51 protein-coding genes, 1 tRNA gene and 1 rRNA gene (1 of these 53 cut by a window edge) are annotated in these 57,671 nt (G+C 39.2%); 7 read left to right on the forward strand and 46 right to left on the reverse strand.

The window, feature by feature from the left end:
* Positions 1-80 precede the first annotated feature (80 nt).
* From IGK53_RS08525 to IGK53_RS08555, 7 genes are all read right to left on the reverse strand, one after another.
* Positions 81-153: transfer RNA gene (locus tag IGK53_RS08525), tRNA-Ala, on the reverse strand.
* A 76-nt stretch (positions 154-229) separates the two neighbouring features.
* Positions 230-1,790, reverse strand: a 16S ribosomal RNA gene (locus IGK53_RS08530).
* 685 nt (positions 1,791-2,475) lie between these two features.
* Positions 2,476-3,981, reverse strand: a complete 1,506-nt coding sequence (locus tag IGK53_RS08535) for a HAMP domain-containing sensor histidine kinase (protein WP_002329065.1) — start codon at positions 3,979-3,981, stop codon at positions 2,476-2,478.
* A complete protein-coding gene (locus IGK53_RS08540; protein WP_002290973.1) occupies positions 3,978-4,664 on the reverse strand; it encodes a response regulator transcription factor in 687 nt (228 codons plus the stop codon). The genes IGK53_RS08535 and IGK53_RS08540 overlap by 4 nt, the downstream gene beginning before the upstream one ends.
* Positions 4,665-4,855: 191 nt before the next feature.
* A complete protein-coding gene (gndA, locus tag IGK53_RS08545; protein WP_002290971.1) occupies positions 4,856-6,277 on the reverse strand; it encodes an NADP-dependent phosphogluconate dehydrogenase in 1,422 nt (473 codons plus the stop codon).
* 169 nt (positions 6,278-6,446) lie between these two features.
* Positions 6,447-6,626, reverse strand: coding sequence for a 50S ribosomal protein L32 (rpmF, locus tag IGK53_RS08550; RefSeq protein WP_002290970.1), 180 nt, complete (start codon positions 6,624-6,626; stop codon positions 6,447-6,449).
* A 57-nt stretch (positions 6,627-6,683) separates the two neighbouring features.
* Entirely contained in the window at positions 6,684-7,253 is a 570-nt protein-coding gene (locus IGK53_RS08555) for a YceD family protein (RefSeq protein WP_002290967.1), read from the reverse strand.
* A 185-nt stretch (positions 7,254-7,438) separates the two neighbouring features.
* Here IGK53_RS08555 and IGK53_RS08560 point away from each other — a divergent pair, with 185 nt between their 5' ends.
* Entirely contained in the window at positions 7,439-8,341 is a 903-nt protein-coding gene (locus IGK53_RS08560) for a LysR substrate-binding domain-containing protein (RefSeq protein ID WP_002329064.1), read from the forward strand.
* 34 nt (positions 8,342-8,375) lie between these two features.
* Here the strand turns inward: IGK53_RS08560 and pyk are convergent, their stop codons facing one another.
* The 3 genes from pyk to dnaE all read right to left on the reverse strand — a co-directional run bounded on the left by pyk (position 8,376) and on the right by dnaE (position 14,675).
* Positions 8,376-10,160 (reverse strand): pyruvate kinase, encoded by a 1,785-nt coding sequence (pyk, locus tag IGK53_RS08565; protein WP_002290965.1) that lies wholly within the window; start codon positions 10,158-10,160, stop codon positions 8,376-8,378.
* Between the two features lie 73 nt (positions 10,161-10,233).
* A complete protein-coding gene (gene pfkA, locus IGK53_RS08570; protein ID WP_002310395.1) occupies positions 10,234-11,196 on the reverse strand; it encodes a 6-phosphofructokinase in 963 nt (320 codons plus the stop codon).
* 167 nt (positions 11,197-11,363) lie between these two features.
* Positions 11,364-14,675 (reverse strand): DNA polymerase III subunit alpha, encoded by a 3,312-nt coding sequence (gene dnaE, locus IGK53_RS08575; RefSeq protein WP_002329063.1) that lies wholly within the window; start codon positions 14,673-14,675, stop codon positions 11,364-11,366.
* 225 nt (positions 14,676-14,900) lie between these two features.
* On the opposite strand from dnaE, the gene IGK53_RS08580 reads away from it, so the two are divergent.
* Positions 14,901-15,086, forward strand: a complete 186-nt coding sequence (locus IGK53_RS08580; protein WP_002290959.1) for a YjzD family protein — start codon at positions 14,901-14,903, stop codon at positions 15,084-15,086.
* Positions 15,087-15,146: 60 nt separating this feature from the next.
* Here the strand turns inward: IGK53_RS08580 and IGK53_RS08585 are convergent, their stop codons facing one another.
* Positions 15,147-16,343, reverse strand: coding sequence for a multidrug efflux MFS transporter (locus tag IGK53_RS08585; RefSeq protein ID WP_002329062.1), 1,197 nt, complete (start codon positions 16,341-16,343; stop codon positions 15,147-15,149).
* 169 nt (positions 16,344-16,512) lie between these two features.
* Positions 16,513-17,949 carry an NCS2 family permease gene (locus IGK53_RS08590; protein ID WP_002310391.1) on the reverse strand — a complete coding sequence of 479 codons (1,437 nt, stop codon included), beginning with the start codon at positions 17,947-17,949 and terminating at the stop codon, positions 16,513-16,515.
* 292 nt (positions 17,950-18,241) lie between these two features.
* Between IGK53_RS08590 and IGK53_RS08595 the strand changes: the two genes are divergently transcribed.
* The gene (locus IGK53_RS08595) at positions 18,242-19,051 is read left to right on the forward strand and encodes a Cof-type HAD-IIB family hydrolase (RefSeq protein ID WP_002329061.1); all 810 of its coding nucleotides are present in this window, start codon (positions 18,242-18,244) and stop codon (positions 19,049-19,051) included.
* 430 nt (positions 19,052-19,481) lie between these two features.
* Here IGK53_RS08595 and IGK53_RS08600 read toward each other — a convergent pair whose 3' ends face one another.
* From IGK53_RS08600 to IGK53_RS08620, 5 genes are all read right to left on the reverse strand, one after another.
* A complete protein-coding gene (locus IGK53_RS08600; RefSeq protein ID WP_002287654.1) occupies positions 19,482-21,635 on the reverse strand; it encodes a peptidoglycan D,D-transpeptidase FtsI family protein in 2,154 nt (717 codons plus the stop codon).
* 293 nt (positions 21,636-21,928) lie between these two features.
* Complete coding sequence (locus IGK53_RS08605; RefSeq protein WP_002329060.1) at positions 21,929-22,777, reverse strand: MurR/RpiR family transcriptional regulator; 849 nt, start codon at positions 22,775-22,777, stop codon at positions 21,929-21,931.
* A gap of 224 nt (positions 22,778-23,001) precedes the next feature.
* On the reverse strand, positions 23,002-24,942 hold the full coding sequence (gene thrS, locus IGK53_RS08610; protein WP_002326078.1) for a threonine--tRNA ligase: 1,941 nt from the start codon (positions 24,940-24,942) through the stop codon (positions 23,002-23,004).
* A gap of 336 nt (positions 24,943-25,278) precedes the next feature.
* Positions 25,279-25,458 (reverse strand): 2-hydroxymuconate tautomerase, encoded by a 180-nt coding sequence (locus IGK53_RS08615; RefSeq protein WP_002287649.1) that lies wholly within the window; start codon positions 25,456-25,458, stop codon positions 25,279-25,281.
* 46 nt (positions 25,459-25,504) lie between these two features.
* On the reverse strand, positions 25,505-27,328 hold the full coding sequence (locus tag IGK53_RS08620) for a heavy metal translocating P-type ATPase (protein ID WP_002327143.1): 1,824 nt from the start codon (positions 27,326-27,328) through the stop codon (positions 25,505-25,507).
* Between the two features lie 277 nt (positions 27,329-27,605).
* Here IGK53_RS08620 and helD point away from each other — a divergent pair, with 277 nt between their 5' ends.
* Entirely contained in the window at positions 27,606-29,885 is a 2,280-nt protein-coding gene (helD, locus tag IGK53_RS08625) for an RNA polymerase recycling motor HelD (RefSeq protein ID WP_002324386.1), read from the forward strand.
* Positions 29,886-29,977: 92 nt separating this feature from the next.
* On the opposite strand, the gene IGK53_RS08630 is transcribed toward helD, so the two are convergent.
* The 21 genes from IGK53_RS08630 to fabT all read right to left on the reverse strand — a co-directional run bounded on the left by IGK53_RS08630 (position 29,978) and on the right by fabT (position 46,245).
* Entirely contained in the window at positions 29,978-30,625 is a 648-nt protein-coding gene (locus IGK53_RS08630; RefSeq protein ID WP_002324387.1) for a hypothetical protein, read from the reverse strand.
* Positions 30,626-30,803: 178 nt separating this feature from the next.
* Positions 30,804-31,523, reverse strand: a complete 720-nt coding sequence (locus tag IGK53_RS08635) for a YebC/PmpR family DNA-binding transcriptional regulator (RefSeq protein ID WP_002287641.1) — start codon at positions 31,521-31,523, stop codon at positions 30,804-30,806.
* A 130-nt stretch (positions 31,524-31,653) separates the two neighbouring features.
* Positions 31,654-32,805 (reverse strand): nucleotidyltransferase, encoded by a 1,152-nt coding sequence (locus IGK53_RS08640; RefSeq protein WP_002329059.1) that lies wholly within the window; start codon positions 32,803-32,805, stop codon positions 31,654-31,656.
* A 216-nt stretch (positions 32,806-33,021) separates the two neighbouring features.
* Positions 33,022-33,762 (reverse strand): class I SAM-dependent DNA methyltransferase, encoded by a 741-nt coding sequence (locus IGK53_RS08645; protein WP_002287639.1) that lies wholly within the window; start codon positions 33,760-33,762, stop codon positions 33,022-33,024.
* A 3-nt stretch (positions 33,763-33,765) separates the two neighbouring features.
* A complete protein-coding gene (gene rsfS / locus IGK53_RS08650; protein ID WP_370531476.1) occupies positions 33,766-34,125 on the reverse strand; it encodes a ribosome silencing factor in 360 nt (119 codons plus the stop codon).
* Between the two features lie 20 nt (positions 34,126-34,145).
* Positions 34,146-34,739, reverse strand: coding sequence for a bis(5'-nucleosyl)-tetraphosphatase (symmetrical) YqeK (gene yqeK / locus IGK53_RS08655; protein WP_002287635.1), 594 nt, complete (start codon positions 34,737-34,739; stop codon positions 34,146-34,148).
* Positions 34,723-35,373 (reverse strand): nicotinate-nucleotide adenylyltransferase, encoded by a 651-nt coding sequence (locus IGK53_RS08660; RefSeq protein ID WP_002287632.1) that lies wholly within the window; start codon positions 35,371-35,373, stop codon positions 34,723-34,725. Before IGK53_RS08660 ends, yqeK begins: the two co-directional genes overlap by 17 nt.
* A 9-nt stretch (positions 35,374-35,382) precedes the next feature.
* Positions 35,383-35,694, reverse strand: a complete 312-nt coding sequence (yhbY, locus tag IGK53_RS08665) for a ribosome assembly RNA-binding protein YhbY (RefSeq protein ID WP_002290852.1) — start codon at positions 35,692-35,694, stop codon at positions 35,383-35,385.
* Between the two features lie 15 nt (positions 35,695-35,709).
* Positions 35,710-36,819: a ribosome biogenesis GTPase YqeH gene (gene yqeH / locus IGK53_RS08670; protein WP_002290850.1), complete on the reverse strand. Its 1,110-nt coding sequence runs from the start codon at positions 36,817-36,819 to the stop codon at positions 35,710-35,712.
* Complete coding sequence (locus IGK53_RS08675) at positions 36,816-37,343, reverse strand: YqeG family HAD IIIA-type phosphatase (RefSeq protein WP_002290848.1); 528 nt, start codon at positions 37,341-37,343, stop codon at positions 36,816-36,818. Before IGK53_RS08675 ends, yqeH begins: the two co-directional genes overlap by 4 nt.
* Positions 37,344-37,570: 227 nt before the next feature.
* Positions 37,571-38,356, reverse strand: coding sequence for an acetyl-CoA carboxylase carboxyl transferase subunit alpha (locus IGK53_RS08680; protein WP_002290847.1), 786 nt, complete (start codon positions 38,354-38,356; stop codon positions 37,571-37,573).
* A complete protein-coding gene (accD, locus tag IGK53_RS08685; protein ID WP_002290846.1) occupies positions 38,349-39,218 on the reverse strand; it encodes an acetyl-CoA carboxylase, carboxyltransferase subunit beta in 870 nt (289 codons plus the stop codon). The genes IGK53_RS08680 and accD overlap by 8 nt, the downstream gene beginning before the upstream one ends.
* A complete protein-coding gene (locus IGK53_RS08690; protein WP_002295381.1) occupies positions 39,219-40,598 on the reverse strand; it encodes an acetyl-CoA carboxylase biotin carboxylase subunit in 1,380 nt (459 codons plus the stop codon).
* A 7-nt stretch (positions 40,599-40,605) separates the two neighbouring features.
* Positions 40,606-41,025, reverse strand: a complete 420-nt coding sequence (fabZ, locus tag IGK53_RS08695; RefSeq protein WP_002287621.1) for a 3-hydroxyacyl-ACP dehydratase FabZ — start codon at positions 41,023-41,025, stop codon at positions 40,606-40,608.
* A gap of 24 nt (positions 41,026-41,049) precedes the next feature.
* The gene (gene accB, locus IGK53_RS08700) at positions 41,050-41,526 is read right to left on the reverse strand and encodes an acetyl-CoA carboxylase biotin carboxyl carrier protein (RefSeq protein WP_002290844.1); all 477 of its coding nucleotides are present in this window, start codon (positions 41,524-41,526) and stop codon (positions 41,050-41,052) included.
* 2 nt (positions 41,527-41,528) lie between these two features.
* A complete protein-coding gene (fabF, locus tag IGK53_RS08705) occupies positions 41,529-42,764 on the reverse strand; it encodes a beta-ketoacyl-ACP synthase II (protein WP_002287619.1) in 1,236 nt (411 codons plus the stop codon).
* Positions 42,765-42,782: 18 nt separating this feature from the next.
* Positions 42,783-43,520, reverse strand: coding sequence for a 3-oxoacyl-[acyl-carrier-protein] reductase (gene fabG, locus IGK53_RS08710; RefSeq protein ID WP_002329058.1), 738 nt, complete (start codon positions 43,518-43,520; stop codon positions 42,783-42,785).
* Positions 43,521-43,531: 11 nt separating this feature from the next.
* Positions 43,532-44,449, reverse strand: coding sequence for an ACP S-malonyltransferase (fabD, locus tag IGK53_RS08715; RefSeq protein ID WP_002329057.1), 918 nt, complete (start codon positions 44,447-44,449; stop codon positions 43,532-43,534).
* Between the two features lie 106 nt (positions 44,450-44,555).
* Positions 44,556-44,780, reverse strand: coding sequence for an acyl carrier protein (locus IGK53_RS08720; RefSeq protein ID WP_002287614.1), 225 nt, complete (start codon positions 44,778-44,780; stop codon positions 44,556-44,558).
* 52 nt (positions 44,781-44,832) lie between these two features.
* The gene (locus tag IGK53_RS08725; protein WP_002287612.1) at positions 44,833-45,795 is read right to left on the reverse strand and encodes a beta-ketoacyl-ACP synthase III; all 963 of its coding nucleotides are present in this window, start codon (positions 45,793-45,795) and stop codon (positions 44,833-44,835) included.
* 9 nt (positions 45,796-45,804) lie between these two features.
* On the reverse strand, positions 45,805-46,245 hold the full coding sequence (fabT, locus tag IGK53_RS08730) for a fatty acid biosynthesis transcriptional regulator FabT (RefSeq protein WP_002287610.1): 441 nt from the start codon (positions 46,243-46,245) through the stop codon (positions 45,805-45,807).
* 305 nt (positions 46,246-46,550) lie between these two features.
* On the opposite strand from fabT, the gene IGK53_RS08735 reads away from it, so the two are divergent.
* Positions 46,551-47,516: a GIY-YIG nuclease family protein gene (locus tag IGK53_RS08735; RefSeq protein WP_002329056.1), complete on the forward strand. Its 966-nt coding sequence runs from the start codon at positions 46,551-46,553 to the stop codon at positions 47,514-47,516.
* A gap of 56 nt (positions 47,517-47,572) precedes the next feature.
* Here the strand turns inward: IGK53_RS08735 and IGK53_RS08740 are convergent, their stop codons facing one another.
* The 6 genes from IGK53_RS08740 to IGK53_RS08765 form a co-directional block, all read right to left on the reverse strand.
* Positions 47,573-47,803 (reverse strand): YkuJ family protein, encoded by a 231-nt coding sequence (locus IGK53_RS08740; RefSeq protein WP_002287607.1) that lies wholly within the window; start codon positions 47,801-47,803, stop codon positions 47,573-47,575.
* Positions 47,804-47,888: 85 nt separating this feature from the next.
* Complete coding sequence (locus tag IGK53_RS08745; RefSeq protein ID WP_002287606.1) at positions 47,889-48,776, reverse strand: NAD(P)-dependent oxidoreductase; 888 nt, start codon at positions 48,774-48,776, stop codon at positions 47,889-47,891.
* 88 nt (positions 48,777-48,864) lie between these two features.
* On the reverse strand, positions 48,865-50,088 hold the full coding sequence (locus IGK53_RS08750) for a glycosyltransferase family 4 protein (protein WP_002329055.1): 1,224 nt from the start codon (positions 50,086-50,088) through the stop codon (positions 48,865-48,867).
* A 16-nt stretch (positions 50,089-50,104) separates the two neighbouring features.
* Complete coding sequence (locus tag IGK53_RS08755) at positions 50,105-51,151, reverse strand: glycosyltransferase family 4 protein (protein ID WP_002319376.1); 1,047 nt, start codon at positions 51,149-51,151, stop codon at positions 50,105-50,107.
* 163 nt (positions 51,152-51,314) lie between these two features.
* Entirely contained in the window at positions 51,315-53,042 is a 1,728-nt protein-coding gene (ptsP, locus tag IGK53_RS08760) for a phosphoenolpyruvate--protein phosphotransferase (protein ID WP_002290826.1), read from the reverse strand.
* Positions 53,042-53,308 (reverse strand): phosphocarrier protein HPr, encoded by a 267-nt coding sequence (locus IGK53_RS08765; protein WP_002287602.1) that lies wholly within the window; start codon positions 53,306-53,308, stop codon positions 53,042-53,044. The genes ptsP and IGK53_RS08765 overlap by 1 nt, the downstream gene beginning before the upstream one ends.
* A gap of 478 nt (positions 53,309-53,786) precedes the next feature.
* Here IGK53_RS08765 and IGK53_RS08770 point away from each other — a divergent pair, with 478 nt between their 5' ends.
* Both IGK53_RS08770 and IGK53_RS08775 read left to right on the forward strand, forming a co-directional pair.
* The gene (locus IGK53_RS08770; protein ID WP_002287598.1) at positions 53,787-56,021 is read left to right on the forward strand and encodes an ATP-dependent Clp protease ATP-binding subunit; all 2,235 of its coding nucleotides are present in this window, start codon (positions 53,787-53,789) and stop codon (positions 56,019-56,021) included.
* Positions 56,022-56,168: 147 nt separating this feature from the next.
* Positions 56,169-56,489 carry a DUF1827 family protein gene (locus tag IGK53_RS08775; protein ID WP_002290825.1) on the forward strand — a complete coding sequence of 107 codons (321 nt, stop codon included), beginning with the start codon at positions 56,169-56,171 and terminating at the stop codon, positions 56,487-56,489.
* Positions 56,490-56,693: 204 nt separating this feature from the next.
* Here IGK53_RS08775 and IGK53_RS08780 read toward each other — a convergent pair whose 3' ends face one another.
* Together IGK53_RS08780 and IGK53_RS08785 are read right to left on the reverse strand one after the other, a co-directional pair.
* Entirely contained in the window at positions 56,694-56,918 is a 225-nt protein-coding gene (locus tag IGK53_RS08780; RefSeq protein WP_002290824.1) for a hypothetical protein, read from the reverse strand.
* 194 nt (positions 56,919-57,112) lie between these two features.
* Positions 57,113-57,671 carry the end of a peptide chain release factor 3 gene (locus IGK53_RS08785; RefSeq protein WP_002290823.1) on the reverse strand. The gene runs 1,022 nt beyond the window's last position, so only the last 559 of its 1,581 coding nucleotides appear in the window; its start codon lies off the right edge, out of view; the stop codon is at positions 57,113-57,115.

Below are 57,671 nucleotides of genomic sequence, written 5' to 3' on the forward strand. Positions count from 1 at the left end.
GGTGTTCTCGGTTTGTATTACTTACATTTACTTCAAATATCCAGTTTTCAATGAACAAATTTAACAACTAATGTTGTTAATGGAGCCTAGCGGGATCGAACCGCTGACCTCCTGCGTGCAAAGCAGGCGCTCTCCCAGCTGAGCTAAGGCCCCGTTTTAAATTGAGAGTAAACCTCTCAAAACTGAACAAAGTAAAAACAAATTGTGTAGTCTCCGTAATATTCCTTAGAAAGGAGGTGATCCAGCCGCACCTTCCGATACGGCTACCTTGTTACGACTTCACCCCAATCATCTATCCCACCTTAGGCGGCTGGCTCCAAAAAGGTTACCTCACCGACTTCGGGTGTTATAAACTCTCGTGGTGTGACGGGCGGTGTGTACAAGGCCCGGGAACGTATTCACCGCGGCGTGCTGATCCGCGATTACTAGCGATTCCGGCTTCATGCAGGCGAGTTGCAGCCTGCAATCCGAACTGAGAGAAGCTTTAAGAGATTAGCTTAGCCTCGCGACTTCGCAACTCGTTGTACTTCCCATTGTAGCACGTGTGTAGCCCAGGTCATAAGGGGCATGATGATTTGACGTCATCCCCACCTTCCTCCGGTTTGTCACCGGCAGTCTTGCTAGAGTGCCCAACTGAATGATGGCAACTAACAATAAGGGTTGCGCTCGTTGCGGGACTTAACCCAACATCTCACGACACGAGCTGACGACAACCATGCACCACCTGTCACTTTGCCCCCGAAGGGGAAGCTCTATCTCTAGAGTGGTCAAAGGATGTCAAGACCTGGTAAGGTTCTTCGCGTTGCTTCGAATTAAACCACATGCTCCACCGCTTGTGCGGGCCCCCGTCAATTCCTTTGAGTTTCAACCTTGCGGTCGTACTCCCCAGGCGGAGTGCTTAATGCGTTAGCTGCAGCACTGAAGGGCGGAAACCCTCCAACACTTAGCACTCATCGTTTACGGCGTGGACTACCAGGGTATCTAATCCTGTTTGCTCCCCACGCTTTCGAGCCTCAGCGTCAGTTACAGACCAGAGAGCCGCCTTCGCCACTGGTGTTCCTCCATATATCTACGCATTTCACCGCTACACATGGAATTCCACTCTCCTCTTCTGCACTCAAGTCTCCCAGTTTCCAATGACCCTCCCCGGTTGAGCCGGGGGCTTTCACATCAGACTTAAGAAACCGCCTACGCTCGCTTTACGCCCAATAAATCCGGACAACGCTTGCCACCTACGTATTACCGCGGCTGCTGGCACGTAGTTAGCCGTGGCTTTCTGGTTAGATACCGTCAAGGGATGAACAGTTACTCTCATCCTTGTTCTTCTCTAACAACAGAGTTTTACGATCCGAAAACCTTCTTCACTCACGCGGCGTTGCTCGGTCAGACTTTCGTCCATTGCCGAAGATTCCCTACTGCTGCCTCCCGTAGGAGTTTGGGCCGTGTCTCAGTCCCAATGTGGCCGATCACCCTCTCAGGTCGGCTATGCATCGTGGCCTTGGTGAGCCGTTACCTCACCAACTAGCTAATGCACCGCGGGTCCATCCATCAGCGACACCCGAAAGCGCCTTTCAAATCAAAACCATGCGGTTTCGATTGTTATACGGTATTAGCACCTGTTTCCAAGTGTTATCCCCTTCTGATGGGCAGGTTACCCACGTGTTACTCACCCGTTCGCCACTCCTCTTTTTCCGGTGGAGCAAGCTCCGGTGGAAAAAGAAGCGTACGACTTGCATGTATTAGGCACGCCGCCAGCGTTCGTCCTGAGCCAGGATCAAACTCTCATAAAAAGTTCGAACAATCTTGCGATTGTTAAGCTCAATTTGTTTGCTAGCATATTGCTTGCTTGTTAAAAATGTTTGTTGTCTTGAATCGAATCAAGACGCCCTACACATTTGGTTTGTCTTACTTTGTTCAGTTTTCAAAGGTCTAATCTTTTTGTTTCAACAACTCTTTAATCTTATCAGATTCAGAAGAGAACGTCAACAACTTCTTTGTTTTTTTTCTAAATGTCTTTATCGCTCATTAGCAGCGACTTGATTATCGTATCATTTCGATCGTTATTTGTCAATAACTTTTTTGAAGTTTTTTTCGATAAAATCAAGCTTTATAAGCTTTCTCATCTAAGCGACTTCGTTATTATAACACGATATCAAAAGTGCGTCAACACTATTTTTTATAATTTTTAGCGACACCTTAAAGGAATCATTTAGAACAAATAATAATATAGCAATCTCTTTATAAAATTGCAATAGAAAATTCCCTATTTTTCTTTATTATTTTTAAAGACGAATATTAAAGTGTTTTTATTGTTTTTTGTTCACATAAAAGCTATTTACAATTTATCAACGAATGTTATTCTATTTTATTGTTCGCTAAATTTCTTTATAATGACCATCCTAAATTTCTTATCTGCTTGTATTTGGCTTCCTCTTTCTTAATGGATAATATAAAAAAACAAGCAAAGCACATGCTTTACTTGTCTTCTGTTTTTGCGATAGGAATAAAAATTCTAAAGATAGTCCCTTGCCCAACTACGCTTTCTGCTAAGATACGACCTTTGTAGTTTTCAACCAATTGTTTTGCGATAGACAATCCCAGACCATTTCCGCCCTTCGTTCTAGCCCTCGCTTTATCCACACGATAAAAACGATTGAAGATCTTATTAAGGTCTTCTTTGGGTATTCCTTCACCAAAGTCCTGTATAGCAATCTCAAATTCATTCAGAGTAGAAGAAATAGAGATATGGACTTCTTTTCGTGTAGTTGAATACTTTACTGCGTTATCCAATATGATAATGATTAATTGCTCAAAGTGATTACGATAAATTTGCAGGGTCACTTCTTTTGTCAAATCATCATCTAAAGTAATCACATAGTCTGGGTATAATATCTTGAAATTATTATAAACTTGATAGGTGACTTCTTTTCCTTTAGTTGTTTCATTTGCATAATGGACATCTACTTGTTCTGCTCTAGATAAGTCTAGCATCTCTTGAACTAAGCTTTTCATGCGGCTGATTTCTTGCATGCTGGCGCTTAATGATTCTTCCAATATTTCAGGATCATCTTTCCCCCAACGATTTAGCAGACTAAGATGCCCTTCAATGATTGCTACAGGAGTTCTTAACTCATGAGAGACGTCTTCCACGAACTGCTCTTGTTGTTCGATATACAAACGCATGCGGTCAAGCATCTCATTGAATATTTCAGCTAAATCTGCCAATTCATCATTCGTGTCGATTTCAGGCATGTGGATATCTGATTGCGGATCTTTACGTATAGTATCCATTGTATCTCTGAGTACCTTGAGTGGTTTCAAGAAGTAAGAAGATAAAAAGAAACCTAAAATACTACTTAAAATCAAAGAAACGACTTCTAAAACAATAAGAGTCAATAATAGCTTATTTCGGATATCATAGAAAGAAGATAATTCATAGAAGCTTTGCGCATAACCAATCTTTTCTCTTGTTCCTTTAGAATATATAGGCTGTATAGATAAAAAGCCAGTTTTCCCTTCTAGTGTAACAATCGTTGGCACTTTACGTGTTGTTTGGATCAAGTTTCGACTGTTTTCGTGAGTTTTGAAAATCAAATTCTCATCTAAATCATACACATAAAGACCCATCGAAGGCTGCCCTAGCTCAGCTATAAAGGAATCAATCTTCATTAAGTTTCCTTCGACCAGTGAAGTATGATCTATGACCTCATCTCCGTCATTTGTCGCTTTTGTCAGATTACGATACGTATTCACTAATGTCAGTTCTTCATCCGAGTTAGCCAAACGAGAGGCTACTTCTGAAATCGTACGTTCTACATTGTTTCTTTCTTTTGCAACAATCAGATTGATAGATGATTTATAGGTAATGACCGCAAAAATTGTAAACACGACGAATATGAAGAAAGAACTCGCAAAGGCCCACTTGATTGTCAAGGAGGGCCCTTTCAGTTCTCTTTTTTCCGATTTTTTCGGCTTTATCACGAGCGCATCACATAACCTGTTCCGCGGACAGTTTGGATATAGCTTTCCTCCCCTGGAACGTCAATTTTATTGCGAAGATAACGAATATATACATCCACTACGTTTGTTTCAACTTCCGTTTCGTATCCCCACACTTTATTTAGTAAAACATCACGTGCTAATACCACGTTCACGTTTTCCATTAAAGTAAGTAGCAATTCGTATTCTCTTTTTGTTAGTTCAATTACTTCGTTTCCGCGACGTACGACACGGTTTTCTTTTTCGATAGTCAAATCACGATAAGTAATAGTGGTTTGTTTTGCCACATTTTTGTCACCTTCAATATCGATTCGACGCAACAATGCTCGAAGACGCGCTAATAGTTCTTCGATAGCAAATGGTTTGACGATGTAGTCATCTGCTCCATGGTCAAGTCCCGATACACGATCAATTACAGAATCTCTTGCAGTCATCATAATGATTGGTGTATTTTTGACTTGGCGTACGCGTCTGCAGACTTCTAAACCGTTCAATTCTGGAAGCATCAGGTCCAACAATATGGCATCCCACTCATTATTTAATGCCGCATCTAAACCAGTACGACCGTTGTAATGGACTTCTGCGTTATACCCTTCATGCTTCAACTCTAGCTCGACAAATCGAGCTAAGTTCTTTTCATCTTCAATGATTAGAATATTACTCATTTATTATTTTATCCTTTCTATCTACTGGCTTTTTAAAAACTCTATCATTATACCGATAATCTGCTTAAAAATCTATAGTCATTTTATCATGAATAGCAGTTTTAAAAAAGAGCTGAAGTCTACTCATAACAATCGACTTCAGCTCTTTCGTCCTCTTTTTATTTTCTCATTTCCTAACAGCCGAAAGACTATTATTCTTCATGGTACCATGAGTAATGGAAGATTCCTTCTTTGTCGACACGTTCATATGTGTGTGCGCCAAAGTAATCGCGCTGGGCTTGGATTATATTTGCAGGCAGACGTTCTGCTCTGTATGAATCGAAGTAAGCGATGGCTGATGAGAAAGTTGGTACAGGTACGCCAGCTTGGACAGCCAAGGCAACGACGTCTCGGACTGATTGCTGATATTTTTTCGTGATTTCAACGAAATAATCATCTAGCAATAAATTTTCGATCTCAGGATTTTTGTCATAAGCATCCGTGATTTTTTGCAAGAATCGAGCTCGGATGATACATCCAGCACGCCAGATTTTTGCGATTTCGCCAAATGGCAAATCCCAATCAAATTCTTTTGAAGCGACACGTAATTGAGCAAATCCTTGGGCATAACTCATGATTTTACTGAAATACAACGCTTCTCGGATTTTTTCGACCAATTCTTTTTTGTCTCCTGTGAACTCAAAATCGTTCGTACGAGACAAAATTTTACTTGCTTGTACGCGTTCTTCTTTGTAAGCAGAAATGTAACGGGCAAATACAGATTCAGTAATCAATGGAAGTGGCACGCCTAAGTCAAGCGCACTTTGGCTTGTCCATTTACCTGTTCCTTTATTTCCAGCTGCATCAAGGATCACATCTACGACTGGTTTACCTGTGCCTTCATCGTCTTTTCGAGTCAGGATGTCAGCTGTGATTTCGATCAGGTAGCTGTCTAATTCACCTTGATTCCATTCTTTAAAGATATCAGCCATTTCTTCTACTGAAAGGTCTAAAATATTCTTCATCAAGTCATAAGATTCAGCAATCAGTTGCATATCTCCATACTCAATACCGTTGTGTACCATTTTCACATAGTGTCCGGCTCCATTTGGGCCAATATAGGTAACACATGGTGCTCCGTCTTCTGCTTTTGCAGAAATTTGCTCTAAGATTGGTGCAACTAGCTCATACGCTTCTTTTTGTCCACCAGGCATGATTGAAGGTCCTTTTAAAGCTCCTTCTTCACCGCCGGAAACGCCTGTACCGATAAAGTTAATACCAGAGTTGGCTAATTCTTCATTACGACGCATCGTATCTTTAAAGAATGTATTTCCTCCGTCAATCAGAATATCGCCTTTATCAAGGTGAGGAAGCAACTCTTGGATTGTTGCATCTGTTGCCGGTCCTGCTTTGACCATCAGAAGAATCCGACGTGGTTTTTCGATTGATTCTACAAATTCTTCGATTGTGTACGTTGCTTTGAAATTTTTATCTGGGTGTTCTTCTACTACAGCGGTTGTTTTAGCCCCTGTACGGTTGAATAAAGCCACTGAATAGCCGCGGCTTTCTATATTCAAGGCTAGATTTTTACCCATAACGGCCATACCGACAACGCCGATTTGTTGTTTTGACATATAAACTCCTCCTACATACGGGATTTCTCCCTAATCTCTTACATTATAGCTTAACACGGCTACAATGCAAACTAAAGAACAACATATTTTTTATTTACCGCTTATAAAAAAATAAACCTCAAGGCTCCATGGTTAGCCTTGAGGTTTTACATTTTCTAATTAAAATGTATTAAGCTTCTTTTGACATTACGTCCTTACCATCATAGTAACCACAATTTGCACATACGTGATGGCTTTTTTTCATTTCACCACAGTTTGGACATTCGTTTAATCCTTTGATTGTCAACTTGTAGTGTGTACGACGTTTTGCTTTTTTAGCTTTTGATGTTCTTCTAGCTGGTACTGCCATTTTGCTACACCTCCTTGTAAAGTCTTGCACCTATAATAGATACAATATATTCCAATCTTACTTGTTATCGTCGTTTTTTGATTCAGAATCAAAAAGTTCAGATAGTTTTGCAAGACGAGGATCAATTTTATTCTCGGCTTCTTCCATTTTTCTGCGTTGGTATTCTTCTTCGGAAACAACTTCCCAATCATTGCCTTTTGGAAGTTCTGTCGCTGCTTCCTCTTCTTTTGTCAATACCCGCATCGGAATCGCCAATAAGATGTTGTCTTCAATTGACTCTGCTAAATTCAATAACGGACCTTCAATCAGCAAAATCTCATCTGCAGACATTTGCTCATCTCTGCTTTGGAATTGTTCTTCTGTCATGAATACTTCGTCTACAGAAAAATCCATCGGCAGTTCAACAGGTTCTAGCGAACGTGTTGAAGGAACTGTCAAAGTCGTCTGCACAGTGTAATGAACGATATAGCCTTTCTTATCAACTGAGACCAAACCTTCGACTTCCACTGGCGCAACATCAAGTATTAAATTGTCTCGCTTCATGAGAGCGGCTTTCAAGTCGAGCGTCTCATGAAAAGTTAACGGTGTCTCCTGGTATTTTCTCAATTCCAATAAAGACCATTTCATTTTTCATCACTCCTAAGCAACAAAAGCAATTATACAGGGCAAAAACCATGTTGTCAATGAAATTTTCTTGACACCTTGCAGTTCATAAAAAAACAGAAATATCTTTAACAGAAAGCCTCTGTTTGCTATCATCTTTAGAATCATTTACAATAATCATTATTCTATCAAAGGAGCAGATGATCTTTATGAACACGAAAGATATTGAATACTATGTCCAAATCGTCAAACAAAAAAACTTTACGAAAGTGGCTAATTATTTCCGTGTGAGCCAACCTACTATTACATATGCATTACAACGTCTTGAAAAAGAGTTTGACGCCATACTTATTACAAGAGATCGTTCGCATCACGAATTAATCGTCACACCTTCTGGAAAGCAGCTGTTTCTCCATGCACAAGCTATTCTCCAAGAGATTTCTACTGCAAGGGCTGAAATCACTCAGTTACAAAAGAAAAAGCTGCGTTTTGGCATGCCGCCTATTATCGGCAATGAGTACTTTCCAAAACTGTCAGGTTACTTTATCAAGCATGAATTGATGAATCAGATTGAAATCACCGATGGAGGCTCTCGGGACTTATATGGAATGATTCGTCAAGGGAGGATCGATTTAGCCGTATTAGGCTCAACACAGCCAATCGTAGATCAATATTTAGAAACAGAATTACTTTTGGATAAACGTTTCATGATCGTCGTTCCGCCTACTCACCCTCTGGCCCAGCAGAAGGCAGTCTCTTTCAAAGATATATCAGATGAACAGTTTGTGTTATTGAACGAACATTATGTCCACCCAGCAGCATTCACTAAACTTTCTAAACAAACACATACTCAACCAAAAGTTGTTTATCAAAGCAATGATTTGACGATTTTAAAGAGTATGATCCGTGAAAATGTTGGTATCGGTTTTTTGGCAGAGATTGCTGTCCATCCTGAAGATCATTTAGTTTGCCTGCCACTTTCAGATGAAGTTCAGCCTCGCTTCTTGATTTCATTGGCAAAACGAACACAACAGCTTGTCACACCGCTTCAAGAACAAGTAGTCCAAGTCATCCATGAATTCGTTACAGCACAAAAAAACAGCTCTTCGTAAATGAAGAGCTGTTTTTATTTTGTATTAAGCTAAATTAGATAGCTGTTGTTTCGCCACGGTAAACGATGCCGCGACGTGAATCAACAGTAATCAATTCGCCATCAGTAATTGTTGTTGTTGCGCCTTTAGCACCAACGATTACAGGAATATCTTGTGCAATTCCTACAACTGCAGCGTGAGAAGTCAATCCGCCTTCTTCAACGATAACAGCAGCTGCTTTTTCGATTGCAGGCATGTATTCTTTGTCAGTTGATGGTACAACTAGAACCATTCCGTCTTTTGCTTTTTTTACAGCTTCTTCAGCAGATGAAGCAATAACTGCATTTGCAACGACAGATTTTTGTCCAACGCCTTGAGCTTCTAATAATTTAGAACCAATCATTTGAATTTTCATCACGTTAGTTGTTCCGCGTTCGCCAACTGGTACACCAGCAGTGATCAAGATTAAATCGCCTTCTGATGCGAAACCTAATTCAACAGCTTTTTTAGCTGCTAGTTCAAACATTTCATCAGTTGTTGATGGTTTTTCAGCAACTGTTGGGTAAACACCCCAGTTTAACATCAAACCGCGTTTTGTGCGTTCGTCAAAAGTAACAGCCAAGATATCTGCATCTGGGCGATATTTTGAAATCATTTTTGCAGTGTAGCCTGATTCAGTTGCAGCAACGATTGTTTTGACGCCTAGATTTTTTGCAGCACGAGCTACAGATAAACCGATTGTTTCAGTTACATCTGTTTTATCGAATTCGTTCAATTGGAATGTACCTAATTCTGATAATGCATTTTCAGCTTCTTGGTCGATACGTGCCATTGTTGAAACAGCTTCAACTGGGTAGTCTCCGTTTGCAGATTCACCAGATAACATTGTTGCATCTGTTCCGTCAAATACAGCATTGGCAACGTCAGAAGCTTCCGCACGTGTTGGACGTGGGTTTTCTTGCATTGATTCTAACATTTGTGTAGCAGTGATAACTGGGATACCAGCAGCGTTACATTTTTTGATGATACGTTTTTGAACCATTGGTACTAGTTCAGCTGGGATTTCCACACCCATATCTCCACGGGCAATCATAACACCGTCAGAAACTTTGATGATTTCGTCAATGTTGTCGATACCTTCTTGAGATTCGATTTTAGGGAAGATTTGAACATGAGTCATGTCTTTTTCTTCTAAAATTTCGCGAATATCTAGAACGTCTTGTGCTTTACGTACAAAACTTGCAGCGATAAAGTCGATATCGTTGTCTAAACCAAAACGAATATCGTCCGCATCTTTTGGAGTAATACCTGGCAAACTGATAGAAACGCCTGGTGCATTTACCCCTTTACGTGATCCTAGCATACCTGCATTTTTAACTTCTACGACTAATTCACGGTTTGCTTCGTCTTTTTCAATGATTTCCATGTCGATCAAGCCATCATCGAATAAAACGTGTCCGCCTACGTGAACATCGTCAAATAATCCTGGGTAAGTAACCGCGATTTTTTCTTTTGAACCTACATGTTCAGGATCCATAGAGATGCGTGTTTGATCTCCTACTTCAAATTTGATGTATCCTGCACGACCAAAATCAGCTTCTGTTGTGCCTTGAACAGTTGTACGGATTTCAGCTCCTTTTGTATCTAAAAGAATACCGACATCTTTTCCTGTCTTTTTAACTGCTTCACGGACCATAGTCATACGTGATAATTGTTCTTCATGGTCACCATGAGAAAAGTTAAAGCGGAAGACATTTGCCCCAGATTCAATCAATTGAGAAATAATTTCTACTGAGTTACTTGCTGGTCCTAATGTACTAACGATTTTGGTTTTTTTCATTTAAAAAACTCTCCCATTCAATTTTGTTTATTTAAAGCTGTACACAGCTTAAATAGCTTGGTTTCTTTCACTCTTAAAATGAAAGTGAATTATTTAGATCATATAATGATAAGTCTGGTTTATGCTTGTTGTTTTCTAGTGTATCAATGATGTCAGCTGCAACGATTTCGTTGTCATGGATACCGACACATAATCCACCTTTTCCTTCTTGAAGCAATTCGACAGCGTAAGCACCGAATTTACTTGCTAAGACGCGGTCGCGTGCGCTTGGTGCTCCACCACGGACAACGTGTCCCAAGATAGATACACGTGTATGATAGTCGCCAAATTCTGAAAGTTTTTCAGCGAATTCATTTCCGCCCATTACACCTTCAGCCAAGATGATCAAGCAATGTTTCTTCCCACGATCACGGCCTTCTTGGATTTTTTTAGCAACTGAAGCCATATCAAAATCATGTTCTGGGATGATGATTTCATCTGCTCCGCCAGCTACACCTGACCATAAAGCGATGTCACCTGCATTGCGTCCCATTACTTCGATAACGAATGTACGAACATGAGAAGTCGCTGTGTCACGAATACGGTCAATTGATTCTAGCACTGTATTGATTGCTGTATCAAAACCGATCGTGAAGTCAGTACCAGGAATATCATTATCGATTGTTCCAGGAATACCTACTGCTGGGAATCCACGTTTTGTCAAAGCCATTGCGCCATGATAAGAACCGTCTCCCCCGATAACCACTAGACCTTCGATCCCGAATTTTTTCAATTGTTCGATTCCTTTTAATTGACCTTCTTCAGTTGCAAATTCTGGATAACGTGCAGAATACAAGAATGTACCACCACGTTGGATCTTGTCACCTACATCTGCCACATCAAGACGACGAATATCTCCAGCAACTAAACCGGCAAACCCATAATTGATCCCGTATACTTCCAGTCCTTCGTAAATACCTTTACGAACAACGGCACGAACAGCTGCATTCATTCCAGGTGCGTCTCCGCCACTGGTCAAAATTCCGATGCGTTTCATAATAAACATTCACCTCATTAAAATACTTTATCCTAAGTATAACTTAGGTTTACAACCATTTTTGCGTTAACCACGACTAACATTCTAACATTATTTTTCTCGCTTGTCTTGATTTACGGATAAAAAAATGAAAAAAAATGAAAGCAAGTAGTATTTTTTACCGTAAGTTATTTGAAAACCACATTATCTTCGCCAAGTAGAGAAACAAGTTGCCCCTTTATACTCTTGCTGTCATCCACCCAATAAGCATCGGACAGAACAACTTTTCGTTGTGTTTTTTCGTGGTACATAATTACTGGAATATATCCTGGGTGTTTCTGAAAAATCCCTTGTAATTGTTTCATTATCTCAGGGTCTTCCCGTTCTTCTGTAATACGCAAATAGCACGTTTGTGAAGGATACTGGGCTTCTAACTGGTTAGGATCAGCAAAGCTTTCTCCAATTAGTTGCAGTTCCTGATTATATTTGCTGATTTCGCTCCGCCCTTGAACAAAGATCACTCGATCAACGGCAAACAAATTACGATATTTACGATAAAGAGTTGGAAAAACCGTGACAGAAATTTCTCCGCTACTATCGGTTCCTTCCACGAAGGCCATCAGTTCGCCTTTTTTTGTCCGAATCTCTCTAACTTCCTTTATCATCAATAGTAAATTGACTGGTTGATTAGGAACGATATCTGTAATCAGCTGAACCTGTTTAGCTAAACGAAGCCGGTCAAACCCTTCTGCAGGATGCCCTGACAAATAAACACCTAAGTATTCCTCTTCCAGCTTCAGTCGTTCTTCTAGTGTATAGTCAGCGACTTCTTCTTCTTTTAATGCCATGATTCCTAGCAAATCTAGACTGCCACCACTGTAAACGATATTTTGGATTTTTCCTTCTAGATCAAGCATCAATTGTTTCCTGTTAGGAGATAATTCATCAAAAACGCCTACTGCTGTCAGTGATTGCAGCAACTCTAATTTCAGCCACCGCTTATCGATCCGTATGAGGAATTGATCCACTGACTGGAACGGGCCATTTTGTTTTCTTTCGTTTAATATATCTTCTACAAAATCACGCCGAATACCTTTTATCGCTGTCAGTCCGAATCTGATTTCTTCCTTATTGACCAACTCAAAACTGGAATTACTTTGATTAATGGACGGCGAGGAAAGTTTGAGTTTATTTTTACGTGCTTCTGCAATATATTCTTTCAATTTTGATGTGTTATGCCGAACAGAATTCATCAGGCTGGTAAAGAAAGCACCTGGATGATGGGCTTTTAGATACGCCATTTGGAATCCCACGAAGGAATAAGCAAATGCATGCGACCGATTGAATCCATAGTTTGCAAATTTTTCAATATATTCATATACAGTCACTGCTGTTTTTTCCGAATATCCTTGTTGTAATGCTCCTGATACAAAATGCGACTTTTCTTCATCTAATACGTCTTTTTTCTTTTTACTAACTGCCCGCCTCAAAATATCTGACTGTCCTAATGTAAATCCAGCCATAGTCGAGGCGATTTGCATGATTTGTTCCTGATAGACAATCACCCCGTATGTGTTTTTCAAAATCTGGATCAGGGAATCATCGGGGTAGCGAATGGCTTCTTTTCCTTTTTTTCTGGCAATGAAGGTATCGATATTTTGCATAGGACCTGGACGATACAACGCATTGACTGCGGCAATATCTTCGATGTTTTCTGGTCCTAATCTTCGTAAAACGTTTCGAATACCAGCAGATTCAAATTGAAACACTCCTGAAGTTTCGCCTCGTTGAAACAAGAGTAGCGTTTTTGCATCATTTAATGGAATCTCTTTTAATCGGATTTCCTGCCCTTCTACTCGCTTAACAGCCTTTAAAGTAAAATCAATAATTGATAAATTGCGTAGTCCTAGAAAGTCCATTTTCAAAAGACCGATGGCTTCTACCTCATTCATCGTATACTGGGTCAGAAAAGCTTCATCAGAACCGCGTTGGAGCGGTACTAATTCAAGTAGATTCTTATCGCTGATAACTACCCCTGCTGCGTGAGTCGAAACGTGTCTTGGCAATCCTTCTAAAATCACTGCGGTTTTGAATAAAAGCTGGTTTTTTTCGCTTGCCTGAACTAATTCTACTAGTTGACGCGATGTTTTGTAGGCTTGGGTCAATGTGATTTTCAGCTGGTTTGGTATTGCTTTTGACCAGCGGTTTGCTTCACTTTGTGACAGACCAAACACTCTAGCGGCATCTCTAAGAACCATTTTTGCAGCCATTGTACCAAATGTCGCGATTTGCGCCATGTGATATTGTCCATACTTTTCTCGAACATAATTCAATACTTCCTCACGTCGGTTGTCAGGAATATCCAAATCAATATCCGGCATCGTAAAACGTTCAGGATTTAAAAATCGTTCGAATAGCAAGTCATACTCTAATGGATCCACATCTGTGATTTCTAACACATAGGCTACTAATGAACCAGCAGCAGAACCACGGCCTGCACCGGTAACGATTTTATTTCTATGAGCAAAAGCCATTACATCCCATACGATCAGGAAATAATCATCGAATCCCATTTGATGGATGACAGATAACTCATAGTCCAAACGTTCTCGGTACTCCTTTGTATAATCAACGATCCGATGTTCTACTTGCGAGTAGCATAGCTCTCTTAAATATTCTCCAGCTTGTTTTCCTTGAGGGACAGGATAGTGTGGGAGTAATTTCTGATGAAACTGAAATTCAAATGAAATCGATTCGGCTAAGCGCTGAGCACCTATTACAGCTTGTGAAAGACCTGCTTCTTCGAATCGTTTGATCATTTCTTGTTCTGAAAGCAGGTAACCATTTGCTGATGGTAAAGGTGCAGATAAACTTTCTAAAGGCATCTGACTTCCCTCTTTGATATGCTTCATCACTTCAAGCGCAAAAAGGTCTTCTTGCTGTAAACTAGCGATTGGATGCAATGCACAAAGCGGATAATTTTCTTTTGTCACATACTGATACCATTCAGGCAATTGATCAGGCGTATTTTCTGACAATCCGATATAAAAATCTTTAGCGAAAACATTTTCAAGCAAAAACTGCCAATGACTGAAAAAATGTTCCTCTTTATTGAAAGCCTCAGAAACAGAATGATTTGCCGGAACGACAAACACTAGATGGTCGGTTTCTATCATATCATCAAGTGCCATTTTTTCTTGGATCATTTTTCGACTGGAAAGTTTCATCAGCTGCTGATAACCTGTCTCATCTTTTGCGTACGCAAGCAAACCATAATTTTTTTCTTCATAAGTATAACTAAGATGTAATCCAATGATTGGCTGTATTCCTTCTTCTACACAAATACGATAGAATTCAGGTGCACCGTATAAGACATCTTTATCCGTTATGGCTAATGAAGTGTAGCCTCGTTTTTTTGCTTCTTGTACATATTCTCGAATACGGATCGTACTTTGTAAAAGAGAATAAGAAGTAATTGTATAAAGTTGTGGGAAAAACATCTTGCATTCCGCCTTTTTTTTCGTTAAAATTCACTAGCGTTAAAAGGTCTGATCCTTTTACTTTCATTAAATAACAAGTGCTGAAGTTGATTGTTCTACTTCATTTGCTTCTAGTCTGTAGGAATGAGTTCTTTCACAAGAACTCGAATTTTATTGAGATTTAGTCTCGTTTCTTTACATTCAAAGAAAATCTGGTAAAATTAAGATAGAAAAGAGGTGTTCTTTATGCGATATATCGTTACATTATTCTGGGCTGTCGTTCTAGGTCAAGTAGTCGGTTATATTGGTGCTGCATTAACAAGCGGAACATATGATTTTACTTTGACAACAATCATTTCATTAATTGCGGGTGTCATTATCCTTTTGATTGGTGCAGTTGCGCCAAGAAAAGAAACCTCTGCCCATTCGTAAAAAACCAGCCAAGAGCTTGAGATATCTCAAGCTCTTTTTTATTTCCAATTTTCACCACTATTATAATCTACTGCGAAGAACTTTACGAAAATTGAATAGAGAAAGAAGAATATTTGACAGGACGAATAAACTTGTCACAATAAAAACAGCACTGTAATTATAAGCATGCGCAACTGTCGACCCCAGCATGGGTCCTAGAACCTGTCCAAAGTTACTGAACATCTGATTATAGCTATAGATTCGGCTAACCCCTTCTTGTGGCGTGATCTTACTGATCAGTGTATTGACAGAAGGCATCAAAGCACCAGTTGAAAAGCCTAAAATAAAACGAAGTATACCTAATTGGAGTGGTGTCGTGACAAACGCCATGGGCAAATAACAGCAAAATGATAAGATGAGTCCGCCAATTAAAACTTTTTGATTCCCAATCTTATCCCCTAGTTTTCCTAGTTTTGGTGAAGAAAAGACTGCAGAAACACCAGCTATCGAAACAATCAAGCCGCTGACAAACAGGATATTTTCTGTACTTCCGCTTAACTCACGAATATATAAGGTCAAAATAGGGCTGATCGTAGTGATCCCTATCTGTAAAATCAAGGTCGTGATGAAGAGACCAATCAAAATAGAGAGATGATCCATTTTTGAAAAAATTTCTTTGGTGCTTATCAGATCTTTTTTCTCGATTGGATGGAAATCTTCTTTGACTAAGAAGATGGTCAGCACCGTTGTGATCATCAACAAAGCCCCTGTGATCAAGAATACATTTTCCATACCAAACCACTCAGCCAATGCACCGCCCATTGAAGGTCCGATCAGATTCCCAGCAATCGCTCCGGTGGATAATGTTCCTAACGCCCATCCGCTCTTTTCTCTAGGCGCTTGTGAAGCAATCATTGCTGTTGCATTTGGAATATACCCAGACAAAATCCCGTTCCAAAAACGCATGATCAAAAGCCAATACGCGTTCGGCACAAAAGCTAAAGAACCCATCGTCAACGTCATCCCAGCTGCTGCACGGATCATCATGAGTTTTCGACCTTTTCGATCAGCTAGATTTCCCCAGATTGGTGCAACCACGGCAGATGCAAAAGCAGTAACAGAGATTGCTAGTCCCGAAAACAATTCGATTTGATCTTTTGGTGTTCCTAGTTGCTCAACATAAACTGGTATGAATGGCATAACTAAACTAATACTTGCACCAGTGAAAAAACAGCCAATCCACGCAATCACTAAATTTTTTCTCCAATTAATCTCCATCTATCATCCCTCTTTCGTCTCTTTTATCATACCTATTTTCGAATAAACAAGCAACGATCTCGCTAGTAAAAAGAGAAAAATCCCACAAAGATCATTTTATATGTAACGTTCTTTTTATGTAAAACAAAAAGAGACCAGAACAAATGCTGTTCCAATCCCTTCTCTTTATTTAAATCGTTGCTAGAATGATGAAGTTGATGATGAATAAAATATCAACAATCCACAAAGCAACAGAAACTTCATTGAATTTTCCTTTGATTACTTTGACAATTGTATAGAAAATAAATCCTGCTGCAATCCCATAAGAAATGCTATAGCACAATCCCATAAAGATCGATGCAAAGAAGGCTGGTAAAGCTTCTTCCATATCTAGCCATTTGATGTCTGCAAAAGAAGCCATCATCATTACCCCGACCAAAATCAGTGCTGGCGCAGTTGCTTGATTTGGTACGATAGCGATCAGCGGGGAGAACAAACTACTTAATGCGAATAGCACTGCCACTACTACTGAAGTCAAACCAGTACGTCCACCGGCCCCGATCCCAGCTGCAGATTCGACATAAGTTGTTGTATTCGATGTACCAAAGATAGCACCTACGGAAGTAGCGATTGCATCGGCAAATAGCGCTTTATCCATTTTTGTTTTGAACCCGCGACCATCTTCCAATGCGATCTCGTCCTCTTTTGAGAAAATACCTGTGCGGCGTCCTGTACCGATAAATGTTCCGATCGTATCGAATGTATCAGATAAACTGAATGCGATGATTGTCATCAATACTTGAGGGATCTTGGAAGAATCACTGAATAATGATTGCATTCCTTCAGAACCAAATGCTGCACCGAACGTTGTTCCTAATTCTTTAAATGAATTGCCTAACGAATTCGTTTGCCAATCAATGGAACTTAAATCAACAACACCCATAAAAATCCCAAGGACTGTGGTCGCTACGATACCGATAAGAATAGCACCACGGACGTTTTTTACAACTAAAATGGCTGTCAGTACCAAACCAATCACGGCTAACAAGATAGGTGCGTTGTCAAAATTGGCTAACGCGGGAACGATTCCGCCATTTATCGTAACATTTGTTGCTTTTCCACCTTCAACGACAGAACTCGAAATAGCAGATTGGTCTGCTGAAAAAGATAAGAATCCTGCATTTTTGATCCCGACATACGCAACGAAAATACCGATTCCGCCACCAATCGCATGTTGAAGACTTTCAGGAATCGCCCGAATGATCATCTTTCGGATATTTGTAACAGTAATAAAAATGTTGATTAATCCGCAAATAAAAACCATTGCCAGGGCTTGTTGCCAAGAATAGCCAAGCCCGAAAACGACCGTAAAAGTGAAAAATGCGTTCAATCCCATACCAGGTGCCTGAGCATATGGGACATTCGCGAACAATCCCATGACTAGCGTACCAATGATTGATGCAATGATTGTGGCTAGAAATACTGCTTGGAACGGCATACCTGATGCTGATAAAATCGTCGGATTTACGAATAAGATATAACTCATGGCAAAGAATGTCGTTACTCCCGCCATTATTTCAGTTGATACATTTGTATTGTTTTTCTTTAAACCGAAAAACTTTTCCATAAAAAGTTCCACTCCCTGAATTTTTTTCTGATGGAAAACTATAATAATAATAAATATGCAAAATATGGCAAATCCATCGAACAATTTCAAATTATATAGACGTTTCATTCGTTTTTCAACGTTTTTTTAACAAAAAAACCGAAAACAATACTTAATGTTCGTGTTTAGCTCGTATTCATTTATTTACATAGCCATAACTGTATTTTTTGTTAGGAATAACTGATTGCTCTTGTTAATTACCTAAAATATGCTAGACTAAAACAAATGCTAGTTGAGGAAGGAAGGACCTTTATTGAATAAAAAATTAATTGCCATCGATCTGGACGGAACTACCCTCAATCAAGATTCGATGATTACATCTAAAACAAAAGAGACTCTGAAAAAAGCAATCAATGCCGGTCATCATGTCAGTATTGCTACAGGACGCCCATTCCGAATGAGCCATCAGTTTTACCAACAATTAGAATTAACAACACCGATGGTTAATTTTAACGGCGCATTAGTACACATCCCTAATCAGCACTGGGATGGTGAAAGAGAAACGTTGATCAATCGTGAAATCGCTTTTGAAATCTTATCGCAAAAAAAGCAGCTAAATTTAGATTTTATCGCTGCTGAAAATCGTGATACTTTTTTTATTGACAGTTTTGATTTCTTTGATGAAAAAATTTTTGCTTCTTCTCGTCCAGGAGAGAAGAATTTGCTTTCTCCTAAAAATTTGACGACAAATCCTACGTCTTTGCTTGTCCGAACAGACAAACGTTTTGCAGGAGCTGTATCTGCTGAATTAACACGTCAATTTGGCAGTTATGTCGATGTTCGGACATGGGGTGGACCTACTGCCATCTTAGAGATTGTTTCAAAAGGAATCCAAAAAGCAAAAGGCGTGCAAGAGATTGCTAACTACCTGTCTATCGATCAAAAAGACGTCATTGCCTTTGGTGACGAGCATAATGATTTGGAATTGTTGGATTATGCAGGTTGGGGAGTAGCTATGACTAACGGTACTGATCAACTCAAAGGCATTGCAAATGATGTCACTCCTTTGAGCAATCAGGAAGACGGTTTAGCTGTTTATCTGGAAAAACTACTTAAACTATAATAGAGAATTAGATTCCACAAAAAAGAGGTTGTGACAATTTTTGTCACAACCTTTTTTGCCGAGTAAACGGTGTTCTCCTGCCAACTCCTCAATCACAAGTCACAATATTCATAAAACATGAGAAGCTGTTTTTTTGAACTTGTTCCTTGTGACTCGGAGCTGAATGGCAGGCCCACGACCTCTTGATAAACGGCGTTCAATCAGCTGTCCTTCGGTATTAGCTCAAAAACGGCAAAATATGAGAAGCTATTTTTCCGTTTTGTTTCTCTAATACTCAGGTCAGGGCGCTGATTTCACAACCTCTTCCTTAAACGGTGTTCAAAAGCCAGTTTCTCGGTATGAAGTCAAATTTAAGCAAAAATGTGAGAAGCTATTTTCACAAAATTTTTCTTCATACTCGAAACTAAGCGGCTTTTTCACGACCTCTTTTTTATTTTGCCATGAACATATCATAATACGCGTCCATTATTTCTTTAGCAATCGTCAAGTTCATGTGGTCTTGTTCGTCTAATAAGTTCGGCAAGACAACACTGATGGCAATTTCCGGATTGTCTGTTGGTCCGTATGCCACGATGTTACTATTGACTGTCGTAATATCTGGATGACCTTCCGCAACCGTTTCTGCAGTCCCTGTTTTTGCGGAAAGGTCCATTTTCGCACTGGCTAATGGTTTGGCTGTTGTGTAAGGATCGGTACCATGGACAACTTGGTGGAATCCTTCACGGAGGATCGCCATATTTTCTGCAGAAATATTGACCGTATTTTCTACTGTTGTGCCAATTTCTTTCTTCACTTCACCCAAGTTTCCATTTTCGTCATTGCCATAGATCGCTTTGACTAGGTGCGGCTGTACTCGTTTCCCGCCATTAGCGACTGTTGAAGCATATTGAGCTAATTGGATTGGTGTATATGTGTCAAACTGTCCAAATGCCAAATCGGTAAAGTTACCTGGAGTATACCATTCTTTGCCATTATCCGCATTGAACTTCTTCATATAATCAACAGAACGTGAGATCCCAGGAGATTCATTCGGCAAATCGATTCCAGTCGTTGTACCAAGACCAAACTCTTTGAAAGAGTCTCTCAATTGCTGATAAGCTTTAGCTTCTTCATCTAAACTAGGTAGTCCCATTCCAGGTGTATAGTCTAGTCCTAACATCTTTAACGCCACTTTGATCATATACGTATTAGAAGACAATTCCAATGCTTTGACTGCATCAAGAGCAACTTGTCCGCTTCGATTAAAGACAGAGCTTTTTTCTGAAGCACCTTGCAGACGAATCGGCTCATCAATCAAAACTTGATTTCCGCTGATCGCGTTACTTGCCCAGCCTGCTGTCAAAGTACCAGCCTTGACTACAGACCCTGGAGCAAAGGCGCTAGTAATCGTGCCTAAAGCATTCTCGGTGATTTCTTTGGAACCTTGTTCATGACTGAAACCAGTCATTGCTAGCACTTCTCCTGTCTGAGGATTCATAGCCACTGCATAAGCACCAGGCGAATACTGTGCTTTGCCGTTGTTGATCAATGTTTGATAATTCCTTTTCAAAATTTCTTCTACTTTTGATTGGAATTCTGCATTCATAGATAACATTAAATTAGAACCTTTTTCCCCAGAGAAGATTTCTTTTTGATTCGAAACATTTCCTTCATTATCAAGGGAAACTTCATATTGGGTTTTGGTTCCTTGCAGGACATCTTCATATTGTTTTTCCAAATAACTTTGTCCTACACGGTCATTCCGAGAATAACCTTTTGCTAGGTATTTCTCTGCTTCATCTGCTGGAAGTCCTTGCTTTTCAGTCGTCACACTGCCAAGAATACTTTTCAGTGAACTTGCTGCATTATATTCTCGTGTCCAGTCTGTGCCAGTCGAAACTCCTGGAAGTTCAGAAGCGCGTTCTGCCACAACAGCTAACTCTTGATCAGTAACACCAGAGTTTTTGATATAGACAGTGTTTAATTCATATGCACTATTCATCCGTTTAAAGATGGTAGCAATTTTTAATTGCTCCTCGTTTAAATTAATCTCATCAGCTGTGACTTTATTGACCATCGCACTATATTGTTCGCTGTTCCCTAATTGCTTTTCTTTTGCCGAAAGTCTTTTTGTGGCTTCTTTCAAATGTTTGGGGTCAGCCAGCCAAAAATCTTTTTTATCTCTATCTGTCAGATTTTCATCTACCGGAACATCGATCAGCGAGTTCAACTTCGTTGCGATTTCAAGCAAATCTTTAGCCGTAACTTGTGTTCCTCTCGTATATGTGATGGCCTGATTCGCTTTATTCGTGACTAAAGCTTTTCCTGTGGAGTCGTAGATCATTCCGCGAGGAGTACTTTCTTGGACCGTAATCGTAGAAGTAGACTTCACTCGCGCCTCCATCTCTTCGCCGTTCACGATCTGCAAATAACCCAATCTAGCAATCAACGCAACAAATAACGTAAATATAATGAAAAAAAGAAAATTTAAGCGAAAAGGAACATGGGACCGGCGAAACGTTTTGTTCTTAGGTTCTTGTGCACCTTTTCTTATTTTTTCTAACCAAGAAGTATTTAATATTTTTTTCATAAAATCTTTCATCATTTCCTATCCTTCCGCCTATTTACATTCATGCTTCATTGTACCCAAAAACTTCTTAATAAAAAAGAAAAAATGGGCGGAGCAAGAAATTCTTTACCTAATTTCAAGATAAAATCAACTTTTTGTTTCACAGTAATCACTTAAAGTTACATATTCAACTATTTTTTTCATTAAAAAATAAACTTATTTTTGAAAATTGTGTTTTCTTAAGTCGTGAAACACTTTGGTGGGTCATTTATTTGTGGAAAACTACGTTTTGTTATTCTAAAAAACTTATATAAAAAATAGTAAGGTTTTTATTTCGAATCCATAAAATATTCTTGGATTGCTTCTCGTGTTTTTTTCACTTTTTCGCTAAGCTTTTCGTTTTTAGCCATATAGAAATAAAAAATGATATCGATCGTAGCAAATTGGGCCAAAAGTGAATTAGTTGCCGCACTTCGATTCGTGATTTCTTTTGGTCTAGATGTTTGTACGAGTACATCGGCTATCTTGCTAAGCGGGTTATTTCCAAATTGCGTCAACGCAATGATTTCGATATTCATGCTTTTCGCCAGCTCGGCTAATGCGACTACATCTGCACTTCTACCTGAGTTTGAAACAAGCCAAAGCACTTTCTTTTTCTCATTGCTGACAAGTTGCGGGAGCAAAACGTGGATATCTTTTTCAAAAATGATTGGCTTACCGACACGAGACCATTTTTGCAGAATATCTTCTACTACTAAAGAAGAGGCGCCAACCCCATATAAAAAAACAGTCTCTGCCGATTCCAAACACTCTACGACTTTTTGGATCGTTTCTTCTTCTAGAATATCTACTGTTTCTTTTATCGCTACTTGTGCATTGTTACCAAGTTTGTTTTTGATAGAGTAAAAGGACTCATTTGCTTCTATATCACTAAAACCTTCATCGATTCCAGTCTGTAGTTCTGTTGAAATCGTGATTTTGAAGTCCGTCAGACTTTGAAAACCGATTTTTTTGGAAAAACGTACAACTGTCGGCGCACTCAACCCGGAAGCTTCTGCTAATTCATTAGCTGTCATTGTAGGGACCTTCTCAATATTACCGATAATGTAGTTGGCCAACTTTTTTTCTGCTGAGGAATAATCTTCCATCATATTTTCAATACGACTAATTACGCTCATAAGTTCCTCCACCCTTTTAATGATAGTCTATGTAAGTATACCATATCAGACCCTTATTCACGGTCGTATACTGGATAAAAAAACAAAAAAACAATCCGCCCAACAGAATATCTTATTCCATCAATCCCACAGATTCTATTGAGCATCTGTGTCTTTGAGGAATACCTGTTATCTATTGTTCGGATTGTTTTCTATCTACTACTTTTTTACAGGAAATTTACCTATTAGTTTTCTCTGCTGTAATTTTTGACTTCTGCTTCCATAGCATCAATAAAGATATTCAAATCTTCTACAGCTGTTTCTTTACTTCCATAACGACGTACATTTACTGTTGCATCTTCCAATTCCTTGTCTCCAACAACTAATTGGTAAGGGATCTTTTGTGTTTGAGAGGCACGTATCTTATAGCCCATTTTTTCATTACGATCATCAACTTCTACACGCAAACCCTTCATTTGCAAGCGTTCTTTGATTTCATAAGCATAATCGCCATGTGCATCAACAGAAACAGGGATGATTGTTGCTTGTATAGGTGCCAACCATGTTGGAAAAGCGCCTTTGTATACTTCTGTTAAATAAGCGACAAAACGTTCCATTGTAGAAACGATTCCGCGGTGGATAACTACTGGACGATGCGTATTTTCCCCGTCTTCTCCAACATATGTCAAATCAAAGCGCTCTGGCAATAAGAAGTCTAATTGTATAGTTGATAATGTTTCTTCTGTACCAAGAGCTGTTTTGACTTGAACATCTAGTTTTGGTCCGTAAAAGGCTGCTTCGCCTTCTGCTTCAAAGTAATCTAATTCTAATTCATCCATAGCGGCTTTCAGCATTGCTTGGGCTTTTTCCCACATTGCGTCATCATCAAAATATTTATCTGTATTGTTTGGATCGCGATAGCTCAAGCGGAAACGATAATCTGTAATATTGAAGTCAGCATATACTGCCACCATCAATTCAAGCGTACGTTTAAATTCATCTTTGATTTGATCAGGACGAACAAATGTATGACCATCATTCAACGTCATTTCTCGTACACGTTGTAAACCTGACAAAGCACCTGATTTTTCATAGCGATGCATCATTCCTAATTCAGCGATACGAATTGGTAATTCACGATAAGAATGGATCGTGTTTTTGTAGACCATCATGTGATGAGGGCAGTTCATTGGACGAAGAACAAGCATTTCGCCATCTCCCATATCCATTGGCGGGAACATGTCTTCTTGATAATGATCCCAGTGTCCAGATGTTTTGTACAACTCAACATCTCCCATTATTGGTGTATATACATGTTGGTAACCTAGACTAACTTCTTTGTCTACGATATAACGTTCGATCGTGCGTCGGATTGTTGCCCCTTTTGGAAGCCAGAATGGCAAACCAGAACCTACTTCTGGGGAAACCATGAACAAGTCAAGTTCTTTTCCTAGTTTACGATGGTCTCTTTCTTTTGCTTCTTCACGGAGACGGATATATTCTTTCAAAGCTTTCTTGTCAAAAAAGGCTGTCCCATATACACGTTGCATCATTTGATTGTTTGAGTTTCCACGCCAATAAGCACCTGCCACTGATAATAATTTGAATACTTGTATACGGCCAGTGGATGGAACATGTGGTCCACGGCACAAATCGATGAATTCGCCTTGTTGATAAGCAGTAATCACTTCTTCTTCTGGCAATTCACTAATCAGTTCTACTTTGTACGGATCACTTGCAAAAATTTCTAATGCTTCCTGTTTTGAAAGAACACGGCGTTCGATTGGCAGATTTTCTTTGACGATTTTCATCATTTCTGCTTCAATTGCTGGCAAATCTTCTGCAGTTACTTGGTTTTGTCCATTATCTGTATCGTAGTAAAACCCTGAATCGATAGCTGGTCCAACGCCAAAGTGGATATTTGGATAGAGGCGACGCATGGCTTGGGCCATCAAATGAGCTGCTGAATGACGGACTAAGCCAAGTGCATCTTCATGGTCTGGTGTGATGATCTCAATACTTGCATCTTCCTCGATTGGACGAGTCAAATCAACGAGTTTGCCGTTCACTTTACCAGCTAAAGCTTTTTTTGCTAAGCTTTTTGAAATGCTTTCAGCAATTGCCAATGTTGTTGTTCCAGACTCAAATTCTTTGACTGCACTATCTGGAAAAGTAATTTTTATCATAATAGTTTCCTCCTTGAAATGTTTTGATTGATCAGATCATCAAGCTGAAAAACAAAAAAATCCTAGCATCTCTTGAAAAGAGATACTAGGACGAAAAGTTCGTGGTTCCACCTAATGTTCAAACGCAAATGCGTTCCTCAAGCGTTGTAACGGTCCGACCGCCCTTGCTTCAACAAGGGTTTCGAAAGTGGTCATCCTTTGGTTTTCTCCTGGAAAAGTTTCAGCCTAGCTTTTCCTCTCTTATCGAAGACTCTCAAATTCAGTTGGCTTTCTCATCAATCAATTATGTGTTTATTTAACCACTAATAAATAGAAAAATCAAGTGGGAAACTAAACTTATTTTTTCCATTCCCCATTTACACCGTATGTTCCTTTTTTCATCTCATTGATGATGACATGGATGTGTTCTTTTGGTGCCTGCGTGTTTTTATGAACAGCTTCCGTGATATCTTTCATCATATTTTCTAATTGTTCCGGACTGCGACCTTCTACTAATTCGACATGTACGAATGGCATAATGCTCTCTCCTCTTTCTGATCGTTCTTTTTTCAACTCGATTCTATCATACTATGTTTGTCTTGGGTACTGAATCAGGAAAAATGGCTGGATCTTTTTTTGCTCTCAAGGCACTCAAAATAGAGACCGTATCCACGACTTCTTGCAAAACAGCTCCGAATAATGCGGGGATTAGTCCCGTACTTGCAATTAACATCAAAAAAATACAAATAAAGATGCCAATCAGTACAGACTGTTTAGCTATTCTCATCGTATCTCTTGAAATCACTACTGCTTTTGCTACACGCAAGAGATCATCTTTCAAGATGACCGCATCTGCACTTTCACTAGCAGCTGTAGAACCATGAGCCCCCATTGCAATACCGATATCTGCAGCAGCAAGTGCTGGAGCGTCATTCACGCCGTCTCCTACCATCGCAACAGGTCTTTGATCTTTAGGGATACTTTCTAAAATGGTCAGTTTATCTTGAGGCAAGCTACGGGCATGTACAGAATCTAATTGGACTTTTTCTGCAATCGTTTGAGCAATGGCAGATCCATCCCCGGTGATCATCATCAAATTTTTCACATCAAGTTTTCTTAGCTCCTTGATTGTCTTTGCTGCTTCTGGGCGAATCTGATCCGAAAATAGGATCGTTCCTGCAAAAGATCGATCAATTGTTACATAGATTGCTGTATTGGACGTTTCTATTTCTTCAGCTGAAACAAAAGAGGCACGTCCAATCTTTACTTCATGATTATTGACTACTGCTTGGATTCCTTGACCGGTCACTTCTTTCAGTTGACTAACAGGATACAGTTGGCTGTTTTTCACGTTGTTCACTAACGAACGAGCTAAGATATGGCTAGATTCCTGTTCTGCACTAGCTGCATACAGAAGTAGCTCTTCTTTTTTTATTCCATTGACTGGCTGAATCGCCTCTACTTCCAATACCCCTTTGGTAAGCGTTCCTGTTTTATCAAAAGCAATCGTTTTTGTACGTGCGAGCTTTTCAATCGTTGTTCCAGTTTTTACAACGATCCCGTTTTTACTTGAACGGCTCATTCCTGCAACTAAAGCAATGGGCGCAGCTAGAATCAGTGGACAAGGTGATGCCACTACCAGTACCTCAGCAAATCGTAAAGGGTCTTTTGAGAACCACCAAGAAATACCACCGATCAAATAAGCAATCAACGTGAAAGGGACTGCATAACGATCAGCTAAACGGACAAATCGGGCAGGCTTTTCTTTTGATTCTTCGACTAGTTTAATAATCATTTGATACTGGCTGTCTGCGGCACGTTTTTCAGCGATCATTTGGATCGATCCGTCTCCATTTAAAGACCCTGACATAATCTGATCTCCAGGTTTCTTGGTTTCCGGGCGGGACTCACCTGTCAAAGAAGATTCATCGACCGAAGATTCTCCTTTGATCACTCGACCATCTGCGGGTACAAGTTCGCCAGGTTTGACTAGTAACTGGTCATCAATATTTATTTCATCGATCACTATATCCTGCAAATTTCCTTCTTTGAATCGATGGGCAATTCTTGGGGTGTTATCTAACAAAGACTGGAGTTCTTTACCCGCTCGTTTATTCGCGTAATCCTCTAGACTATCTCCGCCCGTAAGCATGATCAATATCATCAAACTAGCCCAGTATTCTTTGACGGCTAATGTTGCAAGGATTGCGGTAATCGCTAATACATCTACGCCATATCTTCCTGAACGTAACGTCTTGATCATTTCCAAAAACATCAAGAAGGCGAGAATCCCTCCAGTAAATGCGACAATCGCAAATGCAAGGGCCGGCTGGTGAAAAACAAATTCACTTAATAAAGCTATTCCACCAATAAGCAAAGTAAGTAAAAATTTTTTGAAATGTGTCATTGTTTTTTCTCCTCTTTTATGTGACTTAGAGAGGTTAGTAATAAATTTCCAGCTGCCTCTTTCATCTTAAGCATAGTCCTTGACTAGCACTTTTTAAAACAATAGGTCTTAATTGAAAACAACTATCACTATCAGCGTTTCCAAAATTCATCAGTTCTACAAACAAAAATATTCAGCAAGGATGACTTTTTCGATTCATCAGTTAAAAAGTACCTTTTTTCGAAAAACTATGCTATACTTTTAATTCGTTATTTACGGCGGAAGGAGCAAACATGCGATGAATGAGAAACAACTAGAACAAACGCACGTGGATGAAACGATCGAACTAATCCAGATCGAACAAAATATGCTGGATACAAAACAACAAGAATTGACTCAGGAAATGAATCATTCGACAAAAGACACAGCTAATCACAAGATTCGAGCTGGTTCCAATGAAGCTTTTTATGAATCTGCTGTTGAATATCGCCAACATGAGCAGGAATTGCTTTTGAAATACCATACTCTTGAAGCACAGCAAAAACGCCTGCAAACGTTGTCTGTCATGAAAGATAGTCCTTATTTTGCCCGTATCGACTTTAAAGAAGACCGTGAAACAGAAACATTATATCTAGGTATCGCTTCTTTAAGAGATTTGGCAGAAGAAACAATCGTTATTGACTGGCGCGCACCAATTGCCAATCTTTATTATGAAGGTGAGATTGGTCCCGCATTTTATGAAACTGAAACAGATAGAATAGATGTCGATCTGCAGTTGAAACGACAATTTAAAATCCAAGAAGGACGTATTTTATCTATGGTAGATACGTCGGAAGTAATCAATGATGACTTTTTGCTAGAGATATTGGATGAATCATCAAGCAACCATATGAAAAACATCGTCTCTACGATACAAAAAGCACAAAATGCAATCATTCGGGACACAACAAGTAAAGTAATGCTGATTGAAGGAATCGCCGGAAGTGGAAAGACATCCGCTTTGCTTCAACGTATTGCTTTTCTGTTGTATCATAATCGCAAGTGGCTAGAGGCTGAAAACGTTCTTCTATTTTCACCCAACCATTTATTTTCTGATTACATCTCGACTGTATTGCCTTCATTAGGTGAAAGCGGCGTGCCTACACAGACATTCAAAAATTATTTGGTGCAGCTGCTGCCAGAGTTTTCTTTACTAGATGAACAACAACAAGAAAGTGGTTTTTTGCTAGGGGAAAAAGATCCGATACAAGTGATGAAAAGCGGATTGACCTTAGTCGATCAGATTGATCGCTATATCCAAGGCATCACAAACTACGGTCCCTTGTTCCGTGATATGAAAATAAATGGCCGTACGATCCTATCAAAGGAATCGATTCGCCAATGGTATAAAGAAACAAATGAACAATTACCTTTACATCATAGACTCTCTCTATTACAAACGAAGCTCCTGAAAAAATTAGGCGGTCTGCAAAAAGACGAAACACGTCAGCAATGGGTCAAAGATCTAGCGGAAGAACAGCTCCAAGAACTATACGCAACAGATCCAAATCTTGAATATACAGAACAAAAGGAGCGTTCATTACGTAAAAAACTGGCCAACCAAATCGTACGTAAAAGATTCCGTCGAATCCATCGAGGGATCATGAATTATCAATTTGTCAATATAACGAAACAATATCTCCACTTTCTACAAACTGTGCCACTTTCTCTTCTAACACGACATAAAATCAGCGAGACCAGATGGCAGGAACATTTGACAACTGTTCGTACACACTTGCGTCAAAGAGAATTGCGTCAAGAGGATGCTGTACTATTCTTTTTACTGATGCGCCGAACATATCCAGTGACGGTTACACACAAAGCTCGCTATATCTTTATTGATGAAATGCAGGATTTCGCACCATCACAAGTGGCATTGCTGCAAGCCTTGTTCCCAAAAGCAAATTTGACTTTCTGTGGAGATCTAAATCAAAATGTCTTTGGAAATGAAACGATCGTTGGATCATTGGAAGACCTTTTCGTGGACCGTGAAGTCACTCGTTTCCAATTAACGACAAGCTATCGCTCCACAAAAGAAATCACTGATTTTGCTAATCATTTTATTGCAAAAGAACATCAAGTAGAAACAACAGCAAGAAAAGGAGACCTTCCTTTGCTCATCCAAGGAACAACAGATGATATCAAATTGAATTGGTTAGCAGATGCCATTCGAACGACTCAGGGAAAAGCCCGGTATTGGCGTACAGCAATCATAGCTAAAACACAAGAAGAATGCGAAGCTCTTTATGCTCAACTGCCAGACGAGTTGAAACAACAAGTCCAGCTGATTTTAAATGAGAGTGACTTTATGAAGCGTTCCATTATTTTACTTCCAGCCTTTTTAGCAAAAGGTCTGGAGTTTGACCGAGTTTTCTTGTGGGATGTAGATGCAGAACATTTTTCTTCTCAGCAAGACAAATTGATCCTTTACACCATGTGTACACGTGCGATGCATGAATTGACCCTTTTTACCTCCAATAATGAAAGTCCTTTGTTAAACAATATGGATATTTCATCTTATGAGAAAAAAGTACTGTAAGTAAAAAGACAACTGCTATCATTAATGTTAGCAGTTGTCTTTTTATTTACAATAATAATTGCAGAAAAAGTAATTCAATCATTTAAGGTCATTTATTCTATATATAAATCCAAATCTGTTTCAGGATATTTTAATTTGACAAGCGAAATAATCATTTTCAGTTCTCCCATGTTTTCTGGATATTCTGGGTCAAATACCTTGCTATGACGGCCAATCCCGCCATTGTCGATCAATCGGTAAATTCGATTCCATTCAATGAATTGGTCAATTGATTGGAAATTGCTGATTGGATAGCCGCCACAATCCAAAATCTCTGATACACGAAATGCTAGGTATGCACTATCGATCACTTTATTTTTTTTCGTGTCTATCTTCTCATTTCTTTCGATAAGAATTTTTTCAGGACGATGCTTCAAGCTCCACTCTAATAGTAGAAAGAAAGCCTCCATCCGATACTCTTCTTCAAATAACCGAAAGGCTGAATCAGAACGACGAAAAAGCAGCGGAATCAAATATTTTTGTCTATAAATCAGCATTGGTGCGCGGTCCACCATACACTCTAAATAACGGTTCAGATACCCTGTACCGACATAGTTTCCTAATCGATAGCCTTCAACGCCGAATCTTGCGTATTTTTGCGCTAATTTTGAACAATCAGTTACGTTCACAGCTAACTCTTCTACTTTGCGGTAACCGCTTAAGATACGTTCAAAAGGTTCTAAAGTGATTTTTGCTTCCATATTCTTCCCCGTCCATCTTCCACATACTTCATATCATTTCACATGATACTTATGCTCTCATCATACCACAGGTTGAATTAGAAAAGAAAATAAATCACACAAAAAAGCAAGACAATCTGTTAGTGAGATTGTCTTGCTTTTCGAAAAAGACTGAATACTTTTCGTTAAAACTGGTTGCTTAGTCTTCTAATGCCACATTATGGAACACATGCTGTACATCTTCTAGATCTTCCAGTGCATCAATCATTTTTTCAAATGTTTCTTGATCTTCTGGAGATAGTGTTACCTCGTTTTGAGGGATCATTTGGATCTCAGCGATTGAAAAATCAGTGATTCCTTTTTCTTTTAATGCTTCTTGTATACTATGGAAATCCGCTACTTCACCGTAAACGATGATTTGTCCTTCTTCTTCCATTACATCGCGAACATCGATGTCTTTTTCCATTAGGTATTCAAGGATCTCGTCAGCGTCTTCTCCTGCAAAAGCAAAGATTGCTGTATTGTCAAACATGTAAGAAACCGCTCCGGAAACACCCATGTTCCCGCCATTTTTCCCAAATGCTGCCCGTACGTCTGCTGCTGTTCGATTCACATTGTTCGTCAATGTATCAACAATCACCATTGAGCCGCTTGGTCCAAATCCTTCATAGCGCAATTCAGAGTATGTTTCATCTCCTGCACCTTTTGCTTTTTCGATTGCTCGGTCAATAATATGTTTTGGTACATTATAAGTTTTAGCGCGATCAATGACGAAACGTAGTTTTTGGTTTGCATGCGGATCAGGATCACCTGATTTTGCTGCCGCGTAGATTTCAATCCCAAATTTTGCATAAATCCGGCTATTATTAGCATCTTTAGCAGTTTTCTTTGCTACGATATTTGCCCATTTACGTCCCATATTTTCACTTCGCTTTCTGATTTGATAGTTTCATAACGCAAAAACGTCCTGTTCCATTATACTTGTGAATCACGATTCTGTGAAGCTTTTTTTCTTTCTTCCTTCATTCTTCTCATTTTTAGTCAATTATCTATACTCGGATTGGGATTCGCCCGAAATTCTGTTCCGGAATATTGCCTCCCAATTGATAGATTTGATCACTTCTAACTAACAGTTCCGCTTCTTGTGCCTCTTTTTTTCCGATTCGGGAATAAATAGAAATCTCTTTTTTTTCTTTTAAGAATCTTCTTCCAACATCGGTAAATCCAAGTAGTCGAAGATAATTTTTATTTTGTTGGACAGGAATCTCTTGCTTTTTGATATTCAGCAAGACATAACAAGATAATCGTTGGATCCGTGTCCATGTATATCTTTTTGTTTTTACCTTTGACACAAAATCCTCAAAACTATCAGCAGTTGCAGCTGCTGTTTTCATGCGCGATTCTATTCCTTCGGTCATCTGATAGATATCTGTCAGTTCCAGCAAAGTAGAAGATAACAACCGATAACGCAAATACGGCCAATAAGATTCCCAAGTCTGCAGCGAACAAGTTGAAAGATCTTCTTCTGTCTGAGGCGGCACAAGTCCAGCTATCCTTTTTCCTTCTTCTAACGCATGGCGAATGGCTGTTGCACTGGCTATCGTCTGATCTGTGATGATTTTTTCATGATAGCCTGCACTTTTACGTCGGATCGGATGTAATTCCATAGGGTGGACATACTTGGCATTTTCCTTTGCATAACTTAATCCCAAGATATGATTTGGCGAAGAAAAATCAAGCACAATATCGGGATACAGACTGCGAAAAACCTCAGTCATTTTTTGCGGATAACTATACGTTTGATCAGACAGTTCTTGAAATGCCTCTTCTATCCTATCTTGATTCTCTTGGACAAAGCGTCCGAAACTGCTGTAATCAAACGAAGTCTCTTCTTCTGTTCCAAAACACAAACTGTCACAGTCCAGTGTTTGCAAGATTTTTACTGCACCTTTAGCAAAATAGTCAGCTGACTGAACCGCCCATTCGACGGGAAGCTCCACTACTAAATCCACACCATTTTGTAAAGCTTCATTCGCGCGATGCCATTTATCGATGATAGCCGGTTCGCCTCGTTGCAAAAAATTCCCGCTCATTACAGCAATGACGACCTCTGCTCCTGTTGTTTTTCGTGCCATTTCCACATGATAGCGATGTCCATTGTGAAAAGGATTGTACTCTACGATAATCCCGCAGCTTTTCATGCGCATCCTCCTTCATAGTTATCGATAAAAAAGAAATAGAGACAAGTAAAAAAAGGCAAAAATCGGAAAAAATACCCGAACTATATAAACTATTCTCGCAAACACAATACTTCTGCGACGAAAAGCTGCACTGCAAGAGCAATGCCTATATCGTTCGGATATATAATTTATGTTGAAGATTTATTCTTTTCTTGTTAACTCGAGCAGGCAAAACCGCTAGTCTTTGTATGCTACAAAGAACCAGCGCTTTGATTTCTCTGATGCTGCTTCGTCTGTAAAATCAGAAAATGCTTCGACTTTCGAAAAGCCGCTGTTTTCCAGCATTCTTAAATAACTTTCCAATGGATAGGTACGCTCTTGATGTAGTTCATCTTCACGAATAAATCGACCAGACCCTTCTTGTTCTTCAACGAAAAAGGTAAGAAAATGTTCGATGCTGTGTTTCTCGCTTCCTGGATAACTATCCCACAAAAAAGCAAAATTATCCCCTTGATAATGATAGCTATATTCTGGAAAAACCTCATCTACTTGATAGGTGGAGTGTACGTCAAATAAAAATCGGCCATTTTCTTCTAACGCTTGATAGACTTCATCAAACACTTGCTGTACCTCTTGTCTATTTTTCATATAGCACAGCGAATCAGAAAAACAGGTAATTGCCTGATATTGTCCGATTTCTGATAAATCGAGCATATTGCCTTCCACAAATTGGATCGATGCGTCTTCTTCATATGCTCGCTGGCTGGCAATCATCAACATCTCTTCTGAAAGGTCTAACCCTGTCACTTTATATCCATCTTTTGCAAAGGCAACCGCTAATGCTCCAGTACCGCATGCCAGTTCCAAAATATTTTTTGTGTCTTCTTGTAAATGACGTTTCGAAAAAGCTAGCCATTGCTGATAAAGTGTTTCGTCCATCACTTCATCGTAAATGAAAGCAAATGTTTCATAAGCCATATGTTAATCCAACCATTCACTAAGATCGACTAGCGGAGCATCTGACCATAGTTTTTCCAGATTATAGAAACTTCGTTCTGGCGCATGGAAAACATGTACGATCAAATCTCCAAGATCGATCAATACCCATTTTCCGCCTTCTTTTCCTTCAATACGTTTTACTTCATATTTGTTTTCTTCTTCTTTATCAATGATTTCTTCTGTAATTGCGTTGATTTGACGTTCGCTATTTGCTGAACAGATCATGAAATAATCTGCCAACAAGGAAACATTTCGAACGTCTAAAGCGATAATGTCTTCTGCCCGTTTTGAATCTGCTGCTTCAACCGCAATTTTTAATTGTTCTTTACTATCTATGATGATTTCCTCCTAATATGAGCAGCTTATTTTTTTGCTACCCAGTAATTATATGTTTCGATTGTTTTTGGATAAATCTGTTGTTCTTGCGCAAGCAAATGGGCCAATGTATGTTTTGTTTCAAATGCTACAGCTTCGTCTAGATCAGCCCATGCAATGGCTCGTGCATCTTGTACCCCAGGAAAATCTCGACCTGGTTCAATATAGTCTGCTACATAAATGATTTTGTCAAGGAGACTCATCTTAGCAGCCCCAGTCGTATGCACCCGGATTGCATGAAGAATCTCTGCATCGGTGATTCCTAATTCCCGCTCTACAAACGAAGCGCCAACAAGACCATGCCAGATTGCATTATTATAATTCAATAACTCTGGATCAAAACCGTCTCTTACGATTACCATTTTGAACTCCTCATCTGGTCGTTCTTTTGCATAATCATGTGTCAATGCAGCAATACTAGCTTTTTCAGGAGAAGCACCGTATTTTTTGGCAAGAGCCACGGCTGTTTCTTCTACTCCAAGCACATGCTTGAAGCGTTGTTCGCTCATTCTCATCTGTATTTTTTGCATCAGGTTTTCTCTAGAATAAGCAGTATATTCATTACTATAGTCCATATTCATACAACCCTTCATTTTGAATATAATCAATTACTTTATCTGGAACAAGGTAGCGGATAGAACAGCCTTCTTTGATCTTTTGACGTATTTTCGTGGAACTGATGTCGATCTCAGGTACATCTACCCAAATTACAGGATATGGAGTATCCGTTGTGTATCCTGGTCGACGTATACCCACAAAGTTGACCATAGAAGTCAGCTCATCGATTTTATACCATTTTGGCAAATATTCTACCATATCCCCACCGATAATAAAGTAATAATCTGTATCCGGATTGTTTTGCGTCAATTCCTTCATAGTATCATAGGTGTAACTTTTCCCACCACGAGCTAATTCAATCGTTTCAATCTGCAAAAAAGGATTGTCTTCCACAGCTAATTCCAACATGTTGAGTCGATGTTTTGCATCAATCGTCTGTTTCTCATCAACATGAGGTGGCTGATAAGAAGGCATCAAAAATACGCGGTCAAGACCTAAATTCCGGCCAGCTTGTTCAGCCATCACTAAATGTGCAAGGTGAACGGGATTAAATGTTCCGCCCAAGATCCCTACTTGCTTTTTCTTCTCTAGGAATTGAGGCATTTCTTCAGGAAATAATTGTGAACGAACAAATGTCTTAGCTTGCGTATTCATCATGGTCACTCCTTATATTGCTTTTACTTCTTTTGATAGCCTTTGATACTTTTCTTTTGTGGAAGGTTTGTATAATACGATAACACGTCCAATGATTTGGACGATTTCGCAATCTATTTCTTTTTCTAATACTTGAGCTGCTTCTTCTGCAATCTCATCTGTATTTTGAAGTAACGATACTTTGATCAGTTCTCTTTTTTCTAAAGCTTCTTCAATTTGAACGATCATTGCTGAATTGATCCCACCTTTTCCGATTTGAAAAATCGGCTGAAGATGATGCGCTTGGCTACGTAAAAAACGCTTTTGTTTTCCTCTTAAACTCATAATTTTCCTTCTTCCTTAAATCAATGCTTTTCGCTTCAAGACATCTACACCCTTTGGCGCCCAGCCAGCAATTACTGCTGGTGCTGTTACGGTGATCCAGCCTAGACCGGCAAAAACGATGTCTGTTTTTTCTTTCACGGAAAATTCAAAACGAACAAGCTCGGGAAATTCCTCGACTTCATTAGGACGAGGCGGCTGCAATAACCCACCTACGTGTTTTTGATAAAATTCGTCTGCTTTTTCCAGTTTTGTTCGATGAATATTAACATCATTCGACACATAAGCAATAAATGAAGCACGATTGCCGCTGATAAAATCAAATCTTGCAAGCCCGCCCAAGAAAAGTGTTTGCCCTTCATTCAGCTGATAAACTTTAGGTTTGATTTCTTTTAACGGTGCAATGATCCGCAAATCTTTTTTACCTAAGTAGTGCGCCATTTGATGGCGATGGATAATTCCCGGTGTATCAATCAAAAAATGCCCGTCATCTAAAGGAATCTCGATTTTATCCAAGGTCGTTCCTGGAAACTGCGAAGTTGTGATTACATCTTGTACTCCCGCTGTATTTTTGATGATTTGATTGATAAGCGTCGATTTTCCGACATTTGTTACCCCGACGATATAGACATCCCGTCCATCGCGGTATTCTTCGATTTTTTCTAATAGTTCCGTCATCTCATGAGATTTCTTAGCACTAGTTAATAATACATCTACTGGACGAATTCCTGCTTCGTAAGCACGTTCCTTCATCCATTGTGTTAATTTAGTTTTTTTCAATGATTTAGGTAATATATCCACTTTGTTCCCAACTAAAAGTACTGGATTGTCACCGACAAAACGGTGTAGTCCTGGGATTAGTGAACCATTGAAGTCAAAAATATCCACCACATTGACGATCAATGCATCTTTTTGCCCTAATTCATTCAGTAAGCGCAAAAAGTCGTCATCCGTCAATGAGACATCTTGGATCTCATTATAATGGCGTAATCTGAAACAACGCTGACAATAGACTTCCCCGGAAGCTAAACCTTTTTCCAAAGCCGTTTGCGGCGTGTATCCTAATTCACCGGGTTTGTTTGTTTGTATAACGGCACCACAGCCGATACATTGTAATTCTTCTGTCATTCGATTCCACCTCGCCAGCCCATATCAGGGTGTTTTGCTAATAGATAGGCCATAATTCTTTTTTCCAAAAAACGATTAAATTGTGTCTTCCAACTATCTGTTGCGATAATGGGTTTTACAAGGATGCTACGTATCCCTGCACGATTGGCTCCACGTATATCAGTCATAATCTGATCGCCTACCATTACTATCTCATCATCTGCTAAATCCAATTGTTTCTTTGCTATGTTGATCCCTCTTGCTAAAGGTTTCATTGCTCGTGCAACATACAAAAGATCAAATTTTTCAATCGCTCGCGCGACACGTTTTGAATTATTGTTTGAAACAACAACAACAGGGATTCCTGCATTTTTCATTTCTAAAATCCAAGTAAGCAACTCTTCTGTTCCATCTGGATTATTCCATGCAATCAACGTATTGTCTAAATCGGTCAATACTGCTTTGATGCCTAGATTCTTTAATTGGGCAGGTGTAATCTGATAGATGGCTTCTACCATCCATGTTGGTTTGTAATTTGAAAACATGCTGTCTCCTCATCTGCAAAAAATGAAGGAGCACATAAAGTACTCCTCAACCCCGTATTATACTGCATATCAGCAAAAAAAACTACCTCTATACTCGTTCGTCTTTCAGAAAAAGCATTTCTTTACAAAATGACCAAAAATAAAGATTGATCACAGAAAAATTTAGAAACAAAAAACAACTAAGCGAGCAAGAACCATTCTTTACTCTTTGCTTAGTTGTTAAACACCTAATATTGGCGGAACCTCTTGTACCGTTTTTCCAGTAATTCATGCTGGTCGAATCGAACAAGTTCCGTCAATCTTTCAATCAACGCTTTTTTCATAATGTGTGCGACTTTATATCGTGGCAACTGCTCGCCGTTGAACGTTTCAGGAATAACTCGATCAACGATTCCTAACTCGCGTAGTTCTGGCGCAGTAATTTTCATCAACTCAGCTGCTTCTGCGGCGCGACTACCGTCTTTCCACAAAATCGACGCAAATCCTTCTGGAGAAAGCACAGCATAAATCGTTTCTTCCAGCATCCAGACTTCATCCGCTAAACCTAGAGCAAGGGCACCGCCACTTCCACCTTCACCAATGATGATGGCGATGATCGGTACCTTTAAATCAGACATTTCGAGCAGATTTCTGGCAATAGCTTCTCCTTCGCCGCGCTCTTCTGCTCCTACACCGCAATATGCACCTGCTGTATTGATCAATGTAATCACCGGTCTATTGAACTTTTCCGCTTGTTTCATCAGTCGTAAAGCTTTTCGATAGCCTTCAGGATGGGGAGAACCAAAATTTCTGCGGATATTTTCCTGCAGATCCCGTCCTTTTTGAATACCGATCACTGTTACCGGTTTGCCATCTAATCGAGCGATTCCACCAACAATCGCTTCGTCGTCTGCAAATAAACGATCACCATGGCATTCCTCGAAAGAATCGAAGATCTCTTCAAAAAAATCCAAGCTTGTCCATCGTTCTTTAGCTCTTGCTAACTGAACGACATCATGTGCTGTCTTATCCACGATCTATCCATCCTTTCTGTGTATGCAATTCAAGAAGCGTATGGATTTTCTGCTTTAATTCCATGCGGGGAACAATCTGATCGACAAAACCATGAGACAATAAGAATTCAGCCTTTTGGAAATCTTCTGGAAGTTCCTGCTTGATCGTCTGTTCGATGACACGTCTTCCAGCAAAACCAATCAAGCTTTGGGGTTCTGCTAAAATGATATCACCTTCCATTGCAAAACTGGCAGTTACTCCTCCGGTCGTCGGGTCTGTCAAAACAGTTAGATAAAAAAGACCTTCATTACTATGCCGTTTGACAGCAGCAGAAATTTTTGCCATCTGCATCAGAGAAAAGATTCCTTCTTGCATCCGTGCACCACCTGAAGCTGTGAACAAGACGACTGGAAGTCTTTCCTTTGTTGCTCGTTCGAATAATCTGGTGATCTTTTCTCCGACAATCGTTCCCATACTTCCCATGATAAAATTAGGATCCATCACTCCAATAATGAAGGGAATCCCCTGAATGGTTGCTTTACCAGTGAGGACTGCTTCATGAAGTCCTGTTTTATCTTGCATCTTTTTAATTTTTTCCGTATATTCGGGAAATGCTAGCGGATCTTTGGTTACAAGATCCGTATCCCATTCTTCAAAACTTTTTTCATCAATAATCAAAGCTAGACGCTGCCATGCACCGATTCGAAAAGCGTATCCGCAATGAGGGCATACTTTTTCTTCACCGATGTCTTTCGTATAAAGGATATGTTTGCAATTTGGACACTTTGCCCACATGTTATCAGGAACAGATGGCGAGTTAGCAGGTTTGCTCTCTCTATTAGGATTGATCCGAATATATTTCTTTTTCTTAAACAGAGCCATCTATGCGCCTCCTATCTCCGTTTCTGGTGTCCAATTCGGTAAAAATTCTTCTTGTAAAAATGCTGTGCTGTAATCACCTGCTATGACTGCAGGATGACTAATCAAATCCATCTGAAATTCTGCGTTCGTGATGATTCCTTCTGTGATAAATTCACTTAAGGCTCGCTGCATCTTCATTAATGCTTCAAAACGCGTATTTCCATGGACGATTATTTTTGCAATCATTGAATCATAATATGGCGGGATCGTATATCCCGGGTAAACTGCACTGTCTACTCGCAGACCCATCCCACCTGCTGGAAGCAGTAAGTTTTGGATCTTCCCTGGAGAAGGAGCAAAATGGAAAGCAGGATTTTCTGCATTAATCCGGCATTCGATTGCGTGTCCTTGGAATACTACTTCTTCTTGACACACATTCAAAGGCTCGCCGGCTGCTATCTCCACCTGTTTTTTTACTAAATCGATTCCTGTGACCATTTCTGTTACTGGATGTTCCACTTGGATTCGAGTATTCATTTCCATGAAATAAAAATCGCCTTCTTCATCCATCAGAAACTCGATCGTTCCGGCATTTTCATAATTGACTGCTTTAGCTGCTCGAACAGCAGCGTCTCCTAGTGCTTCTCTTTTTGTTTGTGAGATCACTACAGAAGGAGATTCTTCCAGTACTTTTTGATTATTACGTTGCAAAGAACAATCTCGTTCTCCTAAATGAATGACATTGCCAAAATGATCACCTAAAATCTGAACTTCTATATGGCGAGCAGGATAAATGATTTTTTCCAAATACATATCATCATTTCCAAATGCCGCTGCTGCTTCTTGCTGAGCTGAAGAAAAATGCTGTGGGAGCTCTTCTTTTGATTGAACTTTCCGAATGCCTTTCCCGCCACCACCTGCAGCTGCTTTCAGCATCACTGGATAACCAATTCTGTCTGCTATTTCCAATGCTTCTTCTACTGTAGATAATACACCAGTACTTCCTGGAATGACTGGGACATTTGCTTCTTGCATCAATTGACGCGCATTGATCTTATTTCCCATTGCATCGATCGTTGCACTTTTAGGACCAATAAATGTGATATTGCACTCTTCACACATGGAGGCAAATCGGCTATTTTCAGATAAAAAACCAAATCCTGGATGAATTGCTTCGGCTTTTGTCACGATTGCAGCGCTCAGTACTTCCTGAACATTCAGATATGAATCAACGGCTTTTGCCGGGCCAATGCAGATTGCTTCATCTGCTAACTGTGTATGAAGTGCTTCGGCATCTGCTTCTGAATATATCGCTACGGTTTGGATCCCTAGTTCGCGGCATGCACGAATGATACGTACAGCGATTTCACCGCGGTTAGCTATCAATACTTTAGAAAACATATTTCACCTATCCAATCATAAAGGTTAATTCCGCTTCGGCTACTTTTTTACCGTCTACTTTAGCGATTCCTTTGCCTATTCCGGCTGAAGCTTTCACTTTCAATATCTCAACTTCAAGGTATAAGGTATCTCCCGGTGTAACTTTCTTACGGAATTTTGCTTTGTCCAATCCGCCGAAATAAGCCGTCTTTCCCTTGAATTGTTCAAGAGAAAGTAATGCAACTGCTCCTGCTTGAGCCATTGCTTCAACAATCAATACTCCTGGCATAACAGGTTCTTCTGGAAAATGTCCTTGAAAAAAGGGCTCATTGATCGTTACATTTTTCTTAGCAACGATCCGTTCTCCTTCAACCATTTCTTCCACTCGATCAATCAAAAGCATTGGATAACGATGTGGAATGATTTCTTTTATTTCTTGTATGTTCATTGATTTCCCTCTTTCCTGCTTTGCTTATTTTTGCTGGATCCTAAAGAGTGGCTGTCCATATTCAACAACTGACTCGTTTTCTACAAGGATTTCTGTGATTACTCCGTCGGCCTCACTAGTTATCTCATTCATTAGTTTCATCGCTTCAATAATGCAGATAACTTCTCCTTTGGCAACTTGATCACCTACTTTTTTGAAAGCTGGTTTGTCGGGCGCCGGTTGCAGATAAACGATTCCCACGATTGGCGAAACAACCTCGATTCCATCAAATACTGCCGATTCTTTTTCTTTCATTGTTTCTGGAGCAGTTGTTGCTTGTTCAGGTATGACATTGACTGGCTCCGAAACTGGCAACGTTTCGTTTGTTTGAACCATATTCATGCCTCGACTTGTTTTATTTTTATTCATATACAATTCAAATTGACCTTCACGCAAATCGAATTCCGTTAGCGAGGATTGATCAAATTGACTGACTAATTCTCTGATTTCATTGATATCCAAAATTATTCCTCCCAGCGTTTCATGCACAGAACCGCATTATGTCCGCCAAACCCTAATGAATTACTCATTGCATAAGTAAAACTTGCAGGTTTGCTTTCGTTTTTGACAACTGTCAAGTCAATCTCAGGATCTTGTTTTTCTACATTGATCGTAGGTGGGATAAATTGATGTTCTAATGCCAGCAAAGTTGCCAAGGCTTCGATCCCGCCGGCTGCTCCCAATAAATGTCCAGTCATCGATTTCGTGCTGCTGACGTAAGTATCTCTGAAATTTTCACCTAATGCGATTTGGATTGCTTTTGCTTCTGCCTGGTCATTGGCTGGTGTACTTGTTCCGTGAGCATTGATATATCCGACTTGTTCCGGCTGTACACCAGCTTCTTCCATCGCAAGCTTCATTGCTTTAGATGCACCAGAACCATCTGGAGTAGGAGCTGTCATATGGTAAGCGTCACAGTTTGCACCGTATCCAACGATTTCTCCATAGATTTTGGCACCGCGAGCTTGTGCATGTTCTAAAGATTCAAGAACTAGAACACCTGCTCCTTCACCCATCACAAAACCATTCCGATTTTCGTCAAACGGAATCGAACCACGATTAGGATCAGTTGATTCTGAGAGTGCTGTTAAAGCTGCAAATCCAGCAATCCCCATCTCACAAATCGTTGCTTCTGTTCCTCCAGCAAGAATGACATCTGAATAGCCATGTTTGATGTTACGGAATGCTTCCCCAATTGAATTCGTTCCGCTAGCACAAGCTGTTACGATAGCTGTACAAATACCTTTTGCACCTACGCGCAAAGCAATATTTCCAGCTGCCATGTTGGCAATCGCCATTGGCACGAACATTGGAGAAACTCGTTTTGCACCTTTTTCATGTAGACGAATAACTTGGTTTTCGATTGTTGGAAGACCACCGATCCCAGATCCGATGATGACGCCAAACCGGTCTTGATTCATTTTTTCTTTATCTAAACCGCTCATCTCCATTGCTTCTAAAGCAGCGTAGATTCCATAGATTGAAAACATATCCATTCGTTTGCTATCTTTTTTAATAAAATATTTATCGTAAGGAAAATCTTTGACCTCGCCCGCTAAGGTAATCCCTGTTTCTGAAGCATCAAATTTAGTGATCGGTGCGATGCCATTCGTACCCTCTTTTAAGCTATTCAAAAAGCTGTCTGCGTCATTTCCAATAGGTGAAGTGACTCCATAGCCAGTAATTACCACTCGATTCATTTATTTGCTCTCCTTTTCTTATCCGTGCATGACCAATCCGCCATCGACATTGATGACTTGTCCGGTGATATATGGATTTTGTGCTAAGAAAACTGCTGTTTGTGCAACATCTTCTACTTGTCCGAAACGCTGCATCGGAATTTGCTTTTCCGCTTGTTCCTTGACTTTGTCTGCTAAAACTTCCGTCATATCAGTTGTGATGAATCCTGGCGCAATGGCATTACATGTAATGCCTCTAGTTGCAGCTTCTCGTGCCACAGATTTTGTTAATCCTACTACGCCAGCTTTACTAGCTGCATAATTTGCTTGACCAATATTTCCAATCAACCCAGATACACTAGAGAGATTAATGATGGCCCCTTCTCGCTGCTTCATCATTTTTTTCAATACGTGCTGCGTCATATTGAAGGTTCCAATCAAATTGATATCAAGACATTTTTTGAAATCTTCTGCATCCATCCGCATCACAAGTTTGTCATTTGTGATTCCGGCATTGTTTACTAACACATGGATCGATCCAAGCTTTTCTTCTGATTCTTTGATCATTTGTCCCGCTTTCTCATAATCAGAGATGTCACCGGAAACTCCTACGCATTTTACACCGAATGCTTCGATTTCTTCTATCTTTTCTTTTGGAATCTCTCCGCGACCATTCAAAATGATATTTGCTCCAGCTTTTGCAAAAGCTAAGGCCATCGCTTTGCCGATTCCTCTTGTACTACCTGTGATAAATACATTTTTTCCTTTTACATCCATAACGTTCCTCCTTATAGTATTGCTATTGTTTCATCAAATGTCTGCTTATTCTCAACACGCAGAACTGATATTGTTTTATCGATTTTTTTCATAAATCCGCTTAATACTTTTCCGGGGCCGACTTCGATGACTTGCTCGATGCCGATTGTTTTTAACTTATGGATACTCTCATAGAAACGAACAGGTTGCATGACTTGCTGTTCAAGTAGTCCCGCGATCGTTTCTTTCTTCATTATTTCCGTTGTTGTGTTGCTTATGATAGGAAAAGAAGGTTCAGAGAATTGAATCTGACTTAGGTCCTTCGCCAGTTTTTTTGCTGCCGGTTCTAAAATAGCTGTATGAAAAGGCCCGCTGACATTTAGAGGGATCATTCTTTTGAACCCTTTTTCTTTTAATAGTAAAACAGCTTCGTCTACTGCTTTTTCTTCGCCACCAATCACGATCTGCTGAGGTGTATTATAATTTGCAGGAGATACGATGCCGTACTTACTAGCTTCATGACAGCTTTCCTCGATCGTTTCAATCGGCGCATTCATCACTGCAACCATTTTCCCGCTTCCAGCTGGGGCCGCTTCTGTCATATAAGCGCCTCTTTTTGCTACTAACGCAACTGCTTCAGTGAAGGATAACGCATTACTAGCTACTAATGCCGAATATTCTCCTAAACTCAGTCCTAAAGCTGCATCTGGGATGATTCCGTGCTCCTTCAATAAGCGATAATATGCGATGCTGACTGTTAGAATAGCTGGCTGTGTATATTGCGTCTGATCCAAATGTTCATTTTCTGTAAAGCAAAGTTCAGCCATATCGTAGCCAAGAATTTCACTTGCTTCATCAAATGTCTGCTTTACAATGACTTCTTCATACAAATCTTTTCCCATACCTTGATATTGTGCACCTTGGCCACTAAATAAGAATGCTGTTTTCATGTTTTTCTCCAATATATCCAGAATATATGTTTGATTCTTTTTATTCAAAAAGGCCGAGACATTCCTATTTCAGGAAATGTCCCAGCCCCCAACCTAATTTTAATGATTATGCAGTTTGTTTTTCTACGTAAGTCACTAAATCTTGAACCGTTTTGATTCCGTCTTCTGTTTCGATTTTCACGTCAAATTCATCTTCGATTTCATTGATGATTTGGAATAAATCCAAGCTGTCAGCTTCTAAGTCTTCTTGGATGTCAGTAGTCAATTTGATTTCTTCAGTTTCTTTTCCTAATTCTTCTGCGATGATTTCTTGAATTTTTTCGAATACCATAATAATATATTCCTCCGATATTGTTTGCTTTTTATTTTTATAATTTAACAGTCTACAACTCCATGAGAATACTTCCCCATGTTAAACCTCCGCCATAGCCTGTAAATATTACTTTCTGCTGTTTTCCCAAGGTGATCTTTCCACTAGAAACTGCTTCATCCAATAAGATAGGGATGCTTGCAGCAGATGTATTCCCATATTTATCCATATTGGTCAGGAACTTTTCTTGCGGCATCTTTACTTTTCGGGCAATTTTCTCAATAATTCTGAGGTTTGCCTGATGCAAAAGCAGATAATCAACTGGTTTGTCTTTCATGACTTCTTGGATATTGTTTGCAACGTCTCGTACGGCAAAATCAAAAATATCTCTGCCAGTCATTTGCAAATAATACGAACCTTCTGAATCTTCTGAATAGAACGGATTTTTATTTTGCTGGTAGCCAGCGGTCAATGAGCTACTTCTGGTTCCGTCAGCTGCTAATTTTTCTTTCAGCAATTTTTTCTGTGGATTCGCTTCTAAGAGAATCCCACCTGCTCCATCGCCAAACAACACAGCAGTCGTACGATCAGACCAATCGATTAGCTTAGATAGTGTTTCACCACCAATCACCAGTCCCTTAGTTGAGCCGCAGCGGATCATTTTTTCAGCCATACTTAACGCATAAACAAATCCTGAGCACGCAGCACTGATATCAAAAGCGATAGCATGAGTTGCTCCCAATTTCCCTTGTACTTGTGCTGCTACAGATGGTGTCGTGTAATCGGGCGACATTGTTGCTACTAAAATAAAATCCAAATCTTTAGGGTTTAGATTTTTCTGTTTTATCAATTTTTCCGCCACTAAAATGCATAAATCAGAAGTCTCCTGATTTGTTACACATCTTCGTTCACGAATACCCGTCCTTGACGAAATCCATTCATCAGAGGTATCCATCATCTTGGAAAGATCATTATTAGTAATAATCTTTTCAGGAAGGACGCTGGCTGTTGCAGTAATCATTCCAAATTGTTCCATTAAATATCCTCACTTATAGTCTTGCAAGAAGTCGTGCAAGTTTTTCAGTGCATCCAGCAAGGCATGCTGTTCCTCCGTAGCCATTCCGTCTAAGATGTTCTTGACCATTTCACGATGAAAATGCTGATGGACCCGAAATAGTAACTTTCCTTTTTTCGTTAGTCCCAACTTTACAACGCGGCGGTCATCTTCACTGCGGATACGTTCGACATAGCCTTTTTTTACTAACTTGTTAATAGCAGTGGTCAAGGTCCCAACAGTAATTGATAGTTCTTTGGCTACTTCTGAAGTTGTTTTTTTCTTGTACATCCCGATTGCCTCGATCGTGTGCATCTCTGTGATTGACAGATCTTTGAATTGAGATTTTTTCAGCTCAGACTCTTCGATTGTCAAAATATCATTGAAGACACTAACAAGATAATCATTTACTGTTTTTAAATCTGGTTCCATGTTCCACCGTCCACTAATTAGTTTGATTATCAAATCTTTTGATGTTCAAACTATATCTTAACTTTTTTCAAAATGCAACCTTAAAAGATCATTTTTTTACTATATGAGCTTTTTTTAAGATTTTACTCATTTAAAACAACTGATAAATCAGCATTTATAATTTCTTTTATTAGAAAAATCATCTATCTCACATATTTTGATTATCAAAGTATTTTCTGTGAACAGAACTATATAATTCCCTAAAACTTGTCCATTATTTCAAAATTTGTTATAGTCTTTTTATTCAAAGCGTAAAAGGAGATCCTATGTTAAAAGAAAAAATGAAAACTCTCCCCATGCTGCCGGGTGTCTATCTTATGAAAGACCGAGATGGTAAGGTCATCTATGTTGGTAAAGCAAAACGGCTCAAAAATAGAGTAAGCAGCTATTTTCATCAGAATAAACAGCATTCGAAAAAAGTATTACGCATGATTCATCATATAACAGATTTTGATTTCGTCGTAGTAGACACGGAATTAGATGCTTTATTGCTCGAGTGTCAATTGATCCAACATTACCGACCTTTTTATAACCGACAAATGAATTATTTCAGTAATTATAATTATGTACATATTACCAATAAGGGATTTGTATTAACAGATACTCCTACGGCTCGAACATACGGGCCTTTTCGTCTCTATAAAAAAATGCCGTCTATTTTGCGTATAATGGAAGAAACTTATCAAATGCCTTGGTTGTCTGAAATTAGTTTGTTAGCTTTGTGTGTCCAGCTTCCTGACCTACAGGAAATGACTTTTGAACAGAAAAAAAAGGAACTCCAAGGGCTGTTTCAAGGCCGAAACAAAAAGCTACTGACTTACTTGAAAAAAAGACAACAACATTTCATCTATCAGTTGAATTTCGAAAAAGCCGGTATGCTTCAAAAAGATATCGAATTAGTTACTTATTTTATTAGACGGATCCAGGAACAAAAGCAGTTTTTAAGAACACCATCGCTCACCTTCAGCATGCCATTAGCAGCAGATGAGAGTCAGAAAAAGCACTACCTCGTTTGTTATGGTCAACTTGTAGAAACAATGATTGCCTCTGGTGACGTTTCTCCTGACTTCTATTATGAAAAGAAAGAAGCTCATTTATCTTTGAAACGTCAATTATCAAAAGAAGAAATCGATCCTGTACAAATCTTGATCAGTTACCGCAAAAAATTAGAAAAAGAACAGTCTGAAATTGAACTGTTAAACAAAAAAGAAGCTGAAAAGCAACTAAATTAGTTGCTTATCGGCTTCTTTTAGGCATCTTCAACTTCAAATGTCAATTATCCTAAAATTTATTGGATTAAGTCATAGATTTCCATCGCTACGATATCGATATTATCAAATTCGTATTGCTGATGAGTATCTGTTTCAGTTAATTCAAATGTATCGGTCGCTTTATCATAAGTTACTGTACACTTCTCTACGCCTTCTTTTTCAAAACGGCGAACTTGCAGTTCATTATCTGCTGACTCGACCATAGCCTCCAGTCGTTTTATGATTGCGACTAATTGTGAATGTGTCATCGGAGGTCCTCCTTTTCTTATTTCTGTTATATTGTATCAAAAGCATAGCCTACTTGCATTGATTTTCTCTAAAAAAACTCGTTTTTTATGATTTTTTTTCTGGTATTTTTCCTTCAGGCCACCAAAGTTTGATCAAAGCTTGGGTTCCGTCATTCTCAAAACCTTTATCTGCCAACTCTTCATATAGTTTCAATGCTTGGGTAGTTGCTGGCAATACAAGGTCCATTTTTTCTGCTTCTTCTAATGCAATCTTTAAATCTTTGATAAAATGTTTGACAAAAAAACCAGGTGTGTAATCTTCTTTTAAAATACGAGGAGAATAATTGCTTAAAGACCAGTTAGCTGCACTTCCACCTGAAAGCGTCTCAATCACTTTCTTTAAATCAAGTCCGTTTTTTTGTGCATAGACAAGCATTTCCGTCATTCCTGTCATCGTACCTGCAATCATGATCTGATTAGCCATTTTTGTATGCTGACCTTTCCCAGCAGAACCATGCAATGTAAATGTCGTACCAAATTCTTTGAATAAAGGCAGTACTTGATCATAAACGGCTTCTTCTCCACCGACCATGATCGTCAGTGTACCATTCTTTGCTCCTAAGTCACCACCGGATACCGGTGCATCTAACGCATCTGCGCCTTTTTCTTTTGCTGTTTTTGCAATTTTTTCTGCCAGGCTTGGTGTACTTGTAGTCAAGTCAACTAAAATATGTCCTGAGATATCTGCAGAAAAAATCCCCGACTGTCCATAGTAGATTTCTTCTACATCTTTGGGGTAACCTACCATTGTAAAGAGAATATTACTTTGTTCTGCTACCGCTTTTGGTGTATCTGCCCAGATAGCTCCTTCTGTTACTAAAGGATCAGCTTTTGCTTTTGTCCGATTATAGACAGCTACTTCGTGTCCTGCTTCTAGTAGATGGCGTGCGACAGCACTTCCCATGACGCCTGTTCCGATAAAACCAAGTTTCATTTTTTCGACCTCCTAAAAATCAAAAATCCTTGCTTCTATGCTAGTATACGCTAGAAACAAGGATTTTTTCATAAAAAATGTTTGAATTTTATCTTTTAAATGAATTTAATTTTATTTTGATTCGTTCAATCGAGTCTTCTTCTTCTTTTCTTCGCATCTCTTCTTCATGATAAACAACCATGTCTTGATAAAATTCGATCATAGCTTCGCCGAAATGTGTAGATGAAATATCATAAAGTTTAGCTTCTAAAACTTTTGTATCTTTAGGAACTTCACTGGAAATATAATCAATAAGTGCTGGTGCAAAGTCTTCGTCGGTTTCAAAAGTTTTCCCTAATGAAGGATGATCGAACAATCGGTTCAAATAAGCATTTCCTTCCACGACACAAGGTGTTCCGGCTGCCATCGCTTCTGTATAAGTAAGCCCTTGTGTTTCTGAAGTAGAAGCACTGACAAAATAATCTGCCGCTTTATAATAAAGTGCTACATCATTGTTGTCCACTTCTCCTGTGAACTGCACAAATTCTTCTAACTGCAGTTCTGAGATCAATTCCTCTAACTCTTCTACATAAGGTCCTTTTCCTACGATAACTAATCTGGCGTTAGGATAAGCGGAGATGACCTGAGGAAACCCATTAATCAAGGCTTGGATATTTTTCTCATAAGAAATCCTGCTTAAAGAAAGAATCATCAAATGGTTTTCCTGAAGACCTAGTGACTCCCTTAATTTGCTGATATCCTGCTGAGTGATATCAGAACATTTGAATTTTTCAATGTCGATACCAGTAGGAATCACGCGAAGCGGTGCTATTACACCATAGCTGCGTAATGTATCAATAACACGTTCACTTGGACAAACTACACCTGTCGTATGATTTGCAAATAATCTAGACAAGTATTTTACATGGGATTGCCTGATCACTTTTCCTTTACCGATATAATGAAGGTAGTCTTCATACATCGTATGGTAAGTATGGATCAGAGGTATTTTCAACTTCTTAGCTACCATCTTCCCAAGTATCCCTGCTCCGAATTCTGTATGGGTATGAATAAGATCTAGTTCTAGTTCTTTGGCAACCAAATAAGCATACCACATGCCTCTAACAACAACTCTTCGATCCTTGAAAGAAATAAATGGTACACTTGGCATTCGAATCACATCTTTTTCCAACTTATCCGCATTAGGATCGGTCGTTGTAAAAATATAGACTTCATGCCCATGTCTTTCTAATTCTTGTTTTAATGTTTTGATCGATGTAGCAACTCCGCTGACTTGCGGAAAGTAGGTATCGGTAAAAAAGCCGATTTTCATGTTTTTCGCCTCCAAACTAGTCCTTGATCTGATTTACTTTTTTTAATTTGCTAGAGACTTTTTCATTCAGTACACTTTCGTATACATTTTTAAGTTCTTCACCGATTTTATTGATACTTCGCTCTTTTGCTGTTTGATAACCGGCTTGTGTCGTACTCGGTAGTTCTTGATTGGTAATCTGTTGGATCAGTCGGATAAATTCTTCGTTTGTCTTCCCCATATAGCAGTTCTTGCTATCTTCTAACCAGCCATTATACACTGGAATATCTCGAACAAGTACGTTTTGTTTGCTTGCTAAAGCTTCTAAAACAACGATCCCTTCTGTCTCTTCATAAGAAGGGAAAAAGAATAGGTCTGCACCTGAATACGCACCTTCTATGATCTCTCCACGAATGTATCCAGGAAACAGGACATTTTCAGGATGATCTTCTTTTACAATTTTCCGGATGTTCCGAGGAATCGAGTACATGGGAACATGGCCAAACCAAATAAATGTGTATTCGGGCATCTTCTTAGCAATTTCTACGAAATCAATGATTCCTTTACGTTCGAAAAACAAACCGACACAAATGATTACTTTTTGATCCGGAGACAGTTTGAAATATTCTCTGAACTTTTGTTCTTTCATTGGATCAGGGCGATATTTCTCTAAGTCGATCCCATTGGAAATAGCTTGAATCGGCACACGGATACCATAGCTTTCCAACAACTGTTTTGAATAAGGTGTTGGCGTGATCAGATAGTCCGCTTTTTGGTACAATCCTACCAGATATTTTTTTACGATAGGAGAAAGCTGGTTCGATCCGATAAAGGAATTTCGGAAATCTTCCTCTGTAGAATGCGCATGATAGACAACTTTTTTTCCTTCTCTTCTGGCTTTATTGACCATGTTATGACTATTGATTCCGTATGTATTGATGTGCAGGATGTCATAATCTTCTTTTTCATCTAGTGTATAAGAGATACCGACTTCCGTCAGAGCACGTTTTTGATGATCAAGCGCACGCCCGATTCCAGATTTTGCAAGCATCTTTTCACTTTCAAAATATAATAATACCTTCACCTTACGTCCCCCTTCACTTATATAGTATAACATAGCCTACAAACTGTCACTCAAACTTAAGCCCTATTTTTGTCTATTCTTACTGACGAAAACGTTTTCTTAAAAAAGAACAAAAAAACTGGCGTAGCTCTTTTACAAGCCACACCAGCTTTTGATACGTTGTTTATTTTACATATTCATGAACAAGTTCAACGACTTCTTCCATCGTATCGCATTCTTTCAATGCACGATCAGCAAGTTCAGCCATTTTCGCTGTGTCCAAGCGTTTCATTAAACTACGCGTTTTAAGAATAGATGTCGCACTCATTGAGAACTCATCTAGACCCATACCTACTAGCAATGGAACAGCTGTTTGATCTCCAGCCATTTCTCCACACATACCTGCCCATTTTCCTTCAGCGTGTGCTGCATCAATTACATTTTTGATCAAACGTAAAATTGATGGGTTATATGGTTGGTACAAGTAAGAAACGCGTTCGTTCATACGGTCTGCTGCCATTGTGTATTGAATCAAATCGTTTGTACCTACAGAGAAGAAATCTACTTCTTTTGCAAACTTGTCTGCTAAGACTGCTGCTGCTGGAATCTCGATCATGATGCCGACTTGGATCGTATCAGATACTTCCTTGCCTTCACTGATCAATTTTTGTTTTTCTTCTTCAAAGATCGCTTTTGCTGCGCGGAATTCTTTGAGTGTAGCTACCATAGGGAACATGATACGTAAGTTACCATGAACAGATGCACGAAGCAATGCACGCATTTGTGTACGGAACATTTCATCGCCTTGTTCAGATAAACTGATACGCAATGCACGATATCCTAAGAATGGATTCATTTCATGAGGTAATTGCAGATATGGTAGTTCTTTATCTCCACCGATGTCCATTGTACGAACAACTACAGGTTTTCCTTCCATACCTTCTAATACAGCTTTATAAGCTTCATATTGGTCATCTTCTGTTGGGAAGTCTGGAGAATCCATATACAGGAATTCAGTACGGTACAGACCAACTGCTTCTCCACCATTATTATGGACACCAACTAGATCTTTTGGTGTTCCGATGTTTGCAGCTAATTCAAAATGCTTGCCGTCAGCTGTGACAGTTTCTGCATTTTTTAATTTTTCCCATTCTGCTTTTTGTGCTGCGTAATCTGCACCTGCTTTTTCAAATTCAGCTTTTTGTTCATCTGTAGGATCGATGATTACATCGCCTTCGATCCCGTTGACAGCCAAAATATCGCCTTCTTTGACTTTAGCAGTAATTTCTTTTGTCCCAACGATTGCTGGAATTTCTAAAGAACGTGCCATGATAGCAGAATGTGAAGTACGTCCACCAATGTCTGTTACAAACGCTTTTACAAAATTGCGATCTAATTGTGCTGTATCACTTGGAGTCAAGTCATGTGCAACAACGACCACTTCTTCGTCGATCATTGATGGATTTGGTAAAGTAACGCCTAATAAGTGCGCTAAAATACGTTTAGCAACGTCACGAATGTCTGCAGCACGCTCTTGCATATAAGCATTATCTTCCATTGCTTCGAACATACCGATATACATATCCGTTACTTCTTTTAGCGCTGATTCAGCATTTACGCTGTTGTCTTTAATATTTTGCTTGATTTGACCTACCATTTCTGGATCTGAAAGAACCATCAAATGGGCATCAAATACTTGCGCTTCTGCTTCACCTAAGCTTTGCGCTGCTTTTTCACGAATTTGCTGCAATTCTTCAGTAGATTTAGCTAATGCAGCATCCAAACGAGCTTCTTCAGCCGCAGTATCTTCTACTGTTGCCTTACTGAATGTTAAATCCGGTTGAACTAGCAGGTAAGCTTTTGCAACGGCTACACCGTCACTAGCGGCAATCCCTTTTAGCATTTCAACCATTATTCAGATAAGCCTTCTTTCTTCATTGTTTCAACGATTGCTGCCATTGCATCAGCTTCGTCAGCACCTTCTGCAGTAATAGTAACATCAGAACCTTGACCTACACCTAAAGACATAACGCCCATGATTGATTTCAAGTTTACTGATTTACCTTTATACTCTAAGTTTACATCAGAGTTAAATTTGCTTGCTGTTTGTACTAATAGTGTAGCTGGACGAGCGTGGATCCCAGTTTCTGCTACTACGTGAAATTCTTTCTTTTCCATATTAATCGGTCTCCTTTAAGTGAGTGTTGTTTTTATGTGAGGGTTTTCTTTTTTAGTAATTCAGAGAATCCTAACAAATGCCACCCTTTCATCTGTAAAGATTAACATTTTTTTTCGTTAGATACAACAGTTTTCATTCAATTTCAGATAAAAGTATTCAAATTATTCCGGATTCTTTTTCATCCTTTTCTTCACATTTTATAACAAACATGTTTATTTTCTTTTTCTTGTCGCTTTCTCTTCTCCTGACGTTTATCATTCTTTCCTTTGACCCTCTTTGTTTTCATATGAAACGAATTACTTGCTTCCCTTTTTATTTTTAGTATAATAAGAGTCAAAGGTCAGGAATGGTCAATATAAATTTCACCTTTTCTACCTCATAAATCTCTTAAAAAACTAGGGGTTATTCTTTTACCTCATGAAAAACGAGATGTAAAATATGGATGTACCCATTTTTGTGAAAGGACGTGAATGATTCATGCTTTGTCAAAACTGCGGCAAGAATGAGGCAACGATTCACTTGTATGCCACTGTCAATGGTCAGCGGACACAACTTGATTATTGTCAGAGCTGTTATCAAAAAATCAAAAATCAACAAAATGGAGGTCTGACTAATATGGCCCAAAACGATCCATTTGGATTTGGCAGTTTGGACGATCTTTTCCGTTCCATGTCTCGCCAAATGCAACAGCAAGGAAATTATGAGCAAACACCACCAACACAATTTGGCGGAAACAACAACTTCAATGGTGGTCAGCCACCTCAAGGCAATACAGAAGGTTTATTGGGAGAATATGGAATCAATATCACAGAACAAGCACGACAAGGTGATATCGATCCTGTGATCGGACGCGATGACGAAATCAAACGAGTCATTGAAATTTTAAATCGCCGAACCAAGAACAATCCTGTCTTGATTGGAGAACCAGGTGTTGGTAAAACAGCAGTTGTTGAAGGTTTAGCACAAAAAATCGTAGATGGTGATGTACCGCAAAAATTAATGGACAAAGAAGTCATTCGTTTAGATGTCGTATCTTTAGTCCAAGGTACTGGTATACGAGGACAATTTGAAGAACGTATGCAAAAATTGATTGAAGAGATCCGTCAAGCAGAAAATGTGATCCTATTCATAGATGAAGTTCACGAAATCGTCGGTGCTGGTTCTGCTGGTGATGGAAATATGGATGCTGGTAATATTTTAAAACCAGCTTTAGCTCGAGGAGAATTGCAAATGGTTGGTGCTACTACCTTAAACGAGTACCGCATCATCGAAAAAGACGCTGCTTTAGAACGTCGTATGCAACCTGTACGGGTAGATGAACCAACTGTCGAAGAAACGATTAGTATTTTGAAAGGTTTGCAAAAACGTTATGAAGACTATCATCATGTAAAATATACTGATGAGGCCATCGAAGCAGCCGCAACTTTATCCAATCGTTATGTCCAAGATCGCTTCTTGCCGGATAAAGCCATCGATTTGCTAGATGAAACAGGTTCTAAGAAAAACTTGACGATCCAAATCGTTGATCCTAAAACAATCGAGAAAAAACTGCAAGAAGCAGAAGAACAAAAAGTTTTAGCTTCTCGAGAAGAAGATTTCGAAAAAGCAGCTTATTATCGCGATCAGATCAATAAACTTCAAAAAATGAAAGAACGTCAGCTCACTGAAGAGGAAACACCTGTGATTACCGAAAAAGATATGGAAAAAATCGTTGAACAACGGACAGGTATTCCAGTGGGTGAATTAAAAGAAAAAGAACAGACACAACTGAAAAACTTAGCAGATGACTTGAAAGCTCATGTCATCGGACAAGATAACGCTGTAGATCGAGTAGCGAAAGCGATTCGCCGAAACCGTGTTGGATTAAACAAACAGAATCGTCCAATCGGCTCCTTCTTATTTGTTGGTCCAACTGGTGTAGGTAAAACAGAGCTTGCGAAACAACTTGCCTACGAACTATTCGGTTCACAAGATTCAATGATTCGTTTCGATATGTCTGAATATATGGAAAAACATAGTGTCTCTAAATTGATTGGTTCTCCTCCAGGTTATGTCGGATACGAAGAAGCTGGTCAATTAACAGAAAAAGTACGGAGAAATCCTTACAGTCTTGTCTTGTTAGATGAAGTAGAAAAAGCTCATCCAGATGTTTTGCATATGTTCTTGCAAATCTTAGATGATGGTCGATTGACAGATGCACAAGGAAGAACGGTCAGCTTTAAAGATACGATCATCATTATGACAAGTAATGCCGGAACTGGTAAAGTAGAAGCAAACGTTGGTTTTGGTGCGGCACGCGAAGGTGTTACTCGTTCTGTATTGAACCAATTAAACAACTACTTTACACCAGAATTTCTGAACCGTTTTGACGGGATCATCGAATTCAGTGCATTATCAAAAGAAAACTTGATGACAATCGTCACACTAATGCTAGACGATGTCAACCAAATGCTGGCAGCACAGCAACTTCACATCGAAGTTCCTACGAATGTCAAAGAAAAATTAGTTGACTTAGGCTATGATCCATCTATGGGTGCTCGTCCTCTTCGACGCACGATCCAAGAACAAATCGAAGATGGTATCGCTGAATTTTATCTTGATCACCCTTCTATCCATGAGTTGAAAGCAAAACTGGATAAAGATGGAAAAATCATCGTTACTTCTAAACCAGAACGTTTGGCAAAAGAATCAGCCGAAGAAACGGCTGAATAAATCCAGTTTTATAGCGTGAGACGGTATTTCTTTGAGAAATGCCGTCTCATTCTTTTTTCAGAAAAGTCAAAATACTGTTCATTTTATAAAAAAGAAATTATAATAAGAGAAACAAGCAATTAAAAATACATAAAAGAGGTGAGCGCCATGAAATTGGTAAATGTAACAAACAGCCATTCCCGTCTTGTATTAAACCAGCTTGAAAACACTGATGCCCATCTAGTCAAGGTCTACACAGCCGGAAATACCACTATTGTCTACACTGAAGCCCCTGAACATAATGAAATTCTGCTGATCAATGACAAACGTAAAATCCAGCCGAAAGAAATCGAAGATGCTAAAAATTATTTCTTAGATAAAATCAAAGACGCCGTTTACCACGAGGATGAAATCAAAGTAATCGAATTGGCAGGCCTTGTTGAGATCTCGATTCCAAAACATGAATTAGGCGCTACATTAGCCGTGTAAACAAATTTTGAACATAATAATTAAAGAGCGTGGGACAAAAGTAAAGAACACTTTTGTCTCACGCTCAAAACACGTATAAACGGCGGAAGCAGAAGCAACTCCTTCGGAAATAAGCTGAAATTCACAAAAATTTGAAAAGCAATTTTCGTGAATTTCTTCTTATTTCTTGGAGTTAAACGCTTCTGTCCCAGCCTCTTTTTCTTTCTAGCTTTTTGATTTTTCTCTTTTCTTTTGTACTTTTCTCTTTTCATTTTCAGTTCTACGCGTGTCTTTATTTTTAACTTTTTCCTCTTTATGGATGATTGATCGTACTTTTTGTGCAATCTGCTCGTTTTTGTCCCAGTCTTTTACATCTAATAATTGACATAATTGTAACATCTCTTCTTTTTTCTGTTTTTTTCTTTCACGTCTTTGCCATTCTGTTTCCATGTGTCACACTCTCCTTTCTTTAATCATATGTACGCAAAATAATTTTTATATTTTTTTGATTAGACATTTCTATGATTTTAAATAGTAAAAAGAGCCGTCACGGAAAATCCGTCACGGCTCTAAACAAAATATGAGAAGCTGTTTTTGTTTGGCTATTCTTATTACTTGATGCAGGGCAGCTTGTCAAGACTTCTTTACATCAAACTTTTTAATTTTACATTAGGATATTTATCCGCAAACCAGCGTTCTGCAAATTGGTTCTCGAATAAGAACAATGGTTGGTCGAAACGGTCACGAGCCAAGATATTGCGGCTTGAACTCATCTTCTCATCCAAATCTTCTGGATCGATCCAGCGAGCGATTTTGTGTCCCATTGGAGACATGATTACTTCGGCGTTATACTCATTTAACATACGATATTGGAATACTTCGAATTGTAGCTGACCAACAGCTCCAATGATATATTCTTCCGTTAGATATGTTTTATAAAGCTGAATCGCTCCTTCTTGAACTAATTGATAGATTCCTTTGTGGAAGGATTTTTGCTTCATGACATTTTTTGCAGTCACTTTCATAAATAGCTCTGGAGTAAATGAAGGGAGTTCTTCATAAGCAACTTTTAGTTTTCCTTCGAACAATGTATCCCCAATCTGATAATTACCTGTATCATATACACCGATGATATCGCCTGCTACTGCTTTTTCGACGTTTTCTCTCGAATCTGCCATAAATTGTGTGACATTGCTTAATTTC

The organism is Enterococcus sp. DIV1224, from assembly GCF_050555455.1.
GTDB lineage: Bacteria > Bacillota > Bacilli > Lactobacillales > Enterococcaceae > Enterococcus_B > Enterococcus_B lactis.

Bases quoted from the DNA above. Each gene is read 5' to 3' on its own strand.
- IGK53_RS08540 (WP_002290973.1), bottom strand. From the start codon at position 4,664: ATGAGTAATATTCTAATCATTGAAGATGAAAAGAACTTAGCTCGATTT.
- gndA (WP_002290971.1), bottom strand. From the start codon at position 6,277: ATGTCAAAACAACAAATCGGCGTTGTCGGTATGGCCGTTATGGGTAAA.
- rpmF (WP_002290970.1), bottom strand. From the start codon at position 6,626: ATGGCAGTACCAGCTAGAAGAACATCAAAAGCTAAAAAAGCAAAACGT.
- IGK53_RS08555 (WP_002290967.1), bottom strand. From the start codon at position 7,253: ATGAAATGGTCTTTATTGGAATTGAGAAAATACCAGGAGACACCGTTA.
- IGK53_RS08560 (WP_002329064.1), top strand. From the start codon at position 7,439: ATGAACACGAAAGATATTGAATACTATGTCCAAATCGTCAAACAAAAA.
- pyk (WP_002290965.1), bottom strand. From the start codon at position 10,160: ATGAAAAAAACCAAAATCGTTAGTACATTAGGACCAGCAAGTAACTCA.
- pfkA (WP_002310395.1), bottom strand. From the start codon at position 11,196: ATGAAACGCATCGGAATTTTGACCAGTGGCGGAGACGCACCTGGAATG.
- dnaE (WP_002329063.1), bottom strand. From the start codon at position 14,675: ATGTTTTTCCCACAACTTTATACAATTACTTCTTATTCTCTTTTACAA.
- IGK53_RS08580 (WP_002290959.1), top strand. From the start codon at position 14,901: ATGCGATATATCGTTACATTATTCTGGGCTGTCGTTCTAGGTCAAGTA.
- IGK53_RS08585 (WP_002329062.1), bottom strand. From the start codon at position 16,343: ATGGAGATTAATTGGAGAAAAAATTTAGTGATTGCGTGGATTGGCTGT.
- IGK53_RS08590 (WP_002310391.1), bottom strand. From the start codon at position 17,949: ATGGAAAAGTTTTTCGGTTTAAAGAAAAACAATACAAATGTATCAACT.
- IGK53_RS08600 (WP_002287654.1), bottom strand. From the start codon at position 21,635: ATGATGAAAGATTTTATGAAAAAAATATTAAATACTTCTTGGTTAGAA.
- IGK53_RS08605 (WP_002329060.1), bottom strand. From the start codon at position 22,777: ATGAGCGTAATTAGTCGTATTGAAAATATGATGGAAGATTATTCCTCA.
- thrS (WP_002326078.1), bottom strand. From the start codon at position 24,942: ATGATAAAAATTACTTTTCCAGATAGTGCAGTCAAAGAATTTGAGTCT.
- IGK53_RS08615 (WP_002287649.1), bottom strand. From the start codon at position 25,458: ATGCCATTCGTACATGTCGAATTAGTAGAAGGTCGCAGTCCGGAACAA.
- IGK53_RS08620 (WP_002327143.1), bottom strand. From the start codon at position 27,328: ATGACACATTTCAAAAAATTTTTACTTACTTTGCTTATTGGTGGAATA.
- helD (WP_002324386.1), top strand. From the start codon at position 27,606: ATGAATGAGAAACAACTAGAACAAACGCACGTGGATGAAACGATCGAA.
- IGK53_RS08630 (WP_002324387.1), bottom strand. From the start codon at position 30,625: ATGGAAGCAAAAATCACTTTAGAACCTTTTGAACGTATCTTAAGCGGT.
- IGK53_RS08635 (WP_002287641.1), bottom strand. From the start codon at position 31,523: ATGGGACGTAAATGGGCAAATATCGTAGCAAAGAAAACTGCTAAAGAT.
- IGK53_RS08640 (WP_002329059.1), bottom strand. From the start codon at position 32,805: ATGAAAAGCTGCGGGATTATCGTAGAGTACAATCCTTTTCACAATGGA.
- IGK53_RS08645 (WP_002287639.1), bottom strand. From the start codon at position 33,762: ATGGCTTATGAAACATTTGCTTTCATTTACGATGAAGTGATGGACGAA.
- yqeK (WP_002287635.1), bottom strand. From the start codon at position 34,739: ATGAATATGGACTATAGTAATGAATATACTGCTTATTCTAGAGAAAAC.
- IGK53_RS08660 (WP_002287632.1), bottom strand. From the start codon at position 35,373: ATGATGAATACGCAAGCTAAGACATTTGTTCGTTCACAATTATTTCCT.
- yhbY (WP_002290852.1), bottom strand. From the start codon at position 35,694: ATGAGTTTAAGAGGAAAACAAAAGCGTTTTTTACGTAGCCAAGCGCAT.
- yqeH (WP_002290850.1), bottom strand. From the start codon at position 36,819: ATGACAGAAGAATTACAATGTATCGGCTGTGGTGCCGTTATACAAACA.
- IGK53_RS08675 (WP_002290848.1), bottom strand. From the start codon at position 37,343: ATGTTTTCAAATTACAAACCAACATGGATGGTAGAAGCCATCTATCAG.
- accD (WP_002290846.1), bottom strand. From the start codon at position 39,218: ATGGCTCTGTTTAAGAAAAAGAAATATATTCGGATCAATCCTAATAGA.
- IGK53_RS08690 (WP_002295381.1), bottom strand. From the start codon at position 40,598: ATGTTTTCTAAAGTATTGATAGCTAACCGCGGTGAAATCGCTGTACGT.
- fabZ (WP_002287621.1), bottom strand. From the start codon at position 41,025: ATGAACATACAAGAAATAAAAGAAATCATTCCACATCGTTATCCAATG.
- fabF (WP_002287619.1), bottom strand. From the start codon at position 42,764: ATGAATCGAGTGGTAATTACTGGCTATGGAGTCACTTCACCTATTGGA.
- fabG (WP_002329058.1), bottom strand. From the start codon at position 43,520: ATGGATGTAAAAGGAAAAAATGTATTTATCACAGGTAGTACAAGAGGA.
- fabD (WP_002329057.1), bottom strand. From the start codon at position 44,449: ATGAAAACAGCATTCTTATTTAGTGGCCAAGGTGCACAATATCAAGGT.
- IGK53_RS08720 (WP_002287614.1), bottom strand. From the start codon at position 44,780: ATGGTATTCGAAAAAATTCAAGAAATCATCGCAGAAGAATTAGGAAAA.
- IGK53_RS08725 (WP_002287612.1), bottom strand. From the start codon at position 45,795: ATGGAACAATTTGGAATGATTACTGCAACAGCCAGCGTCCTTCCTGAA.
- fabT (WP_002287610.1), bottom strand. From the start codon at position 46,245: ATGGAACCAGATTTAAAAACAGTAAATGATTATCTTGTTAGTGTCTTC.
- IGK53_RS08735 (WP_002329056.1), top strand. From the start codon at position 46,551: ATGTTAAAAGAAAAAATGAAAACTCTCCCCATGCTGCCGGGTGTCTAT.
- IGK53_RS08740 (WP_002287607.1), bottom strand. From the start codon at position 47,803: ATGACACATTCACAATTAGTCGCAATCATAAAACGACTGGAGGCTATG.
- IGK53_RS08745 (WP_002287606.1), bottom strand. From the start codon at position 48,776: ATGAAACTTGGTTTTATCGGAACAGGCGTCATGGGAAGTGCTGTCGCA.
- IGK53_RS08750 (WP_002329055.1), bottom strand. From the start codon at position 50,088: ATGAAAATCGGCTTTTTTACCGATACCTACTTTCCGCAAGTCAGCGGA.
- ptsP (WP_002290826.1), bottom strand. From the start codon at position 53,042: ATGGTTGAAATGCTAAAAGGGATTGCCGCTAGTGACGGTGTAGCCGTT.
- IGK53_RS08765 (WP_002287602.1), bottom strand. From the start codon at position 53,308: ATGGAAAAGAAAGAATTTCACGTAGTAGCAGAAACTGGGATCCACGCT.
- IGK53_RS08770 (WP_002287598.1), top strand. From the start codon at position 53,787: ATGCTTTGTCAAAACTGCGGCAAGAATGAGGCAACGATTCACTTGTAT.
- IGK53_RS08775 (WP_002290825.1), top strand. From the start codon at position 56,169: ATGAAATTGGTAAATGTAACAAACAGCCATTCCCGTCTTGTATTAAAC.
- IGK53_RS08780 (WP_002290824.1), bottom strand. From the start codon at position 56,918: ATGGAAACAGAATGGCAAAGACGTGAAAGAAAAAAACAGAAAAAAGAA.